Source organism: Streptomyces sp. CS113 (assembly GCF_002188365.1).
GTDB lineage: Bacteria > Actinomycetota > Actinomycetes > Streptomycetales > Streptomycetaceae > Streptomyces > Streptomyces tendae.
In genome coordinates this window covers 4343475-4401145 of sequence record NZ_KZ195574.1, presented here as the reverse complement: position 1 = coordinate 4401145, position 57671 = coordinate 4343475, and the positions used below count along the sequence as shown (strand labels likewise).

Genomic DNA, 57671 nt, shown 5'->3' with positions numbered 1-57671 from the left:
CTCGGCAGCTGGCAGCTCGCGGACGCCCTCATGGAACGGGGCGGCAAGGCCGACGACCCGAACCAGACCCAGACGGTGGACGGCAACGACAAGAACGACGGGCAGACCAAGCCTGCCAAGCCGCTCAGTGTGCAGGCAGCCCAGGAGTACGTGGCCAGTGGCAGTGCCCAGGCGCCCGAGGACGCGGCCAAGACCTATGACGGCGACGCATCCACCTTCTGGCGCACGAAGAAGTACACGGACGGTCCGAAGCTCGCGCCGTACAAGCCCGGCGTCGGCATCGTCTACGACCTCGGCTCGCCGCAGGACGTCTCGACGGCGTCGATAGGCCTCCGGTACACCGGCGATCACACGACCGTGCACTTCTACGCCACCGATTCACTGTCGCCCTCGACGGGAGTCGACGGCATGACCGAGATCGCCAGCGCCACCACGACCGGTTCCTCGCTCACGGCGAAGGCGTCGAAGCCCGTCAAGACGCGGTACGTCCTGCTGTGGATGACCGACGTCCCGAACGCGCCGTCCGACGGCTACAGCGGCGCCGGGTACAAGCAGGCGATCACCGACGTGACCTTCAAGGGCTGAGGGCCCTTCGAGGAAAGGGGGAGGAGGCCGATGGCAGATGGCACCGCGTACGACGGCATCAGCGATCAGAGCCTCCTCGCCCGCCACGTCGAGGGCGACCCCGACGCCTTCGGTGAGCTCGTACGCCGTCACCGCGACCGTCTCTGGGCGGTGGCCCTGCGGACGCTGGGGGACCGCGAGGAGGCCGCCGACGCCGTCCAGGACGCCCTCGTCTCCGCCTACCGGGCCGCCCACACCTTCCGCGGTCAGGCCGCCGTCACCACCTGGCTGCACCGGATCACGGTGAACGCCTGTCTCGACCGCGCCCGCAAGGCGGCCTCGCGGAAGACCGCGCCCGTCGACGACACCGAGCGCCTGGAGCAGCTGCTGGAGCCGCACGAGTCTGCCTCCGCCCCCGCCGAGCGCAACGATCTCCACCGCCAGCTGCTGGAGGCCCTGGGCACCCTGCCGGCCGACCAGCGGGCCGCCCTCGTGCTGGTCGACATGCAGGGCTACCCCGTAGCGGAGGCCGCCCGCATCCTCGACGTACCGGCCGGAACGATCAAAAGTCGTTGTGCCCGGGGCAGAGCCAGGCTTCTTCCGCTGCTCACCCACCTGCGTCCGGACGGCAGCGGAGAGAGCAGGAAGCCCGGCCCGGAACGGAACCGGACGCAGGGGGCATCCGTCCCACCCGCAGCGGGACCGTCGGAAGCGGGACCGGGCGATTCAACCGCAGTGAAGGGCGGAGGTGGACGAGCGTGACGTCGTCGACGACAGACAGGACCGGGCACCCGGACGTCGCGGAGATCGCCGACCTCACCGAAGGCCTCCTCCCGGCCTCGCGGACCACCGAAGTACGGCAGCACCTGGAAGGCTGCGAGCTCTGCGCGGACGTCTACGCCTCACTGACGGAGATCCAGGGACTGCTCGGTACCCTGCCCGCTCCGGCGCCCATGCCGGACGACGTGGCCGCCCGTATCGACGCTGCCCTGGCAGCCGAATCGCCGCCGGCCGTCGCCGACGGCACACGTGTTTCACGTGAAACATCGACACCCGTCGACCGGCCCGCCGGGCACGCCCGCCCCGCCTCCACGGGTCCCGGCCGCAAGGAACGCCGTCGAGGCGGGCGGCGAAGGATCGCCGTCCTCGGCGCCGTGGCCGCCGCTGCTGCCATTGGACTCGGATCGGTCGTCGTCTCCTCCCTCACCGAGGAGGGCTCCTCCGGCAACACCGCCAGCGAACAGCAGACCGCGCTCGCGGACACCTTCTCCGAGGGTCGGCTCAAGGACAAGGTCACCAACCTGGTCGCGGACGGCAGCGCCGAGAACGGGTCCCGCACCCCGCGCAGCTTCGGCATGGAGTCCGAGAACGGTGGCGAGACCGCCGAGAACCACGTCTTCAAGCAGCCGACCGTGCCCGAGTGCATCCGCCAGGGCATCGGTCGTGACGACGCCGTGATCGCCGCTGAGCCCGGCGTCTACAAGGGCAAGGAAGTCCTGCTGGTGGTGCTGCCCGACGCCACCCATGACACCCGGGTCACCGCCTACATCGTCGAGTCGGCGTGCGTGGATCAGCCCGCGGTGGGCAAGGCCAAGATCCTTCTCCAGCACTCCTACGCGCGTTCGTAGCGGTCCCTTCGTAGCCTCATCGGGCGGGCCGGTCCCTGCCGCCGTGCGCCCGGGCACAGCGGGAATGCGCGCCCCGTAGGATCCGTTAGGTGGGGTGAGAGTTCCGAGTGCAGCTCCACCCGGCCCTGAAGACGCAGTCCAGAGACGAGGAATGAAGCCGTGAGCGACGTCCGAAACGTGATCATCATCGGCTCCGGGCCCGCCGGCTACACGGCGGCGCTCTACACCGCGCGAGCGTCCCTGAAGCCGCTGGTGTTCGAGGGTGCCGTCACCGCGGGCGGAGCGCTGATGAACACCACCGAGGTGGAGAACTACCCCGGCTTCCAGGACGGCATCATGGGCCCCGAGCTCATGGACAACATGCGGGCCCAGGCGGAGCGCTTCGGTGCCGAGCTGATCCCGGACGACGTCGTGGCCGTGGACCTCAGCGGCGAGATCAAGACCGTCACCGACACCGCGGGCACGGTCCACCGGGCCAAGGCCGTGATCGTCACCACCGGTTCTCAGCACCGCAAGCTCGGCCTGCCCAACGAGGACGCTCTCTCCGGCCGCGGCGTCTCCTGGTGCGCGACCTGCGACGGCTTCTTCTTCAAGGACCAGGACATCGCCGTGATCGGCGGCGGTGACACCGCGATGGAGGAGGCCACGTTCCTCTCCCGCTTCGCGAAGTCCGTGACGATCGTCCACCGCCGGGACACCCTGCGCGCCTCCAAGGCCATGCAGGAGCGTGCCTTCGCCGACCCCAAGATCTCGTTCGTGTGGGACAGCGAGGTCGCCGAGGTTCAGGGCGAGCAGAAGCTTGCGGGCCTGAAGCTGCGCAACGTCAAGACCGGCGAACTCTCCGATCTGCCGGTGACCGGCCTGTTCATCGCGATCGGCCACGACCCCCGCACCGAGCTCTTCAAGGGCCAGCTCGACCTGGACCCGGAGGGCTATCTGAAGGTCGAAGCGCCTTCGACTCGCACCAACCTGACGGGTGTCTTCGGCGCCGGTGACGTGGTCGACCACACCTACCGCCAGGCGATCACCGCCGCGGGCACCGGTTGTTCCGCCGCTCTCGACGCCGAGCGCTTCCTCGCCGCCCTCAGCGACGAGGACAAGGCGGAGCCCGAGAAGACCGCCGTCTGACCATCCCATCCCCGCACCAACCCCTTAAGGAGCCCGCCGTGGCCGGCACCCTGAAGCATGTAACCGACGACTCCTTCGAGCAGGACGTTCTCAAGAACGACAAGCCCGTCCTGGTGGACTTCTGGGCCGCCTGGTGCGGTCCGTGCCGCCAGATCGCGCCGTCCCTCGAAGCGATCGCCGCGGAGTACGGCGACAAGATCGAGATCGTCAAGCTGAACATCGACGAGAACCCGGGCACGGCCGCCAAGTACGGCGTCATGTCCATCCCGACCCTGAACGTCTACCAGGGTGGCGAGGTCGCCAAGACCATCGTCGGTGCGAAGCCGAAGGCCGCGATCGTCCGCGACCTCGCGGACTTCATCGACGGCTGACGATCGCCGCTCGACGTTTCACGTGAAACACGAATGGGCCGACCCGGACGGGTCGGCCCATTCGGCTTACTGCACTCTCCGGTCTCTCCGGTGCCGTCCTGGTGCCGTCACTACAGCGGACGCAACACGGGCTCCTTCTGAACGGCGCCGAGCAGGCGGTCCAGCGCCATTTCGACGTCTTCCTTCCAGGACAGCGTCGACCTCAGATCCAGCCTCAGTCGCGGGTGCCGGGCATGCGGCCGGACCGTCTTGAACCCCACCGCCAGGAGATGGTCCGCCGGCAGGACACAGGCGGGCTCCTTCCATCGGGCGTCCCCGAACGCCTCGATCGCCTTGAAGCCACGGCGCAGGAGATCTTTGGCGACCGTCTGGACCATCACCCGACCCAGTCCCTGCCCCTGGTACCCCGGCATCACGAACGCGGTCATCAGCTGCACCGCGTCGGAGGAGACCGGACTGGTGGGGAAAGCCGTCGAGCGCGGCACATACGCAGGCGGTGCGTAGAGAACGAAGCCCACCGGCACGTCATCGACATAGACCACCCGGCCGCACGACCCCCAGTCCAGCAGAACGGCGGAAATCCAGGACTCCTTCTCCAGGTCCGGCGTACCCGCCTTTACCGCGGCCTCGCCACTGACGGGGTCCAGTTCCCAGAAGACGCACGAGCGACAGCGCTGGGGAAGGTCCTGAAGGTTGTCCAGCGTGAGCGGTACGAGCCGGCGCCCCATGAAGGCTGTTCCTCGCTTCCTTCCCCTGCCGCGTCGCGGGCGGCTGTCAGCGCGCTCCGTTCCCTGAGCATGCTGCCGATGAACCCGCCGACCGCGCCCAGCCCCAGGCCCGCGCTCACCAGTTCAGTGCGGCTCATCGATCTCATGGCCCCTGCCTTCCTCTCGAAGAGGTACTGCCAGGTACTGCCAGGTACTGCCCAGGTGACAACGCCATCCCGATCGCATCGTATCCACGATGCGGTGGCCCCGACACCGAGGCAAAGCAAAGGGCGGGCCGTGTTCCGGTATGCACCGGACGCGGCCCGCCCTCAGGACAGCCGATCAGGACTCGGCTTCCCCGTCCTCGTCTCCGTCCTCCAGGAGGCCCTTCTGTAGTACGGGGCCCTCACCCGGAGCGAGACTTCCGAGGATCCGCTCGAGATCGTCCATGGAAGCGAACTCGACGGTGATCTTGCCCTTCTTCTGTCCCAGGTCGACCTTCACGCGCGTCTCGAAGCGGTCCGAGAGCCGCGTTGCCAGGTCCGAGAGCGCCGGGGACACCAGCGAGCCGGCCCTCGGGCCCTTCGCGCGCTGCGGCTTCTGCGGCCGGGACCCCATCAGGGTCACGATCTCCTCGACCGACCGCACCGAGAGCCCTTCGGCCACGATGCGATGTGCGAGCCGGTCCTGCTCCTCCGGGTCGTCGACGGACAGCAAGGCTCGGGCGTGCCCCGCGGAGAGGACGCCTGCGGCCACCCGGTTCTGCACCTTCGGTGAAAGCTTCAGCAGACGCAGTGTGTTGGACACCTGCGGGCGGGAGCGACCGATGCGGTCCGCCAGCTGGTCGTGCGTGCAGTTGAAGTCCTTCAGCAGCTGGTCGTAGGCGAAGGCCTCCTCCAGCGGGTTCAGCTGAGCGCGGTGCAGGTTCTCCAGGAGCGCGTCCAGAAGGAGCTTCTCGTCCTCCGTCGCCCGAACGATCGCCGGGATGGCGTCCAGCTCCAGCTCTCGGCAGGCACGGAAGCGCCGCTCACCCATGATGAGCTCATAGCGCCCGGGCTCCGTCGGCCGTACGACGACCGGCTGGAGGAGACCGACCTCCCTGATGGAGGTGACGAGTTCGGCCAGTGCGTCGTCGTCGAAGTCCTTGCGCGGCTGCTTCGGGTTCGGCGTGATGGCGTCGAGGGGGACCTCGGCAAAGTGCGCCCCCAGCGGCGCCCGCAGGCCCTCGGCACCGTACGGTGCGGTCGGCTCCTCCGTTTCACGTGAAACATGCGGCAGCGTGGCCACCTTCGCCGCAGCCACCCCGCGCTCGCTCGGCAGCAGCGGCATGGTCCCGGGAGACGCGGAGGCCGCGGTTCCCAACGCCGCCGAGGCAACCGACTTCTCGGTCGGGGCGTTGGGGATCAGTGCGCCCAGACCACGGCCCAACCCCCTCCGTCGCTCACTCACTGGATCCCCTCCACCATGCTCGGGTCATTCTGAGCGCCGAGATGAGCGTGGGTCGCGTCGTAGTTGACGCCCACGCCCCTCAGCGCGATCTCACGGGCCGCCTCCAGGTAGGAGAGGGCTCCACTTGATCCTGGATCGTAGGTCAGTACCGTCTGCCCGTAGCTCGGGGCCTCGGAAATACGGACCGAGCGGGGAATGCTCGTCCGCAGCACCTCCTCGCCGAAGTGGCTGCGCACCTCGTCCGCGACCTGTGACGCGAGCCGCGTCCGTCCGTCGTACATGGTGAGGAGGATGGTCGACACATGCAGCGTGGGATTGAGATGTCCCCGCACCAGGTCGACGTTGCGCAGCAGTTGGCCCAGTCCCTCCAGCGCGTAGTACTCACACTGGATGGGGATCAGGACCTCCTGGCCCGCGACGAGCGCGTTGACCGTCAGCAGGCCCAGGGAGGGCGGGCAGTCGATGAGGATGTAGTCCAGCGGCTGTTCGTATGCCGTGATCGCCCGCTGGAGACGACTCTCGCGTGCGACCAGCGAGACCAGTTCGATCTCCGCACCGGCGAGATCGATCGTGGCGGGTGCGCAGAAGAGGCCCTCTACATCGGGGACCGGCTGGACCACTTCGGAGAGCGGACGGCTCTCGACCAGCACGTCGTAGATGGAGGGGACATCGGCGTGATGGTCGATGCCCAGCGCGGTGGAGGCGTTGCCCTGCGGGTCGAGGTCGACGACCAGGACTCTCGCACCGTGCAGGGCGAGTGAGGCGGCAAGGTTGACGGTCGTCGTCGTCTTGCCCACTCCGCCCTTCTGGTTGGCTACGACCATGACCCGGGTCTGCTCGGGTCGCGGCAGCCCCTCGCCGGCGCGGCCCAGAGCCTCCACGGCAAGTTGGGCAGCACGACCGATCGGAGTGTCGTCCATCGGAGGCGGTGTTTCACGTGAAACATCCGCTCCCATCGACTCGGTACGGGGACCGGGGACCGGATCGGTCATCGGTCCCGCGATATTGGCGTCGGACCGCAAGGATTCACTCTCCTCGACTTCAGGCTCGCTATGAACAGAGCCTCCCATGCCTTCGGGGTCATGAACCAGTGAGGCCTGGTCTTCTGTGGAGAAATCCACCTCTGTGGACAACTCCGTGTCCTCTCCGAGCGACCCGAGAGGCTTTCGGTCGCGGGGGTCGGCCGCGGCGCGGCCGCGGCTGATGATGCCGTGCAGCAGTGAGCGACGTTTCACGTGAAACACGATGCAGCGCAGCCCACGCCTAACTGCCGCGACACTCCGTCACACGCGAGCAGGGCAGCTTGTGTGGAGTACGGCGGGCCTTCGGGACTAGCCGCGGCGGCGGCGTGTCCGTCCGGTCCGAGCGGCCTTGGCTCGCTTGGCCGCGAAGCGCACACCACCGGGACTCTCACCGACCTCGACCCGCACCACGGTGGACAGGGGATCCACGACACCGTCCCCGACGTGCAGGATGGATGTCTCCTCCGCACCGAGTTTGCTCAGCGCCGCGGTCGCCGCCTTCAGCTCTTCCTCGGCCGTATCGCCCTTGAGGGCGAGCATCTCGCCGTACGGGCGCAGCAGCGGAATACCCCAGGTGGCGAGGCGGTCCAGCGGAGCGACGGCACGGGCGGTGACCACGTGCACCGGCGGCAGCTTGCCCATGACCTCCTCGGCTCGGCCCCGCACGACGGTGACATGGTCCAGGCCCAGCAGCTCCACGACCTCGGTCAGGAAGTTCGTACGGCGCAGCAGCGGCTCGAGAAGGGTGATCTTCAGGTCTTCCCGCACGAGCGCCAGCGGGATCCCGGGCAGGCCGGCGCCGGAGCCGACGTCGCACACCGTCACTCCCTCGGGCACGACCTCGGAGAGCACCGCGCAGTTCAGCAGATGCCGCTCCCAGAGGCGGGGCACTTCACGCGGACCGATCAGGCCGCGCTTCACCCCCGCCTCGGCGAGCAGTTCCGCGTAGCGGACCGCGTCCGCGTAGCGATCACCGAACACCTCACGTGCCTGCTCGGGTACAGGGGGAAGCTCCGCTGCCTCCGACACGGGGACCGTCCTTCCGTACGGCACCGGCGCCAAGGGCACCGGTGCCAGAACCACCAGAACTATCAGGCTGACAAAATTCGGCCCCGCCTGCGCAACAGACGGGGCCGGAGAACGAGAGGACCGATCAGGCGGGAAGCACGACGACGAAGCGCTCCGGCTCCTCGCCTTCGGACTCACTGCGCAGCCCCGCGGCCTTGACCGCGTCGTGCACGACCTTGCGCTCGAAGGGCGTCATCGGCTGCATCCGCACGGATTCGCCACTGCTCTTGACCTCGGCCGCGGCCTTGGCGCCCAGCTCGGACAGCTCGGCGCGCTTGCCCGCCCGGTAACCGGAGATGTCGAGCATCAGCCGGCTGCGGTCGCCGGTCTCCCGGTGCACGGCCAGACGCGTGAGCTCCTGTAGAGCCTCCAGCACCTCACCGTCCCGGCCGACCAGCTTCTCCAGGTCCCTGCTCTTGCTGTCGCTGATGATCGAGACGGAGGCACGGTCGGCCTCGACGTCCATGTCGATGTCACCGTCGAGATCGGCGATGTCGAGCAGACCCTCCAGATAGTCCGCGGCGATCTCGCCCTCCTGCTCGAGGCGGGTGAGGGTGTCTGCACCCTCGGCGGCGGCGGAGGTGGTGCCTTCCGTCACGGGATGGACTCCTTCTTACTTCTTCGACGGGGACTTGGGCCGCTGCGGGCCCTTGCGCTGTCCGGACTGGGCCTTGCTGCGGCCACCACCGCCGGACTTCTGAGCCGGCTTCTTGGCGCCGGCGGCAGGCTTGGCGTCCTGCTCTCCGGCCGGCTTGGCGTCCTGCGGCTCGTCCGACTTGGTCAGCGACGTCTTCGACTCGGCCTCGCCGGCGGGCTTGGCCTGGCGCTGGGACTTGCTCTGCCGCTTGGGCTGCTGACGCTTGGGCTGAGCGGCGGTGGCCACGGTCGAGCCGTCCGCGCTCTGGGCGGCCACGGCGGTGTCGCTCTTCACCACGTTGCCGTCGGCCTGAGCCGCCAGGCCCGCCTTGTTCAGACCGTTGATGAACTTCCGCTCGGCCTCGTTGCGGTCCCGGCCCTTGGCGACGATGGCCTTCACGATGGCCTTCTCGCCCCGGCGACGGGTCTTGCCGTGCTCGGTGACGCTCTTGTGCAGCCGCTCCAGGTAGGAGGCCTGAGCCTTGGAGCCGGGCGTCGGGTTGTTGCGGATCACGTACATCTGCTGGCCCATGGTCCACACGTTCGTGGTCAGCCAGTAGACGAGGACACCGACGGGGAAGTTGACACCGAAGACGGCGAACATGACGGGGAAGACGTACATCAGCATCTTCTGCTGCTGCATGAACGGCGTCTTCACCGTGGTGTCGACGTTCTTCGTCATCAGCTGGCGCTGGGTGAAGAACTGCGAGGCCGACATCAGCACGATCATGATCGCGGTGACCACGCGGACGTCGGTCAGGGAGGCGCTGAGGGCGGTGACGTCGCTCTCGCTGCTGAAGAACTTGGAGGCCAGCGGGGCCCCGAAGATGTGCGCCTTCTGCGCGCTCTCGAGCAGGTCCTGGTTGACCGCGCCGATGGTGTCGCCGGAGGCGATGCCGTTGAGCACGTGGTACAGGGCGAAGAAGAACGGGGACTGCGCCAGGATGGGAAGGCACGAGGAGAGCGGGTTGGTACCCGTCTCCTTGTACAGCTTCATCATCTCTTCGGACTGACGCTGCTTGTCGTTCTTGTAGCGCTCCTGGATCTTCTTCATCTCCGGCTGGAGCGTCTGCATCCCGCGCGTCGCCTTGATCTGCTTCACGAAGAGCGGGATCAGGCAGATGCGGATGAGGATCACCAGGGACACGATGGACAGGCCCCAGGCCCATCCGGTGTCAGGTCCGAAGATCGCCCCGTACACCGTGTGGAACTGGACGATGACCCAGGAGACGGGCCAGGTGATGAAGCTGAAGAGGCTGGCAATCGTGTCCACTAATCATGCTCCTTGGGCATGGGGCGAGGTCTCTGCGGCCGGGCTCGAAGGCTCGGACTGGCTCGGGTGAGCAGGCCGTCCTTCGGTGGCCGGTTCGGCGGCGGAGGTCCCGCCCTTGCGTGCCCGCCAGGCGGCACGCAGCATTTCGTGCCACCGCGGACGCTTGCGCGGCGGAACATGGTCCACGCCGCCCAGCGACCACGGATTGCACCGCAGGATGCGCCAGGCGGTGAGCGCCGTGCCCTTGACGGCTCCGTGCCGGTCGATGGCCGTGTAGCCGTAGTGGGAGCACGACGGGTAGTACTTGCACACCGGCCCCAGCAGCGGACTGATCGTCCACTGGTAGAGCTTGATCAGAGCCAGCAGCGGGTACTTCATCGCGCGCCCCCTCCCAGTAGCCGCGCCAGGGCGGCGTCCAGGTCTCGGGCCAGCTGTGCATGGTCGGCGTCACCCGCACCGGGCAGCGCTCGTACGACTACCAGGCTACCGGGGGGCAACAGGTCGATCCGGTCGCGCATCAGATGGCGAAGCCTGCGCTTCACCTTGTTGCGCACGACCGCACCGCCCACGGCTTTGCTCACGACGAAACCCGCACGTGTCGGGGGAGCGCTCTCCCCAGGCGCGTGCGGGTCCGTGGCACCGCTTCGAAGGTGGACGACGAGGGCCGGGCGGCCGGCCCGGCGGCCTCGTCGAACCGCGGTCGCGAAGTCCTCGCGCCGCCTCAGCCGGTTCGCGGTGGGCAGCACGATGTCATGACCTGACCGGGATCAGGCGGACAGACGGGCGCGGCCCTTGCTACGGCGGGTCGCGAGGATCGCGCGGCCGGCACGGGTACGCATACGCAGCCGGAAGCCGTGGGTCTTCGCGCGGCGACGGTTGTTCGGCTGGAAGGTGCGCTTGCTCACTCGGGGGCTCCAGAAAGATTCGGGTGTTGGCGGGGTGCCGTCCTGGCTGTCACCGTGCGCCCACGAGTAGCTCGCGTTACGCCCGAGTGCACCGCTTTTCGATCACCTTGGACGTGACCTGTGCCCATCGGAGGCAGGCGGCAGCAGCCATCGACAACTCGACCTGGTTACGGTACGTGCGACTGCGCCATTCGGTCAAACCAGCGGTGACCGGGAGACACTTGTCCACAGGCTGGGGACAACAACTTGAACCCTACCCGTCGCGCTGACTACCGTGACTGGACTCCGATTCGTTCCCTTATCCCTGCCCCACCCGAGTTTCATCCCGACCCGTCCCCGAATCACACCTTCGAGGGACTCGTGAGAGAGCGTGCCCTGTGGCTGACGTACCTGCCGATCTTGCCGCAGTGTGGCCACGCGTATTGGAGCAACTTCTCGGAGAGGGCCGCGGGCAGGGCGTCGAGTCGAAGGACGAGCACTGGATCCGCCGCTGCCAGCCGCTCGCGCTGGTCGCCGACACCGCCCTGCTCGCCGTACCGAACGAATTTGCGAAGGGCGTACTGGAGGGCCGCCTCGCGCCGATCGTCAGCGAGACCCTGACCCGTGAGTGCGGGCGCCCGATCCGCATCGCGATCACCGTCGACGACACCGCGGGCGACCCCGCCGGCCCCACCGCCCCCGCTCCGCAGCCGCCGCCCTCACGCCCCCAGCCCCGTTACGAGGAGCCAGAGCTTCCCGCTCCCGGACAGGGCGGCCGCGAGGAGTACCGCGACCGGGACGAGTACGAGGGATACGGCCGCAACCGCGCCGACCAGCTCCCCACCGCGCGGCCCGCCTACCCGCAGGAGTACCAGCGCCCCGAGCCCGGTTCCTGGCCGCGCCCCAGCCAGCAGGACGACTACGGCTGGCAGCAGCAGCGCCTCGGCTTCCCGGAACGCGGCCCCTACGCGTCCCCGTCGCAGGAGCCGTACGGCCAGGAGCCCTACGGCCAGGAGCCGCCGCCCCCGCCGTACCCCCACGAACCTCACCCCTCGTACCAGCAGGACTACCGGCCGCAGCCCCCCGAGCGCGCCCCCTACGACAGCCAGCGCGGCGAGTACGAGCAGTCACGGGGCGACTACGACAAGCCCCGTGGCGACTACGAGCAGCGCGGCCCGCGCCGCGAGCTGCCCGATCCCCCGGCCGGTTCCGGACACGTCCACCGCGGCGGCCCCGTCGGCCCCGGACCCGCCACCGGGGCGCCCGGACCGCTGGCCGCGCAGCCCGCGCCGGCGACCGGCCCCGGCGAGCCGACCGCGCGCCTGAACCCGAAGTACCTCTTCGACACCTTCGTCATCGGCGCTTCCAACCGGTTCGCCCACGCGGCGGCCGTCGCCGTCGCCGAAGCGCCCGCCAAGGCCTACAACCCCCTCTTCATCTACGGGGAGTCGGGACTCGGCAAGACCCACCTCCTGCATGCCATCGGGCACTACGCGCGCAGCCTCTACCCGGGCACGCGCGTGCGCTACGTCAGCTCGGAGGAGTTCACCAACGAGTTCATCAACTCCATCCGCGACGGCAAGGGCGACAGCTTCCGCAAGCGCTACCGCGAGATGGACATCCTGCTCGTCGACGACATCCAGTTCCTCGCGGACAAGGAGTCGACGCAGGAGGAGTTCTTCCACACCTTCAACACCCTCCACAACGCCAACAAGCAGATCGTGCTGTCCTCGGACCGGCCGCCCCGGCAGCTGGTGACGCTGGAGGACCGGCTGCGGAACCGTTTCGAGTGGGGCCTGACCACCGACGTCCAGCCGCCCGAGCTGGAGACGCGCATCGCGATCCTGCGCAAGAAGGCGGTCCAGGAGCAGCTCAACGCCCCGCCGGAGGTCCTGGAGTTCATCGCCTCCCGGATCTCGCGCAACATCCGCGAGCTGGAGGGAGCGCTGATCCGGGTGACGGCGTTCGCGTCGCTCAACCGGCAGCCGGTGGACCTGGGCCTCACCGAGATCGTCCTCAAGGACCTGATCCCGGGCGGCGAGGACTCGGCCCCCGAGATCACGTCCACGGCCATCATGGGCGCGACCGCGGACTACTTCGGCCTCACCGTCGAGGACCTGTGCGGCACCTCGCGCGGGCGGGCGCTCGTGACGGCCCGGCAGATCGCCATGTACTTGTGCCGCGAGCTGACGGACCTCTCGCTGCCGAAGATCGGCGCGCTGTTCGGCGGCCGGGACCACACCACGGTGATGCACGCCGACCGCAAGATCCGCAATCTGATGGCCGAGCGGCGCTCGATCTACAACCAGGTGACCGAGCTGACCAACCGCATCAAGAACGGCTGACGACCGCCGGCCACGGGCCACGAGGGCGCTCCTGGACACCCGGGGGCGCCCTTCGCGTGTCCGCGGACCCGCACTGCTGTCCTGACCACTGTTCGAATACCTGCCGGGTTACGGGCGTCCTCCACAGATTCGGCCACTTTTTTCCGTCCACACCTTGGGGACTGGGAAGTTGTCCCGATCCTGTCCACAGGCCAGGCTGGTGAGAGATCATCAGGGCAGGTCAGCTCCCTGTGGATTCGTGGACGAAGGATCTCCACAGGCTGTGGACAAAGAAATGATCCACAGCCTGTGCATCCAGTTGTCCACGGGCAACCCACAGGAAGGACGGGGTTGTCCCCAGCGATCCCCGGCTTCTCCACATGCCTGTCCACTGTTCGGCAACGTGACGCGCCCTGTCACCGCGTCGAGTGAAAGCCGTCACACCAGGCTGCCTGATGGGGCTGTGGGAAACGTGGGTAAAGCTGGGGACGGCGCTGGGGAGAAGTCGCCTCTCCCTGTGCACGGTGTGTGCAGAACTTTCCGTTCTCCACAGAAGGGCCCGGTTGTCCACCGGCTCCGCCCACAGGCCCCGTGGACAAAATTCCCGGTCTGACCTGGGCAAACGAGGTTATCCACGGTATCCACAGGCCCTACTACTACTGACGACTAGAGAGAGAGCGGAATCCGTTTCGAAGCGGGACCTGTGCACAACTCGCCCTCTCGAGCCCGACCGCCCCTCGTCACGACTTGACCCCGAACGGCACCTACTGTCAGTGGGGTGCGTCAGACTGGTCCCCGGTGTTCTGCCCCTCACAGCGGCGGACGACACCGGTCAGACGACGAAGGCGAAGCAGGGCGAGCAGCGCCGGCAACAGCAGGAGGCGGCAACAGTGAAGATCCGGGTGGAACGCGACGTACTCGCGGAGGCAGTGGCCTGGGCGGCCCGCAGCCTCCCGGCCCGTCCGCCGGCGCCGGTCCTCGCGGGCCTGCTGCTGAAGGCCGAGGAGGGGCAGCTGAGCCTGTCCAGCTTCGACTACGAGGTCTCGGCGCGCGTGTCCGTGGAGGCGGAGATCGAGGAGGAGGGCACCGTCCTCGTCTCGGGCCGGCTGCTCGCGGACATCTCCCGCGCCCTCCCCAACCGGCCGGTGGAGATTTCCACAGACGGTGTACGGGCGACGGTGGTCTGCGGCTCCTCGCGGTTCACCCTCCACACCCTGCCGGTGGAGGAGTACCCGGCGCTGCCGCAGATGCCGGAGGCGACCGGCACGGTTCCCGGCGAGGTCTTCGCGTCGGCCGTGCAGCAGGTGGCCATCGCCGCGGGCCGCGACGACACGCTGCCCGTCCTGACCGGTGTGCGCATCGAGATCGAGGGCGACTCGGTGACGCTGGCCTCCACCGACCGCTACCGCTTCGCGGTCCGCGAGTTCCTGTGGAAGCCGGAGAACCCGGACATCTCCGCGGTCGCCCTGGTGCCCGCCAAGACGCTCCAGGACACCGCCAAGGCGCTGACCAGCGGTGACCAGGTGATCCTGGCGCTGTCCGGCTCGGGTGCGGGCGAGGGTCTGATCGGTTTCGAGGGCGCGGGCCGCCGGACGACGACGCGTCTGCTGGAGGGCGACCTCCCGAAGTACAAGACGCTCTTCCCGACGGAGTTCAACAGCGTCGCGGTGATCGAGACCGCCCCCTTCGTGGAGGCCGTCAAGCGCGTGGCCCTGGTCGCCGAGCGCAACACCCCGGTGCGGCTCAGCTTCGAGCAGGGCGTGCTCATCCTGGAGGCCGGCTCGAGCGACGACGCACAGGCTGTGGAAAGGGTCGACGCCCAGCTGGAGGGTGACGACATCTCGATCGCCTTCAACCCGACCTTCCTGCTGGACGGTCTGAGCGCCATCGACTCCCCGGTCGCCCAGCTGTCCTTCACGACCTCCACGAAGCCGGCCCTGCTCAGCGGCAAGCCCGCGGTGGACGCCGAGGCGGACGAGGCCTACAAGTACCTGATCATGCCGGTGCGGCTGAGCGGCTGAGCGGCTGAACAAGGCCGCCGCACCGTCGGTCGCCGTCCACAGGGTGTGGGCGAACCCGCAGGTGGGGGCATACGTCTGAGCGCGTATGCCCACAGCTGTGCACGGGCATCCGGGTTTAGGGTCGACGCGGGTACGAAAGTGCCGCGGCACCCATCCGGCGGGTTCGGAGGTGCCGCCTTGCCACCTCGCACACCTAAGGAACGCAACTGATGGAGCTCGGTCTCGTCGGCCTCGGCAAGATGGGCGGCAACATGCGCGAGCGGATCCGCCGCGCGGGCCACACCGTCGTCGGATACGACCGCAATCCGGATTTCGCCGACGTCCACAGCCTGGAAGAGCTTGTGGGCAAGCTCAGCGCACCGCGCGTGGTGTGGGTGATGATCCCGGCGGGCGAGGCCACCCAGGCCACCGTCGACCGGCTCGGCGAGCTGCTGGAGCCCGGTGACGTCGTCGTGGACGGCGGCAACAGCCGCTGGACGGACGACGAGAAGCACGCCGGGGAGCTGGCGGCCAAGGGCATAGGCTTCGTCGACTGCGGCGTCTCCGGCGGCGTGTGGGGCCTGGAGAACGGCTACGCGCTGATGTACGGCGGCGACGCGGAGAACGTCGCCAAGGTGCAGCCGGTCTTCGACGCCCTCAAGCCGGAGGGCGACTTCGGTGCCGTGCACGCCGGCAAGGTGGGCGCGGGCCACTTCGCGAAGATGGTCCACAACGGCATCGAGTACGCGATGATGCAGGCCTACGCCGAGGGCTGGGAGCTGCTGGAGAAGGTCGACTCCGTGGAGAACGTCCGCGAGGTCTTCCGCTCCTGGCAGGAGGGCACGGTGATCCGCTCCTGGCTGCTCGACCTGGCCGTCAACGCGCTCGACGACGACGAGCACCTGGACGGGCTCCGGGGTTATGCACAGGACTCCGGTGAGGGACGCTGGACTGTGGAGGCGGCGATCGACAACGCGGTGCCGCTGCCCGCGATCACGGCCTCCCTCTTCGCGCGGTTCGCGTCCCGGCAGGACGACTCGCCGCAGATGAAGATGATCGCCGCGCTGCGCAACCAGTTCGGCGGCCACGCGGTAGAGAAGAAGTAGGCACCACCAGTTGGGGAGGTCGGCGCACGACCATGCACGTCACGCATCTGTCGCTGGCCGACTTCCGTTCGTACGCCCGGGTCGAGGTGCCCCTGGACCCGGGCGTCACCGCGTTCGTCGGCCCGAACGGGCAGGGCAAGACGAACCTGGTCGAGGCGGTCGGCTACCTCGCCACCCTCGGCAGCCACCGGGTCTCCTCCGACGCCCCGCTGGTCCGCATGGGCGCCGAGCGGGCCGTCGTCCGGGCCCAGGTCCGGCAGGGCGAGCGGCAGCAGCTGATCGAGCTGGAGCTGAACCCGGGCAGGGCCAACCGCGCCCGCATCAACCGGTCCTCGCAGGTCAGACCGCGTGACGTGCTCGGCATCGTGCGCACCGTGCTGTTCGCGCCCGAGGACCTCGCCCTGGTCAAGGGCGACCCCGGCGAGCGGCGCCGGTTCCTGGACGAGCTGATCACCGCCCGTTCCCCGCGGATGGCCGGGGTGCGCTCCGACTACGACCGGGTCCTCAAGCAGCGCAACACCCTGCTGAAGTCGGCCGCGCTGGCCCGCCGGCACGGCGGCCGCACGCTGGACCTGTCCACGCTCGACGTCTGGGACCAGCACCTCGCGCGCGTGGGCGCCGAACTGCTCGCCCAGCGCCTGGACCTGATCGCGGCCGTGCAGCCGCTGGCCGACAAGGCCTACGAGCAGCTGGCCCCGGGCGGCGGCCCGCTCGCCCTGGAGTACAAGCCGTCGGCGCCCGGCGAGGCGCACACGCGCGAGGACCTGTACGAGCAGCTGATGGCGGCACTCGCCGAGGCGCGCAAGCAGGAGATCGAGCGGGGCGTCACCCTGGTCGGCCCGCACCGGGACGACCTGCTGCTGAAGCTCGGTTCCCTGCCCGCCAAGGGCTACGCCTCCCACGGCGAGTCGTGGTCGTACGCGCTGGCGCTGCGGCTGGCCTCGTTCGACCTGTTGCGGGCGGAGGGCAACGAGCCGGTGCTGGTGCTGGACGACGTCTTCGCCGAGCTGGACGCGCGGCGCCGGGAGCGGCTGGCCGAGCTGGTGGCGCCCGGGGAGCAGGTGCTGGTGACGGCCGCGGTCGACGACGACGTACCGCATGTGCTGGCGGGGGCGCGGTTCACGGTGGCGGAGGGGACGGTGGAGCGCGTATGAGCGCCGACGAGCCGCCCCCCGGACGTCCTTCGGGCGACCCCGGGAAAGCCCCCGAGACCCCCGGGAAGGGCGGCCGGGAGCCGTCCGGCGTCGACCTCGCGCGGGTGGCCCTCAGGGCGGCGCGGGAGGCGGCACGCGCGCGTGGGGACGCGGCCCAGCAGAAGAAGCAGGCGCGGCGCGGGGGCCTGCGCTCCGGGGCGCGGGCCGACGGCCGTGACCCCATGGCGCTGGGTTCCGCGATCAACCGGCTGATCACCGAGCGCGGCTGGGAGACACCGGCCGCGGTGGGCGGGGTGATGGGCCGCTGGCCGCAGATCGTCGGCGAGGACGTGGCGAAGCACTGCGTGCCGGAGCGCTACGACGAGGACGAGCGGGTGCTGGTGGTGCGCTGCGACTCGACGGCGTGGGCGACGAACCTGCGGCTGCTGGCGCCGACGCTGGTGGCCCGTATCAACGAGGACCTCGGGCACGGGTCGGTGCGGCTGATCAAGGTCCTCGGACCCGGTGGTCCGGCTGGTCCGGGCCGGCGCTACGGGCCGTTGCGGGCGCCGGGAAGCCAGGGTCCGGGCGACACCTACGGGTGATCCGGGGGCGGTCTGGCACCCCGTCAGGGACGCGTGATGTACCTCACAAAAAACGGCGCCGCCGGTCGGACGGAACGACCGGGGCGTGCTCTGCCGTACCCCCGCGCGGGGCCCCGGAGCGGGATCTGACTCCCAAGTAGCAAAGGGTTGACGGCTCGAAGCGCTGAGTGCCGTTGTGAGCCTCTTGAGGCCCCCATCCGCATATCGGGAGTCGGACGAGCCTCGTTCAGGGCGGCACATGCGGACTCAGGTACCGGCAAACCCCCATCAGTGTCAGTGGTACCGGTAGAATGAGAGAGAATCCCGCCCCGATCGTGGGGACCGTCCGGGACTAGCTGAGCAACGCTGATCAAGGCTTACCAACGCAACATGCCGCAGCCGCTCCGGCAACCTGCCGACGAGCCCGGCTCGTGCTGTGCCAGAAAGGGCGCTTCGTGGCCGATTCCGGCAACCCCAACGAGAACAACCCGTCCACCGACACCGGCGTGAACGACGCGGTGAGCACCCCGCACGGCGATGCCTCCGCGTCGTACGACGCCAGTGCCATCACCGTCCTCGAGGGTCTGGACGCGGTCCGCAAGCGACCCGGTATGTACATCGGTTCGACCGGTGAGCGGGGCCTGCACCACCTGGTGCAGGAGGTCGTGGACAACTCCGTCGACGAGGCGCTGGCCGGTCACGCGGACACGATCGACGTGACGATCCTCGCCGACGGCGGAGTCCGGGTCGTCGACAACGGCCGCGGCATCCCGGTGGGCATCGTCCCCTCCGAGGGGAAGCCCGCCGTCGAGGTCGTGCTGACCGTGCTGCACGCGGGCGGCAAGTTCGGCGGCGGCGGCTACGCGGTCTCCGGCGGTCTGCACGGCGTGGGTGTCTCCGTCGTCAACGCCCTTTCCACGCGGGTCGCGGTGGAGGTCAAGACCGACGGCCACCGCTGGACGCAGGAGTACAAGCTGGGCGTCCCCACGGCGGCGCTGGCCCGGCACGAGGCCACCGAGGAGACCGGTACGTCGGTCACCTTCTGGGCCGACGGCGACATCTTCGAGACCACGGACTACTCCTTCGAGACGCTCTCCCGGCGCTTCCAGGAGATGGCCTTCCTCAACAAGGGCCTGAAGATCAACCTCACCGACGAGCGCGAGTCGGCGAAGGCCACCGCCGGTGCGGACGAGGCGGGCGAGGACGAGAAGCACGAGGACAAGAGCGTCTCGTACCACTACGAGGGCGGCATCGTCGACTTCGTGACGTACCTCAACTCCCGCAAGGGAGAGCTGGTGCACCCCACCGTGATCGACCTGGAGGCCGAGGACAAGGACAAGAGCCTGTCCCTCGAGGTCGCCATGCAGTGGAACGGCGGCTACACGGAGGGCGTGTACTCCTTCGCCAACATCATCCACACGCACGAGGGCGGCACCCACGAGGAGGGCTTCCGCGCGGCGCTCACCTCGCTGATCAACAAGTACGCGCGGGACAAGAAGCTGCTGCGCGAGAAGGACGACAACCTCACGGGTGACGACATCCGCGAGGGTCTGACCGCGATCATCTCGGTCAAGCTGGCGGAGCCGCAGTTCGAGGGCCAGACCAAGACGAAGCTGGGCAACACCGAGGTGAAGACCTTCGTCCAGAAGGTCGTCTACGAGCACCTGACGGACTGGCTGGACCGCAACCCCAACGAGGCCGCGGACATCATCCGCAAGGGCATCCAGGCGGCCCACGCGCGCGTGGCGGCCCGCAAGGCCCGCGACCTGACGCGCCGCAAGGGCCTGCTGGAGACGGCGTCACTGCCGGGCAAGCTGTCCGACTGCCAGTCGAACGACCCGACCAAGTGCGAGATCTTCATCGTCGAGGGCGACTCCGCCGGCGGCTCCGCCAAGTCCGGCCGGAACCCGCAGTACCAGGCGATCCTCCCGATCCGCGGCAAGATCCTCAACGTCGAGAAGGCGCGCATCGACCGGATCCTCCAGAACCAGGAGATCCAGGCGATGATCTCCGCGTTCGGCACCGGCGTGCACGAGGACTTCGACATCGAGAAGCTCCGCTATCACAAGATCATCCTGATGGCGGACGCCGACGTCGACGGCCAGCACATCAACACCCTGCTGCTGACCTTCCTGTTCCGCTTCATGCGGCCGCTGGTCGAGTCGGGGCACGTGTACCTGTCCCGCCCGCCGCTGTACAAGATCAAGTGGGGTCGGGACGACTTCGAGTACGCGTACTCCGACCGCGAGCGCGACGCGCTGATCGAGATGGGCCGCCAGGCCGGCAAGCGCATCCGCGAGGACTCGGTCCAGCGCTTCAAGGGCCTCGGCGAGATGAACGCCGAGGAGCTGCGCATCACGACCATGGACCAGGAGCACCGGGTGCTCGGCCAGGTCACGCTCGACGACGCCGCCCAGGCCGACGACCTGTTCTCGGTGCTGATGGGCGAGGACGTCGAGGCCCGGCGCGCGTTCATCCAGCGCAACGCCAAGGACGTCCGCTTCCTCGACATCTGAGTCGGTCTCAGCTGACCGCACCAGGAAGGATCTTCACCAGCAATGACCGACGAGAACACTCCTGTGACCACGCCCGAGGGTGACGCCCTGGCGATGCGTGTCGAGCCCGTCGGGCTCGAGACGGAGATGCAGCGCTCGTACCTCGACTACGCGATGTCCGTCATCGTCTCGCGCGCGCTGCCCGACGTCCGCGACGGCCTCAAGCCCGTGCACCGCCGCGTGCTGTACGCCATGTACGACGGCGGCTACCGCCCCGAGCGCGGCTTCTACAAGTGCGCCCGCGTCGTCGGCGACGTCATGGGCAACTACCACCCGCACGGCGACAGCTCCATCTACGACGCGCTGGTCCGCCTTGCCCAGCCCTGGTCGATGCGGATGCCGCTCGTCGACTCCAACGGCAACTTCGGCTCGCCGGGCAACGACCCGGCGGCGGCCATGCGCTACACCGAGTGCAAGATGGCGCCGCTGTCGATGGAGATGGTCCGCGACATCGACGAGGAGACCGTCGACTTCACGGACAACTACGACGGCCGCTCCCAGGAGCCGACCGTCCTGCCCGCCCGCTTCCCGAACCTGCTGATCAACGGCTCGGCGGGCATCGCGGTCGGCATGGCGACCAACATCCCGCCGCACAACCTGCGCGAGGTCGCGGCCGGCGCCCAGTGGTACCTGGAGAACTACGAGGCCTCGCACGAGGAGCTGCTCGACGCGCTCATCGAGCGCATCAAGGGCCCCGACTTCCCGACCGGCGCGCTGGTGGTGGGCCGCAAGGGCATCGAGGAGGCCTACCGCACCGGGCGCGGCTCGATCACCATGCGCGCGGTCGTCGAGGTCGAGGAGATCCAGAACCGCCAGTGCCTGGTGGTCACGGAGCTGCCCTACCAGGTCAACCCGGACAACCTCGCGCAGAAGATCGCCGACCTGGTGAAGGACGGCAAGGTCGGCGGCATCGCCGACGTCCGCGACGAGACGTCGTCCCGCACCGGCCAGCGCCTGGTGATCGTCCTCAAGCGGGACGCGGTCGCCAAGGTCGTCCTGAACAACCTGTACAAGCACACCGACCTCCAGACCAACTTCGGCGCCAACATGCTGGCCCTGGTCGACGGCGTGCCGCGCACCCTGTCGCTGGACGCGTTCATCCGCCACTGGGTGAACCACCAGATCGAGGTCATCGTCCGCCGTACGCGCTTCAGGCTGCGCAAGGCGGAGGAGCGGGCGCACATCCTGCGCGGCCTGCTCAAGGCGCTGGACGCCATCGACGAGGTCATCGCGCTGATCCGGCGCAGTGAGACCGTCGAGATCGCGCGCGGCGGCCTGATGGACCTCCTGGAGATCGACGAGATCCAGGCCAACGCCATCCTGGAGATGCAGCTGCGCCGCCTGGCGGCCCTGGAGCGGCAGAAGATCGTCCGGGAGCACGACGAGCTCCAGGCGAAGATCACCGAGTACAACGAGATCCTCGCCTCGCCCGTGCGCCAGCGCGGGATCGTCAGCGAGGAGCTGGCCGCGCTCGTCGAGAAGTACGGCGACGACCGCAAGACCAAGCTGATCCCGTACGAGGGCGACATGTCCATCGAGGACCTGATCGCCGAGGAGGACATCGTCGTCACGGTCACGCGTGGCGGCTACATCAAGCGCACCAAGACCGACGACTACCGGGCGCAGAAGCGCGGCGGCAAGGGCGTGCGCGGCACGAAGCTCAAGGAAGACGACATCGTCAACCACTTCTTCGTGTCCACCACGCACCACTGGCTGCTGTTCTTCACCAACAAGGGCCGCGTCTACCGCGCCAAGGCGTACGAGCTGCCGGACGCCGGCCGGGACGCGCGCGGCCAGCACGTGGCGAACCTGCTGGCCTTCCAGCCGGACGAGACGATCGCCCAGATCCGCGCGATCCGCGACTACGAGGCGGTTCCGTACCTGGTCCTGGCCACGAAGGCCGGCCTGGTGAAGAAGACGCCGCTGAAGGACTACGACTCGCCGCGTTCGGGCGGTGTCATCGCCATCAACCTGCGGGAGCAGGCGGACGGAAGCGACGACGAACTGATCGGCGCCGAACTCGTCTCGGCCGAGGACGATCTGCTGCTGATCAGCAAGAAGGCACAGTCGATCAGGTTCACCGCGTCGGACGACACACTGCGTCCGATGGGCCGTGCCACCTCGGGCGTCAAGGGCATGAGTTTCCGCGAAGGAGACGAGCTGCTCTCGATGAATGTTGTTCGAGCCGGTACGTTCGTGTTCACTGCCACCGACGGCGGTTACGCGAAGCGGACCTCCGTCGACGAGTACCGCGTCCAGGGTCGCGGCGGCCTCGGCATCAAGGCCGCCAAGATCGTCGAGGACCGCGGGTCGCTCGTGGGCGCGCTGGTGGTCGAGGAGCACGACGAGATCCTCGCCATCACACTCTCGGGCGGTGTGATTCGTACGCGAGTCAACGGGGTCAGGGAGACCGGCCGTGACACCATGGGCGTTCAACTGATCAATCTGGGCAAGCGCGATGCCGTCGTCGGCATCGCACGCAACGCCGAGGCGGGACGCGAGGCGGAGGAGGTCGACGGCGATGTGGCCGTCGACGAGACCGCCGAGGGTGCCGAGACCACCGGCACGGACGAGGGTGAGGCGCCCTCGGCCGAGTAGCACGAGGAGAGAGTCATCGTGAGCGGAGCCACGGGCGCCGGATCGGCCGGTACCCCCACGGGTACGGAAACGGGCGGCGGCGGCCGTGGCTCCGCCGCGCGTGCGACGGATTCGCACACGACTCAACTGCGCAAGATCGACGACGGAGCGACCGACTCGCACGCGGGGAGCTCGTCCACAACGCATGGATCCCAGGGGGGAACTGTGACGGACACCCGAGGCCAGCAGACTCAGCAGGCGGCCTCGCCGCTGCCGGGAGAACGGCAGCCCCAGCAGCCCGGCGGGCCGTACCACCCGCCGCAGGCCTACCAGACCCACGGCGGCAACACGGCGGCCGTGCGCCGCCCGCGCACCGGCGCACGCACCACGCCCCGCGTGCGCAAGGCGCGGCTGCGCGTGTCGAAGGCCGACCCGTGGTCGGTGATGAAGGTCAGCTTCCTGCTCTCCATCGCGCTCGGCATCTGCACCATCGTCGCGGCCGCCGTGCTGTGGATGGTCATGGACGCCATGGGCGTCTTCTCGACGGTCGGCGGCACGATCGCCGAGGCCACCGGCTCCAACGAGTCCAACGGCTTCGACCTTCAGTCCTTCCTGTCGCTGCCCAACGTGCTGCTGTTCACGACGGTCATCGCGGTGATCGACGTGGTCCTCGCGACGGCCCTGGCGACCCTCGGCGCGTTCATCTACAACCTGTCCGCCGGGTTCGTCGGCGGCGTGGAGCTGACGCTCGCCGAGGACGAGTGATCCACGGGGCCGGCCCCGCTCTCCGGCGGTGCGACAACCGATTTTGGGACTGCCCGCCTCGTGCGCTAATCTTCAGGAGTCAGCGCGCGGGACATGCACCGCAGAGCGCGGCGGGGCTATAGCTCAGTTGGTTAGAGCGCATCCCTGATAAGGATGAGGCCACAGGTTCAAATCCTGTTAGCCCCACCAGCACGAAGACCCCCAGCCGGTATCGGTTGGGGGTCTTTGCGTTCGCCGTTCGCTGCTCGCCGTCGGCTGGGCAGGAAAAGACCCGACCGCTGGCGACGGGGGATGCGCCAGCGGTCGGGCTGTGGCCAAGGCTAACAAGGCCGGGTGGCCGGTGGGTGCCGACTGGTCGGTCGGGTGTCGGCGATGTGACAGGGATCACGTACGGGGTGCGCGGTTCACCGGTCGCACGGCGGCTCGTAGTCCAGGCGCGGCAGGTACTCGTGCCACTTCTCCTCGGTCAGCACGCCCCGGGTGGCCGAGCAGATGCGGTCGATGGCGTCGTCCACGCCCAGGCTCCACAGCCGGACGGTGTCCGTGCCGCTGGAGACGCCGAGCATGTGGTGCACGGGGCTGAAGGACAGGAAGGTGCCCGTCTTGGCGTTCGGGCTCATCGCCTGGCCGATGGGGGCGGCCTCGGCGGGGTCGGTGACGCTCCACAGCCGGACCGTGTTGTCGTTGGCACCGCTGGCCAGGGTGGCGCCGTCCTGACTGAACGTCAGCGAGACCACGGAGTCGGTGTGTCCGGCGAGCGGGGTGCCGTCCCCGGACGCCTCGGCGGGGTCGGTGACGTCCCAGAGCCGGACCGTGCCGTCGTCGCTGCCGCTGGCCAGGGTGCGGCCGTCGGGACTGTAGGCGAGGACGTTGACGGGCCCCAGGTGCCCGGTGCGGGAGGCGCCGAGGCGGGTGGCGTGCGCGGGGTCGGTGACGTCCCAGAGGCGTACGGCGTCGTCGGCGCCGCCGCTGGCGAGGGTGCGGCCGTCCGGGCTGAACGCGAGCGTGTTCACGTATCCGGTGTGGCCGGAGAGCGGTGCGCCCAGTCGGCGCGGGTGGGCGGGGTCCTCGGCGTCCCACAGCTGGACGGTGCGGTCGTCGTGGGCCGTGGCCAGGGTCCGGCCGTCGGGGCTGAACGCGAGCGTGTCGGGGCCCGCGTACCGGGTGCGCAGCGCCACGGGCGGTCCGTGGGCCCTGGGCCGGGCCGGGTCCGTGACGTCCCACAGTTGCAGCGCGCGGCCCCCCACCAGTACCGCGAGCGTCTTGCCGTCCGGGGAGAACACCAGGGACCGGATGTCTCCCTCCCCCGGTGTGAAGGGGGCGCTCAGCGACACGGGCCGGGCCGGGTCCGCCACGTTCCACAGCCGGACCCGGCCGTCGCGGGCCGCCGTGGCCAGGACCCGCCCGTCCGGGCGGAAGGCGCCGATGCGGCCGATCATGTCCGACGTCGGCAGCGACCACAGGCGGACCTTGCTGTCGCCGCTGCCGGTGGCGAGGGTGTGGCCGTCGGGGCTGAAGCCGAGGGCGTACATCTCGCCGCTGCCTCCGGCGAGGGGCACGCCGATCTGCGCGGGGTAGGCCGGGTCGCTGACGTTCCACAGGCTCGCCGTACTGTCCGCGCTGCTCGCGGCGAGCATGTCGCCGTCGGGGCTGAACGCCACCGCCCAGACGGGTCCGCTGTGACCGGTGAGCGGTGCGCCGGCGGACTTCGCCCCGGCGGGGTCGGTGACGTCCCAGAGCCGCACGGTGTCGTCCGCGCTGCCGCTGGCGAGGGTGCGGCCGTCCGGGCTGAACGCCACGGAGTGCACCAGGCCGCTGTGGCCGGCCAGCGGTGCGCCGACCGGCTCGGGGCGGCGCGGGTCCGCGACGTCCCAGAGCCGTACCTTGTCGTCGTCGCCGCCGGCCGCGAGCGTGCGGCCGTCCGGGCTGAAGGCCACCGAGCGCACCGCCGCGGTGGACCCGGTCAGGGTGTCGAGGGCCTCGGGGGCACGCCGGTCGGCCACGTCCCACAGGCGGACGGCGTGGTCGTCGTGGGCGGAGGCCAGGGTGTGTCCGTCGGGGCTGAAGGCGAGCAGGTAGACGGTGCCGCCGCGGCCGGTCAGCGGGGCGCCGAGCGGGCGCGGACGGCGCGGGTCCCGTACGTCCCACAGCCGGATCGTGCCGTCGTCCGAGGCGCTGGCCAGGGTGCGGCCGTCCGGGCTGAACACCGCGGTGCTCACCCAGCTCGTGTGTCCGGTGAGCGGCTTGCCGAGCTGCCGCGGCCTGGCCGGGTCCGAGACGTCCCAGAGCCGGACGGTCCGGTCGTAGCTGGCCGTCGCCAGGGTCCGTCCGTCGGGGCTGAAGGAGGTGAGGTAGACGGCGCCCGTGTGCCCGAGGAGCGGGGTGGCCAGGGGCGCGTTCACGATCGAGATCAGCCGGTTCCTGACGTCCTCGTCGTCCGGGCGCAGCCGGTGTGCGGCCAGGTCGAGCTGGGCCGACAGGGACGGGTCGGTGTCCTCGACCCGGTCCGCTTCGGCGACCACCTGCTCGAACACGGCGTCGTTGCGCTGCTGCCAGGCGAGCACCGCCGAACCGACGGCCACCAGGGCCAGGACGACCAGCGCCGACACCGCGGCACGGCTGATCATGACGGTGCGCCGGCGGAGCCGGACGGCGGCGGCCAGGAACTCGACCGCGCTGCGGGTCAGCAGGGTGTCGTCGGCCGACTTCGCCCAGCCGTCGGCCTGCGCGAGCCGGGAGCCCCGGTAGAGCAGTGCGGAGTCGCGGTCCGACTCCTCCCAGGCCAGGCCGTCCTCCTCCAGCCGCTGGCGCAGCAGGTTTCCGGCGCGGTCGTCGTCGATCCAGTCGCGCAGCCGGGGCCAGGCGTGCAGCAGCGCCTCGTGGGTGATCTCCACCGTGTCCGCGTCGAGCGTCACCAGCCGGGCCCGCACCAGCGCTTCGAGGGACTCCTCGGTCTTGTCCGGGTCCCCCGACTCCTCGGCCAGCCGGCGCCGGGTGCTGCGCCTGCGGGTGGCCTGGGTGTCCTCGCTCAGCCGGACCAGCCTGAGCAGCAGCAGCCGCGCGGCCGTCCGGGCCGCCGGGTCCAGACCGGACCAGGCCCGTTCGGCGGTCGCGGCCACCGCGCCCTGGATGCCGCCGGCCGCGCGGTATCCGGCCAGGGTCAGCCGGCCCGCCTTGCGCCGCTGCCAGGTCGCGAGCAGGGCGTGGGAGAGGAGCGGCAGCACGCCCGCGTCGTGTGCGCCCTGCGGTCCGTCGGTGCTCACCTCGCGGACGATCAGCTCGGCGAGTCCCGGGTCGAGTTCCATGCCGACGGCCCTGGCGGGGGCGGTCACGGCCTCGCGCAGTTCCGTGGTGGTCAGCGGCCCGAGCACCATGTGCCGGTGCTGCAACGCGTCGGCCAGCTCGGGGTACCGCAGGCACCGGTCGTAGAAGTCGGCGCGTACGCCCAGGGCGACCAGCACGGGCGGCGGGTCCCCGTCGGCGCCGGGTGTGCAGGCGGCCTGGAGCAGCCGGATGAACAAGCGCCGGTCCGCCTCGTCGGCGCAGAGGGTGAAGAGCTCCTCGAACTGGTCCACGATGACGACCGGAGGGGCGCCCGGACCCTCCGGGCTTTCGGTGGATGCCGCCGCCCATGCCGCCCACGCCGCGCAAGCGGCCCTGGTGGTGCCCTCCGCTGATGGGTCGGCCGTGGGGCGGGCCTCGGGGGAGTCCGGCTCCGGGGGCGACGTCTCCTGGGCCGCCGCCTCCCCTGTGGCGCCGACGACGGGTGCGAGCCCCGGCACCTGGCGGGTCAGCTCGCCGAGCGGGTCGGCCCCCGGCACGAACTGGAGCACGCGTCCGGGCGGACCGTCCCAGGCGTCCGGCGCACCGGCGCGCAGGGCGGGCACCAGACCGGCGTTCAGCAGGGAGGACTTGCCGGCTCCGGAGGCGCCCACGAGCATGACCAGCCCGCCGGTCTCGCGCGTCGCGTAGAGCTGGGCGACCAGGGCCCGGGTGCTCCGGTCCCGTCCGAAGAACCAGTCGGCGTCCTCCCGGCGGTAGGCGGCCAGGCCCCGGTAGGGACAGATCCCGCCGGGGGCCTGCTGGGCCTCGGTGGGGGGCTGTTCCGCGGCCGCGGGCGGCGCGGGGCGCTCACCGGTCGGGTCGGCCACCGCCCGCTCCCACAGGCGCTGCCACTGGACCAGGTCGTACAGACCGGCGGAGACCGGTACGGGCCGTGCGCGCCGTGCCGGGGGTATGAGGACGTGCAGGACGGCCGCCAGGGCGGGAAACTGGGCGGGTACGTTCTTGGCCCGCCGCCAGTCGCTGATCCGCTGGGCGGAGACCCGTACGGGCCGCCCTCGTTCGTCGACCCGCTGGAGCCGGACGACGGCCTCGGACACACGTTTGAGGGGAGGGTTGCCGGCCTCCCTGTACAGCAGTGCGAGGCGTTCCGCGAAGGCCGTGCGTGCCCCTGAGTCGAAACTCAAGGTCTCCACTCCTTACTTCCCCCGCACCTGGACGTCCGGACCGGAAAACTCACTCTATACGGCTGACCTGCGGCTACAGGGGGCGTATGAAACCGGAACCTCCTCTGCGGCGACCACGGGTGGCAGGATCGCGTCGCAGTGGCGAGGCGGCCCCGCGGCACCCGGACAGGTCAGCGGCTCAGTACTCGGAGAGCCACCCCATGAGGCCGCATGTTCTCGGTCAGCTTTCGATGGCCCGTCCCTCCCCGACCCGGCCCGCCTCCGCCCATCAAGAACGGCGCCGGCATGGTTTGGCACCGGTCCCCACGAGGGGAGGGACCGGAGCCAAACCATGCCGACGCGCACGTGCCGAGCCGGACCGAGGGACCAAGAGGCAGGCGGGCGGGCGGAGCGGATTCAACGCGCCGATCCATGGGCAGGCAGGTCGTGAAGGCTCCGAACCGACCGCCGCTGGAGTGCGCATGAGGATCTCCGTCGACCCCGAGCAGTGTTACGGCTCCGGAGACTGCGTCCACCGGGCCCCCGCCGTCTTCACCCAGGTGGACGGCCTCGGTGCGGTCATACCCGGCCGGGAGCACGACGTCGACGCCCCCCGGGTGCGGGAGGCGGCCGAGGGGTGCCCGTCCGCCGCGATCACCATCGCGCGCGCGGAAACGGAAGCGCTCTGACGCCGACCCCCCGGGTCGGGCCGGGCGCGACCGTCACCGAGGCCTTGGTCGGCCTCGCCGCCCGGTACGTGCGGGGCGGCCCCGGGACCCTCGGGAAGGCGGCCCTCGCCACGCGCTGGCTGAACCCGCGGCTGCGCGAGCACCCCCGCCGGGCCGTCGTCGAGACGCGGACCGGCGAGCTGTTCGCCGTGGACACGCAGGACCTCATCCAGCGGTACCTGTACCTGTTCGGTGCCTGGGAGCCGCATCTGACGGGCTGGCTGCGGCGCCGGCTGCGGCCGGGGGACGGCTTCGTCGACGTGGGGGCCAACATCGGCGCCTTCAGCGTCCTGGCCGCCCGGCTCGTCGGTGCCGAGGGCCGGGTCGTCGCCATCGAGGCGTCGCCCGACCTGCACCGCAGCCTGGTACGCAACGTCCGGCTCAACGCCCTCGGCAACGTCCGCGCGCTCAACGCCGCCGTCTCCGACCGCGCCAGGACGCTGACGTTCGCGCTCGCCAGCTCACGGAACACGGGGGCGAACAGCATCGTCCCGTACGACGGGCCGGTGGAGTCCAGCTTCCGGGCCCGGGCCCGGCCGCTCCCGGAGCTCCTCGACGCGGCGGAGATCGCGAGCGCCCGGGTGATCAAGATCGACGTCGAGGGCGCCGAGGGGAGTGTGGTGCGTGGTCTCGCGCCGGTGCTGGGCGCTCTGCGGCCCGACGCGGAGCTCACGGTGGAGGTGTCGCCCGAGCGCATGGCCCGGCTCGGGGACCGTGCCGACGACCTGCTGGCGGTGATGCGGAACGCCGGGTTCCATGTCTATCGGGTGGCCAACGACTACGCGCCCGGAAGCTACCCCCCGGCGCTGAGCGGCGTGCCCCGGGCACCGGTCCGCGTGCGGGGGCCGGTCACCGAGGAGAGCGACTTGATCTTCTCCCGGGTCGACGCGGAACGGCTGCCCTGACCACTCGGCGCTTCCGGCCCCGCCGCGTCAGGGGCGCTCGCGCGGGCTGTCGGATCCCGCGTAGCCGCCGTAGCCGCCGTAGCCGCCGTAGCCGCCGTAGCCGTGGTAGCCGTCGAAGCACGCGGATCCCTCGGATCCCTCGCGGGCCTGGGCGCCCTCGGAGCCCTCGGAGCGCTCGGAGGCCTCCGGTGGACGCCACCCGAAGGAGGCCAGCGCACGCGCCCTGGCCTCCACCACCGCCATCCGGGCCGTGCGTTCCGCGGGGTCCGCGTGGGGCGGCCGACCGGTCTCCTGGCCCTCCCACTTGCGGTAGAGCAGACCGACCTCCGCCGAGAACCAGCCCCGGCTCACGCCGCCCAGCGCCAGCAGCAGGCCGGTGTCCTCGGACGCGGGCAGGGCCATCCAGCCGCCGAGGGCGAGGAGCAGGTCGCGCCGGACGAGGAGGGTCGCCGGGTGGACCTGGGCGCGGAAGCCGTTCGCCTTCCAGAAGTCGAGCACCACACCCCGCTCGATCGGCCCGTGCGCCGGATCGCCGGGGAAGCCGGCCGTCGAACCGTCGGGCAGGAGGTCCAGGGCCCGTGAGGTCGCCCACCCGATCGACGGGTCGGCCTCCAGGGCGGCCAGATCGCGGGCCAGGGCGCCCGGAGTGAGCCGGTCGTCGGCGTCCAGCACCTTCACGTACGGGCCGTCCGCGTGGGCCAGGGCCATCGTGCGTGTCACCCCGGGCCCGCCCTGCCGTCCGTAACGGCCCTGGTGGAACACGACCCGCGGGTCGTCGGGCACGTACGGCCGGACGTCACGCGTACGGCCGTCCTCCTGGATCACCCAGCGCCACTCCCAGCCGTCGGGCAGTTCCTGGGCGCACAGCGAGGCGTAGGCCTCGGGGAGGAAGGGGGCGGCGGGGCCGTGGACGGCCGTGACGATGATGACGCGCCGGTTCACGGCGGTACTCACCGCCTTTCCCTGGTGGCTCTCCTTGGGCATGGCCGCAGGCTACGACTCCTCAGGAGCCCCCGCGGAGTCGAGGGGCGGGGATGGCCCGGCCCGACCGAATATCTCCCTGTTCGTTCCTGTTCCGGCGCACACACGGCGGCGGCCCGGCTGCTCTGTCGAGCGGCCGGGCCGTTTCTCGCGTGTGGTGCGGTACGCAGATCGCCGTTACGTCAGGGTCGGGGGTGGCGCGGGCCGCTCAGCGCTGGAGCGGGATGGTGTGCTGGGCCCGGGGCTCGGCGGCGGTGTCGTCGCACGGGAGGCCGGTGGTCGTGGCGGTGGCCGCAGCGGCGTCGGCGTGCGGACGGTGGCGGCAACTGGGTGCCGTGCCGTGGGCCTCGGCGCGGATGCGCTGCTTCATCGTGGGGGGCAGGGAACCGGTTCGGGACCGGGGCAGGGGAACCGCGGCCGCGGGTGCCGCCTCGGGCGAGGCGCTCTCGGTGTTGCTCTGCGTCCTGGCCTGCGGTACGGCCGCGGCGGCCGTCGTCGTGATGAGTCCGAGCGCCGTGCACAGCGCGAGGAAGGCGGTGACGATGGTGGTCCAGAGCGTCAGGACCTTGTTCCGGGCCATGGCCCCTCACTTTCGGGTTGGGCGATTTGCGTACTTTCCTCATGATGTGTATGAGGGCCGCGAAGTGGTGGACCGACGCCCGTGGCGCGTCGATGTTCAGATGAACACCACCCGAATAGCCGCAAGGGGTGCGAAAAGGTGCCCAGACGGGAGGGAGGCGGGCAAAAGTCACCGCACGTGAGGGTGTGATCACCCTCCGATCAGAATGGGTTCGTCCGCTTCTAAAGGGCTCCGGCGACGGGCAGTTGACCGCCGACGCAGGTCACCGATCGGTATCGGCCGGTGTGTATAGTCGGGCGCCAGAAGTCCCCAACGTCAAGGAAAGACGAGGTCGCGCGGTGAAGAAGCTTCTCCTGGTCGCACTGGCCGCCATCGGCGGGCTCCTCGTGTACCGCCAGATCCAGGCGGATCGCGCCGAGCAGGATCTGTGGACGGAGGCGACTGACTCCGTGCCCACGGGTTCGTGAGAACGACCGACATCCGGTCCTGAGCAGACCCCGGCCGTCAAACGGTCGGGGTTTTGTGTTGCCCCGACCGGGCACGGTCCGCTGGGGGCGGGCGGCCGGGCGACTGGGGCATGCGGCTTGGGACATGCGGCTCGGGGCGGGCGGCGGCAGGACCGATGAGCGCGAGGGGTGGCGGGTCATGGGACGGTGGTGTACGGCTCGACGGCGCGCCGGAACGGGGCGGGCGCGGCCGACGGCGACCGTGCGGCCGACGGTGACCGCACGGGTGCCCGCACGGATGGCCGCACGCATGGCCGCACGCATGGCCGCACTGGCGGCCGTACTGGTGACGGCCGCGGCGCTGCCCGGGGCCACGGCCCTGGCCGCCGGGGACCTCGGCGGCACGGCCGGTGCCACCGCCGGGTACGACTTCGCCGGCGACGCCGTGCGGATCGCGGGCGCGAGCGCCACCGAGGACGCCGAACCGCTGGAGGCCGGCTCCACGTACCGCAGCACCCTGCCGAGGAACGGCGTCCTCTATTACCGCCTCGACCTCGACGACGCCTCCGACGCTTACGTCTCCGTCACCGCCGTACCCGGTGCCGACGGCGAGGTCACCGCCGTCGACGGCATCCGGGTCTCCGTGCAGGACGCCGACGGCGGCTCGTGCTCCGTGCAGAGCGCGACCTTCGGCGCCGCCCGCAGCCCGCGCCCGGTCACCGCCTGGGGCATGCGCGAGATCGACCCCGGTGCCGGCCGGTGCCAGGACCCCGGCACCTACTACGTCGGCGTCGAGCGGACCCGGCCCCAGGACTCCCCGCCGGACGACTGGGACCTGGAGATCACCGCCGCCGCGGAACCCCGCCCGCGGCAGGGCGGCGCCACCAAGGCGCCCGAGACGTGGGACTCCGCCTCGCCCGAACCGCTCGCCGGTGAGCCGGAACGCCGGCCGGGCGGCAACGGTTTCGCCCACGCCACCCTCGTCGGGCAGGGCGTCTGGCGCGACGACATCCGGCCCGGGGAGACCCTTTACTACAAGGTGCCGGTCGACTGGGGCCGCCAGGTGTCGGCCACCGCCGAACTCGCCGGGTCCGCGGACGCCTCCGGCTACGCCACCGGGGCCCTGCGGCTGGCCCTGCACAACCCCGCCCGCGGCGAGGTCGACGACGTCGCCAAGGGCTACACCGGACGCCGGACCAGTGTCGGCCTCGCCCCCCTGCCGCCCGTCGCGTACCCCAACCGGTACGCCACCGCCGGACAGGTCGGCGCGCTGCGGTTCGCCGGTGACTACTACCTCGTGGTCCACCTCGCGGCACAGATGGCCGACGACTTCGGCCAGGGCCCGTTCGCACTGACGCTGCGCGTCCGACTCGGCGGCACGGCGGGCGGCGGACCCGACTACGCGGGGGAGTCCCGGCCGAAGGGCCTCTTCGAGGTCTCGGCGCAGGACCGTGCGGCCGCGCCGCCCGGGGGCGGGCCCGCTGGGGGCGCGGACGAGGACCTCGCCATGAAGGCGGTCGCCGTCGGCGGGATCGGCACCGGCAGCCTGCTGCTCCTCGGCCTGGCCGTGTGGACGGCGACGGCCCGGCGCCGGGCCTAGGCCCCCTTCCGGCGCGCCCGACTCAGATACGGGTCAGCGCCCAGAACCCCACGGCGTAGCAGGCCAGCGCGAGCAGCAGCAGCGGCAGGGCCACCCGGGCCGGGGGGCCGGGACGGCGGCGCCGCCGTGTCCCACGGTGCTGGGCGGGAGGGGCGGACCGCGGGTTCCGTGCGGTGTACGCGGCGGTGGGGACGTCGGCGCGCTGCGGCGGGGACGGCGCGAGGGCCTGGGCGGGGAGCGGCGGCCCGTACGACGCCCGGTACGGCGTGCCGTCCGGCGCCGAGGTCTGCGGCGCCGGATGCGGTACGTGCTGTGGCAGGTGCCGCGGTGCGCCCGTGAACGCCCGCTGCTGCGTGGGCGGTTGTGGGGGCGGCAGGTGGAAACTGCCGGTCTCCGACATGGCACCGTCCCGCTCGGCCGGGGGAACCTCCGTCGGCGGCGTCGTTCCGCCCGGGTCATCCGGGTACACCGGACCGGACGCCGACGGCGGCGACCCGGCGGGTACGGAGGACGCCCAGCCCTGCCCGTCGGAGGGCGTGTGCCCGGTGGGGCCGGACGGGGCGCCGTCGAGGGCGGGCGGCCCACCGGTGGGCGCCAGGCCCGGGCCCGTCGGCGGTGTGGGCGGGGGTGTCGGACCCGGGGCGATGGGCGACGGGTCGTTCTGGTCGGGCAGCGGGCCGGTAGCCGGTGTTGGCGGGGTGGGGGGTGTCCGGTCCCCGGTCCGGGACCGGTCGGGCGGGGGCGTGGTCGGCCAGGAGGGTGCCGGCGGGGTGGCGTGCGGGGACGGGGTGGCCTGCGGGGACGGGGTCGGCGCGTGCGGGGACGGGGTCGCGTCGCCCGGGGGGTGGCGTGGGTCCGTGGGCGCGGTGCCCGGAGGGCGTCGTGGGTCCGTGGGGGTGTCGTCCACGCCGGAGGCCCTCTTGAGCGGGCCCTCGGGGCCGAACCCCGGTGGCAGTGGGCCCACTTGGTCGAAGATCTCGATCAGCTCGTCGTCGGGTCCGGGCTCCGGCAGCAGCTCCACCGCCGCGGCCAGCGCCTTGCGCGCCCCCGTCGCGGTACGGAACCGCGCCGCCGGATCCGGCTGTAGCAGCGTCGCCACGACCTGCCACAACGGCTCGGGCATCCCCCGCGGCGCGGGCGGCGTACCGTGCTCGGCGAAGTGCTGCACGAGCGTCCTGGCGTCCGGCTTGGCCCCCTCCAGCAGGTACAGGGCGACCAGACCCACCGCGAACAGGTCCGCCGGGAAGTCCGGCTCCGCACCCATCATCTGCTCCGGCGCCAGATAACCCGGCGTCCCCACCACGAGGTTGGTCTCCGTCAGCCGCGGCTCACCCAGCCGCATCGCGATGCCGAAGTCGGACAGCCTGAGGCGCGGACGGCCCGTTCCCGTCGCCTCGAGGAGCAGGTTGGCGGGCTTGATGTCACGGTGCACGACGCCTTCCCCGTGCACCGCGGCCAGCCCCGACAGGAGCTGGTCGAGCAGCGTGCACACGAAGTCGGGCGGCAGGGGACCGTAGTCCCCGACCAGGTGGACCAGCGAGCCGCCCGTGACCAGGTCCATCGTGAACAGGACCTGGTCGTCGTCCGCGGCCCAGCTCGCCGGCGCCAGCACATGAGGATGATCGATCCGCAGCGCCTGCTCGCGGACGAACCGCAGCAACGAATGCGCGTCCCGCTGCTGGAGCACCTTCGCGGCCACATAACGCCTGCGCCGGTGGTCCCAGGCGCGCCAGACGGCACCCACGCCGCCCCGGCCGATCGGGTCGACCAGCTCGTACCGGCCCGCGAAGACCTCACCCATGGCTGTGCGCCGCTCCTCCCCTGGGACCTGTCGCGCCACTCCCGCCGGCCCGGCCGCCGACCCCCTCGGCGACCGGACCCACGGGGTCAGTTCTGGTGGGACTGGTAGTGCGCGACCGCGTCCGAGGTGCGGCCCGCGCCGTACACCCGCAGGAACTCCGCCAGCTCCGGATGCGAGGAGGAGAGGGCGTCCGCCGCGTCGATGATGTCTCCCGCGGCCGCCACCGAGCGCAGCAGCGACTGGATCTCACGGACCACCCGCTTGACCGTGGGAGCACCCGAACTGCTCGTGGTCGTCGTGGTGTTGCTGAGCACCGAGCCCCCCTGCGACTTCTTGATCTCGTCCATGCGCTCCGTCGCCTCGGCCGCGCTCACACTGCCGTCGGCGACCTGCCCCGCCAGGTCCTGTAGCAGCTGGACCCGCTGGACCACCGCGGGATTGCCGATCTTCGCCCGCTGGCCGCTCATCAGCTGCGACAGCATCGGTGCGGACAGCCCCAGCACCCCCGCGAGACGTGCCTGGTTGAGACCGAGATCATCGATAAGCCTGCGGAAGAGCGCCCCCAGCGGCTCCCCGTACCAGTTCCGCTGCAGTTCCCGCGCTCTTGCGGTGGCTTCCTGCTGTGCGGCGTCCATTGCGTCTCCCCATCGCTTCCCCAAAAACCGCAGTTCGCTCCAGCGAACCACGCCGAGCATCTTACGGAGCGTGGTCGTTCCCCGGGACCCCCAATCATTTGTGAGATACGGGGGGCGACCCGGTACTCTGGTCCCCGGCACCCGACGGTCCGTGGCACCAGGACCGGCGGCGCCTCCCGAGGGGCCTTAGCTCAGTTGGTAGAGCGCTGTCTTTGCATGGCAGATGTCAGGGGTTCGACTCCCCTAGGCTCCACCGTCAAGTACACCTCCGACCTGCGGAAAAGCGGGTCGGAGGTGTTCTGTTCCCGCCAGGCGGTCCGCAGCGGCCCCGCCGCACGCGGGCCCCGGCGGACGGAGACGTTCCTCACCGTCGTCACCCTCGCACCGTGCCCGACCCCGCCCGCATCGGCCGGGTGATCAACAACAACCGGAGGGAAAGGGCCAGTTGACCACGTGGAACAACGCTCCGGCGGCCGCGCCACCGCCTGAACCGGACCGCGGACGGGCCCCTCTCGGCGCCCCGGCGGCGCTGTCTGCTCTTGATATCGTCACCCCACAGGGCATCAGCGCCACACCCCCGCGGGGCGGTGCCACGTGGCTCATCGCCGTCGGAGCCGTCCATTCGCTACCGACGAGGTGGAAGGGGTAGACCATGCGGGCGAAGGTACGAGCCGCTCTCGACGCGCTCTACATGAAGCGGCTGGTCAGGGAGTTGGAGGGACGCCCACGCCCCCAGCACATCGGCATCATGCTCGACGGCAACCGCCGGTGGGCCAAGATGTCCGGCATCGACGACCCCCGCGAGGGCTATCGGGCCGGCGGTGCGAAGGTGCTGGACTTCCTGCGCTGGTGCGACTCCGCGCAGATCGAGCACGTCACCCTGTTCATGCTCTCCGACGACAACCTCCACCGGCCCGAAGAGCAGCTGAACCCCCTCATCGACATCATCGCCGAGGTCGTCGAGCAGCTGGCCGCGCCGGGCAACCCCTGGCCCGTCGAGGCCGTCGGCGCTCTGGACCTGCTGCCCGCCGAGTCGGCGAGCCGCCTCAAGACCGCCACCGCCGCCACCCAGGGCCGCAAGGGCGGCACCAAGGTCGACGTCGCCGTGGGCTATGGCGGCAGACGAGAGATCGTCGACGCCGTGCGCTCCGCCCTGACCGAGCACAGCTCGCAGGGCGGCGACATCGACGAGTTCATCGAGACCTTCACCATGGAGCACATCTCCAAGCACCTGTACTCCAAGACCCGGTCCGAGTCCGACCTCATCATCCGCACCTCCGGCGAGCAGCGGCTCTCCGGATTCCTGCTCTGGCAGTCCGCCTACGCGGAGGTCCACTTCTGTGAGACCTACTGGCCGGACTTCCGTGAGATCGACTTCCTGCGCGCCCTGCGCTCCTACTCCCTCAGGGAACGCCGCTACGGCCGCTGAGCGCGGTTGTGCGGTTTCACGTGAAACATCGCCGCGGGGCGGGAGACTCAAGGTCTCCCGCCCCGCGGCGGTAAGTACAGCAGCCGGTACTTGTACGGCGAGTGAGGATCAGCGGGGCTCGTCGCCCTCCGCCGCCTCCTCCTGGGCCTGCTTGGCCTGCACCTCGGGATCGAGGATCGCCTCGCCGGTACCGTCCACCGACGTCAGCCGGCCCGACTCGGGAACCTCGGTCGCCTCCGGCGGCTCCACCAGCCAGTCCGGGTTGGCCTGCTTGTCCCACCACTTCCACGCGGCGAAGGCGCCGCCCGCGACGATGCCGACCACCGCGAAGACCTTGGCGACCCGGCCTGCCCGGGCCCGTCGCTGGTGCTTGCGCGTCAGCCGCTGGATCTCCTTGGCCGTGACCTGACCACGCAGCGCGGCCAGCGCGGCGGCACCACGCGCCGTGGCCTCCTCGCGCACGGGTCCGGCCGCGGCCACCGCCTGCTCGATCCTCGGTCGGGAATAGTCGGCCGCCTGCCGAGCGGCCAGACGCGTACGGATCGCGGCCTCCTGCGCGGCCGCGTCCATCTTCGGCGGCACATGCGTACGGGCCTGTTCCAGCCGCGGCGCGACATGCGTGCCGTACTGGTGACGCGCCTGGCACGTGGCCTGGGACACCTTGGGCGCCAGCCGTACGCGCGCCTCCTGTGCATAGTGAGCGGCCCTGTCCTTGGCCGTGTCGGCGTAGGGCGCCACCACTTCCGCGGCGTGCAGCACGCTGTCCTTCGCCGAACCGGTCGCGGCGCGCACGCTGTCGATGCGGGTCACGGGTTCCTCCTCCTCGGTGGCGTACGGTAATTCGACTTTCCACCCTTTTACGGATCATGCCTGGGGACGCACTGCCAGGCATGCGAGGGCGGGCATCCGGGTCACGGACGATGCCGCCGTGGCCTCTGGGACAAGTGGTGATGAAGTTGCGAACAAGAGCTGATCGACATCAATAACGGATGAATACCGGGCAACACATGCCTGTCCCCGACCATGCCACGGATCGGCGCCCCATGCTCGTGACCCAGCGGGATGAGCGACGAACCCGCCTCCGACCGTGCGAGGATCGGTGCGCACAACAGGACGAGGGAAGGCACATCGTGGCCGAGCAGCTCTACGCCACCCTGAAGACCAACCAAGGTGACATCGAGGTCCGGCTGCTGCCGAACCACGCACCCAGGACCGTCAAGAACTTCGTCGAGCTCGCCCGCGGCGAACGCCAGTGGACCCACCCGGCCACCGGCGAGACGTCCACGGCCAGGCTCTACGACGGCACCGTCTTCCACCGGGTCCTCAGCGGCTTCATGATCCAGGGCGGCGATCCGCTGGGCAACGGCACCGGCGACCCCGGCTACCAGTTCCCCGACGAGTTCCACCCCGACCTCGCCTTCGACAGGCCCTACCTGATGGCCATGGCCAACGCCGGGCCCGGCACCAACGGCTCGCAGTTCTTCATCACCGTCTCCCCGACGACCTGGCTGAACCGCAAGCACACGATCTTCGGCGAGGTGACCGACGCGGCCAGCCAGCAGGTCGTCGACACCATCGCCGCAGTGCGGACCAATCCCCGCACCGAGCGCCCCCTGACCGACATCGTCATCGAAACGGTCGTCGTCGCAACGCGGAACGCCTGAGACCCCCGCACACCGGGCAGGAACCAAACGCCCCGCCCATCCGTAGAGAAGGGCGGGGCGGTGCATCTGCACACACCGCCCGCAGGGACGACCGAGGGGATGCCATGGACCACGCGGCCGCCGGCCCACCGGACGCCGGCTCGCCGGGAGCCCAGAGCCTGCCCGGCTGCTATCGCCACCCCGACCGCGAGACCGGCATCCGCTGCACCCGCTGCGAACGCCCCATCTGCACGGACTGCATGGTGAACGCCTCCGTCGGCTTCCACTGCCCCGACTGCGCGGCGGGCCGCACACCGGGAGCCACCGGCCCGGCTCCGAGTGCCTCCCGGCCCCGCACCCTCGCGGGCGGCACCGTCGCGGCCGACCCCCACCTCGTCACCAAGATCCTGGTCGGGATCAACGTGGCGGTGTTCATCGCCGTCCAGGCGCTGCCCGACTCCTTCCTCGCCGACCTGGTGCTCATCGGGCGCTGGCCCCCCGCCCCCTTCGTCCCGACCGAGGGCGTCGCGGAGGGCGAGTGGTACCGCCTGGTGACCACGATGTTCACCCATCAGGAGATCTGGCACATCGGCTTCAACATGATCACCCTGTGGTTCCTCGGCGGCCCCCTGGAAGAAGCCCTCGGCAGAGCCCGCTACGTAGCGCTCTACCTCGTCTCCGGCCTCGCCGGCAGCGTCTGCGCCTACCTGCTCGAGTCACCCACCACGGCCACCCTCGGCGCCTCCGGCGCGATCTTCGGCCTCTTCGGTGCCACCGCCGCACTGATGCGCCGGCGCAACGCCGACATGCGGCCGGTCGTCATCCTGCTGGCGATCAGCCTGGTCTTCACCTTCACCCGGGACAACATCTCCTGGCAGGCCCACGTCGGCGGCCTGGTCGCGGGCGCCGTGATCGGCTACGCCATGCTGCACGCCCCGCGTGAGCGGCGTGCGCTGGTCCAGTACGGCACCTGTGCGCTGGTCCTCGTGGTCGTCGTAGGGCTGACCCTGTTGAGGACGGTGCAGCTCACCTGAGCGCCAGTTGTCCACAGAAGGTGGCGGATCTTGTGCACAGCGTGCGGGAACACATGTGCCCCCTGTCACTGACCAGCGTTCTCGCAGGTCAGGCAGGGGGCGAACACGTTTTCGGAACTGTGGTCCAGCCGGTACTTCCGTCACACCGGCGTCAACGCCCGACGGGTTATCCACAGATCGTCTTTCTTTTCCCCAGCGTGTGGACAGCGCCTGTGGATAACTCCGTGAATACCCCTGGGCAGAGCTGATCCGGAGCTACTGGGCGGCCACCGCCGGGGTTACTTCCACTGCGTCGAGACGCCGAACCCCGCGGCGATGAAACCGAAGCCCACCACAATGTTCCAGTTGCCCAGCGAGTCGATGGGCAGGGAACCGTCGGTGACATAGAAGACGACGATCCAGGCCAGACCGATGACGAACATGGCCAGCATGACCGGCGCCACCCAGCCGCGGCTGGTCAGCTTGATGCTGGTCGCCTGCTTCGACGGCGGCGGCGTGTAATCGGCCTTCTTGCGGATACGTGACTTCGGCACGAGGGTCTCTCCTGTCGATGCGCTGCGTGGCCGCGCAGGGAACGGGGCTCGGTCTCGGTGGGCGGCGTACATGGGACAAGGGGACTCTGAGCGCTCCCCCGGGCGTCCGTTAGCGTAGTCCTTCCGTGGCGCCGAAGGAGATAAGGGTACGTTGAGCAATTCTGCCGACTCCCCCGGGACGGGATCCAGCCCTGTCCGCCGACGCCGTTTCCGGCCCGTGCGGATACTCACGGCGGCCGTGTTCGCACTCGCCGGACTTATCTTCTTCACCAGCTTCAATACCGCGAAGGGCACCAATATCCGTACGGACGCCTCTTTGCTCAAGTTGTCCGATCTCATCCACGAGCGCAGCCGGGAGAACGGCGATCTGGAGGAGTCCAACGGCTCCCTGCGCGAGGACGTCGAATCGCTCGCCGAACGCGACGACGGCCGGACGAAGTCGGAGGACGACGAACTGGCGGCGCTGGAGGAGAAGGCGGGCACGCAGAAGCTGAAGGGCAAGGCGATCACCGTCACCCTCGACGACGCCCCGCCGGACGCCACCGCGAAGCTCCCCGGCTATCCGGAACCGCAGCCCGACTACCTGGTGATCCACCAGCAGGACCTCCAGGCCGTGGTGAACGCCCTGTGGCAGGGCGGCGCCGAGGGCATCAAGGTCATGGACCAGCGGCTGATCTCCACCAGCGCGGTGCGCTGCGTGGGCAACACCCTGATCCTCCAGGGCCGCGTCTACTCACCGCCGTACAAGATCCAGGCGGTCGGGGACCCGGAGGACCTCAAGGACGCGCTGGCGAAGTCGCCCGCGATCCAGAACTACATGGTGTACGTCAACGTGTACGGGCTCGGCTGGAAGGTCGAGGACGACGGGCGGGTGACGCTGCCGGGCTACTCGGGCACGGCGGACCTGCACTATGCCCAGCCTGTGGATTAGGGCCGTTCCGCGGGGCCCGGCGCCGCTAGTCTGGTGCGGTACGGCGTGAGTCTGGCGCCGTGGTGCGACGGAAGGGACGGCATGTACGGGTGGATCTGGCGGCATCTGCCGGGGAACACGTGGGTGAAGGCGCTGCTCTCGCTCATGCTGGCGATGATCGTGGTCTACGTCCTCTTCCAGTACGTCTTCCCGTGGGCCGAACCGCTGCTGCCCTTCAACGATGTGACGGTGGACAACCAGTGAGCGCGCGCATCCTCGTCGTCGACAACTACGACAGCTTCGTCTTCAACCTGGTCCAGTACCTGTACCAACTCGGCGCCGAGTGCGAGGTGCTGCGCAACGACGAGGTGTCGACGGCGCACGCCCAGGACGGCTTCGACGGCGTCCTGCTCTCGCCCGGCCCGGGTACGCCGGAGCAGGCGGGCGTCTGCGTCGACATGGTCCGGCACTGCGCGGCGAGCGGGGTGCCGGTCTTCGGCGTCTGCCTGGGCATGCAGTCGATGCAGGTGGCGTACGGCGGTGTGGTGGACCGGGCGCCCGAGTTGCTGCACGGCAAGACCTCGCCGGTGGAGCACACCGGCCGGGGCGTCTTCGCGGGGCTGCCCTCGCCGTTCACGGCGACGCGGTACCACTCGCTGGCGGCGGAGCCGGCCACGGTGCCGCCGGAGCTGGAGGTGACGGCCCGTACGCCGGACGGGATCGTGATGGGCCTGCGCCACCGGGACCTGCTGGTGGAGGGCGTGCAGTTCCATCCGGAGTCGGTGCTGACCGAGCACGGGCACCGGATGCTGGCCAACTGGCTGGTGGAGTGCGGCGACCAGGACGCGGTGGCGAGGTCGGCGGGGCTCGCCCCGGTGGTGGGCAGGGCCACGGCGTGACCGCGCTGCGCCCCGAGCGCGACTCCGGCACGGCCGGTGACCAGGGATCCTCGTACGGGCAGCCGTACGGGGATTCCGGTGCGTTCGGGGACGGTTGGTACGAGGAGTTCGCGTCCGGGGAATCCGCGGACGGGTACCGGCCGCCGCTCACCGACGACGAGACGGTGGCGCTGCGGGTCCCGGAGCCCCCGGCGCGGCGGACGCCCGCCGAGACCGGGGCCGCCTCCGCGGCGGACGGTCCCGCGGGCGGCGGGCGGGCGGCCCGCAGGAAGGCCGCGAAACGGCGTCACGGGCGCCGTGGGGCGCCCCGGAGTCAGTCACCGGGGGCTGAGGCCGAGGAGGGCGCGAAGGCGCCCCTGTCGCGCGTGGAGGCCCGTCGGCAGGCGCGGGCACGCAAGCCCGGCGCCGCGGTGATCGCCAGCCGGGCGATCGGTGAGATCTTCATCACGACCGGCGTGCTGATGCTGCTGTTCGTCACCTACCAGCTGTGGTGGACGAACGTGCGGGCGCACGCCCAGGCGAACCAGGCCGCGAGCGACCTCCAGGACGACTGGGCGAACGGCAAGCGCAACCCGGGGGCCTTCGAGCCCGGACAGGGGTTCGCGCTGCTGCACATCCCCAAGCTGGACGTGGTGGTGCCGATCGCGGAGGGCATCAGCAGCAAGAAGGTGCTGGACCGGGGCATGGTCGGGCACTACGCGGAGGACGGGCTGAAGACCGCGATGCCGGACGCCGCGACCGGCAACTTCGGGCTCGCGGGCCACCGCAACACGCACGGAGAGCCGTTCCGGTACATCAACAAGCTGGAGCCGGGCGACCCGATCGTGGTGGAGACGCAGGACAAGTACTTCGTGTACAAGATGGCGTCGATCCTGCCGGTGACGTCGCCGAGCAACGTGAGCGTGCTGGACCCGGTCCCGAAGCAGTCGGGCTTCAAGGGACCCGGCCGCTACATCACCCTCACCACCTGCACGCCGGAGTTCACCAGCAAGTACCGCATGATCGTGTGGGGCAAGATGGTCGAGGAACGGCCGCGCAGCAAGGGCAAGCCGGATGCGCTCGTCAGTTAAGGGCGGATGACCAGTGGCAGCGACCACCGACACGGACCAGCAGGAGCACGCCGGCGAGGACGGCCGACCGGATACCGGGACCGGCCGCAGCGGGCGCGGTCCGCGCCGGATCGTCGCGCGGGCGGTGAGCGTCTTCGGCGAGCTGCTCATCACCGCGGGCCTGGTGATGGGCCTGTTCGTCGTCTACTCGCTGTGGTGGACGAACGTGGTCGCCGACCGCGCGGCGGACCAGCAGGCCGACAAGGTCCGCGACAACTGGGCCCAGGACCGGGTGGGCGGGGGCGGCCCGGGCGCGCTGGACACCAAGGCGGGCATCGGCTTCCTGCACGTCCCGGCGATGGGCGAGGGCGACGTCCTGGTGGAGAAGGGCACGTCGATGAAGGTCCTCAACGACGGCGTGGCCGGCTACTACACGGACCCGGTCAAGGCGACGCTGCCCACCTCGGACAAGAAGGGCAACTTCTCGCTGGCCGCCCACCGGGACGGGCACGGCGCGAAGTTCCACAACATCGACAAGATCGAGAAGGGTGACCCGATCGTCTTCGAGACGAAGGACACCTGGTACGTCTACAAGACCTACGCCGTCCTGCCCGAGACCTCGAAGTACAACGTCGAGGTGCTCGGCGGCATCCCCGAGGAGTCCGGCAAGAAGAAGGCCGGCCACTACATCACCCTGACGACCTGCACCCCGGTCTACACGAGCCGCTACCGGTACGTGGTCTGGGGCGAGCTGGTCCGCACGGAGAAGGTGGACGAGGACCGGACGCCGCCGGAGGAACTGCGCTGACCGACCCGCCGACACGGTGGTGCGGGCGAGGGCACGAAGAAGGGTCCGGTACCTGGCCAGGTACCGGACCCTTCTTCGTGAGGAGCGTTACGCGAGGAGCGTCAGTCGTCGTTGCCGCGGAGCCCGCCGATGATGCCGCCCCCGTTGCCGCCGCCGTTGTCGCCGCCTTGCTGCCCGGCAGCGAACAACGTGACCTTGTCGCCCTTCTTGACCTCCTGGCCCTCGGGCGGGTTACTCCCGAACACGATCGCGTTGTCGTCGTTCGGGGCGCCCTGGACCTTCTCGAGTTGCAGACCGCTCTGGGCGAGGACCTGCTTGGCCCGGGCGACCGTCATCTGCGTGACCTTCGGCATCGCGAACTTCTCGTTGGCCGGCGCCTTGGCGACCTTCACGTTGACCACGCTGCCGCGGTCGGCGTCCTGCCCGGCACCCAGGCTCTGCTCGAAGATGGTCCCCTCGGCCTGCGCGGTGGACTCCGCCACCTCCTGAGTGCCGAGGGCGAGACCCTGCTCCTCCAGACGCTTCTTGGCGTCCTCGGGGGTCATGCCGCTCAGATCGGGCACCGTCACCTGGGACGTCTCCTTGGCGACGGTGAGGGTGACGGTGGAGCCCTTCTCCCGTGACGCACCGCTCTTGGGGTCCTGCGTGAGCACGGTGTCCGGGGTCTGGGTGGACTCCTCCGACTGCTTCTCGACCTCGAAGCCCTTGTCCTTCAGGGCGGCTTCCGCCTCGCTGAAGGCGAGGCCCTCGACGTCGGGGATCTCGACCTTCGGCGCGCCCGTCGAGACCACCAGGTTGACGGTGGACTCCTTGTCGACCGAGGCGCCCTGCTTGGGGTCCTGGTCGCAGACGCTGCCCTTCTTCTGGTCCTCGCAGGGCTTCTGCTCGACCGTGCCCAGCTTGAGGTCGGAGTTGGTGAGCAGTTGCTCGGCGTCGTCCTGCGTCTGACCGATCAGGGCGGGCACCTCGACCTTGCCGTCGCCCGGCCCTCCGCCCCCGCTGAACGCGTATTTGCCGATCAGGATCGCGCCGACCAGGACGAGGACGCCGGCCAGCACCAGGAAGATCGTGGAGGTGTTCTTCTTGCGGGGCTGCTGGCGGCGCCGGTCGGGGCGCTCGTCGTAACCGTAGCCGCCGTCGTCCGGGTTCATGGGCGGCAGCATGGTCGTGGCGCCGCCGCCCGCGTCGGAGCGCAGCGCGGTGGTCGGCTGTTCGTCCGGGTAGGCGCCGTAGCCGCCGGCGGCCATGGCGCCCATCGCGGCGGTGGCTCCGACGGGCTGGCCGTCCAGGCAGGCCTCGATGTCGGCGCGCATCTCGTCGGCCGACTGGTAGCGGTAGTCCGGGTCCTTGACCAGGGCCTTCAGCACGATCGCGTCCATCTCGGGCGTGATCTCGGGGTCGAAGACGCTCGGCGCCTGCGGTTCCTCGCGCACGTGCTGGTAGGCGACCGCGACCGGGGAGTCGCCCACGAAGGGCGGACGCACGGTCAGCAGCTCGTAGAGCAGGCAGCCCGTGGAGTACAGGTCGGACCGGGCGTCGACCTGCTCGCCCTTGGCCTGCTCCGGGGAGAGGTACTGGGCGGTGCCGATCACCGCGGCGGTCTGGGTCATCGTCATGCCGGAGTCGCCCATGGCGCGGGCGATGCCGAAGTCCATGACCTTGACCTGGCCGTTGCGGGTGAGCATGACGTTGGCCGGCTTGATGTCGCGGTGGACGATGCCGGCCCGGTGCGAGTACTCCAGGGCCTGGAGGATGCCGATCGTCATCTCCAGCGTCCGCTCCGGCAGCAGTTTGCGGCCGGAGTGGAGCAGCTCACGGAGTGTGGAGCCGTCGACGTACTCCATGACGATGTACGGGATCGACACGTTGTCGATGTAGTCCTCGCCCGTGTCGTAGACCGCCACGATCGCGGGATGGTTGAGCGAGGCGGCCGACTGGGCCTCCCGGCGGAAGCGGGCCTGGAAGGACGGGTCACGCGCGAGGTCCGCGCGGAGTGTCTTCACCGCCACCTGGCGTCCGAGCCGGGTGTCATGAGCGTGGTAAACCTCCGCCATGCCACCACGGCCGAGCACAGGGCCCAGCTCGTACCGGCCGCCGAGGCGACGCGGCTCTTCCATGGTTACCTACCAGCCCTCTCCGTCGGTCCCGACCGGCATGCTTGTACGGTCGGAGGCTGCCGTCCGGCCTACCGTACCCGGCTCACTCCGGCCCCCTTGGCCGAGCCGGGCAGCCGATACAGGACCGGTATCGCAACGTGCGCCGATGTGAAGGGGACGTGACCGGAGTCACGCCCCGTTCATGGCGCGGTCACTTCTTGCTGTCGATGACGGCCTCCATGACGTTCTTCGCGATCGGTGCCGCGAGGCCGCCGCCGGAGATGTCGTCGCGGCTGGCGTTCTCGTCCTCGATCACCACGGCCACGGCGACGGGCGAGCTGCCGTCGTCGGCCTTGGCGTACGAGATGAACCAGGCGTACGGGTTCTCGCTGTTGTCGACGCCGTGCTGTGCGGTACCGGTCTTGCCGCCCACCTTGACGCCGTCGATCTGTGCATTGGTTCCCGTGCCGTCCTCGACGACGGTCTCCATCATGGACTGGAGGATCTGGGCGTTGTCCGCGGACAGCGGCCTGCTCATCTCCTCGGGGTCCGTCTTCTCGATGGTGTCCAGGTTGGGGGCCTGGAGCTCGTCGACCATGTACGGCTTCATCAGGGAGCCGTTGTTGGCGATGGCGGAGGTGACCATGGCCATCTGCAGCGGAGTGGCGGCGGTGTTGTACTGGCCGATGGAGGAGAGCGCGGTCTGCGACTCGTTCATGTCGTCCGAGAAGACGGAGGCGCTGGAGCGGACCGGGACGAACTGCTCCTCGGTGAAGCCGAACTTCTTGGCCGTCTCGAGCATCTTGTCGTTGCCGAGGTCGGAGCCGACCTTGCCGAAGACGGTGTTGCAGGACACCCGCAGTGCCTCGCGGAGGGTGGCGTCCTCGCAGGGGAGGTCGCCCTCGTTCGGCAGGGGCGTGGTGGTGCCGGGCATGGTCCACGGCAGCGGGGAGTCGGTCTTCTCGTCGGCCGAGTCGTACTTCCCGTGCTCCAGGGCCGCCGCCGCGGTGACCACCTTGAAGGTGGATCCGGGCGGATAGACCTCGCGCAGCGCGCGGTTGAGCATCGGGTCGTCGGGGTTGTTCTTCTTCTGGAGCTTGTTCCAGGCCTCGCCCGCGGCCTCGTTGCTGCCCGCGATGACGCTGGGGTCGTACGACGGGTAGGAAGCCATCGAGAGGATCTTGCCGGTGGACGGCTCGATCGCGACGACGGCGCCCTTGGCGCCCTGCTTCTTCAGACCGTCGTAGGCGGCCTTCTGGGCGGCGCTGTTGAGGGTGGTGACGACGTTGCCGCCCTCGCGCTTCTTGCCCGTGATCATGTCGAGGGTGTTGCGGAAGAAGAGCCGGTCGTCGTTGCCGGTGAGGATGCCGTCGTCGATGGACTCGAGCTGGGTGGCGCCGAAGGCCTGGGAGACGTACCCGGTGACGGGCGCCCACATGGCGCCGTCCTTGTAGGTGCGCTTGTACTTGAAGTCGCCCTCGGTGGTGGCGTGTCCGGTGATGGCCTTGCCGTCGACGATGATGTCGCCGCGGGGGCTGGCGTACCGCTCGATGGCGACCCGGCGGTTGTGCTCGTCCTCCTTCAACTCGTCGGCCTGGACGTACTGGAGCCAGTTGTCCCGGATGAGCAGGGTGAGGACGAGGAGACCGCAGAAGAGCGCGATGCGGCGCAGTGGCTTGTTCACGGCCGGACCACCTGCGTCATCTCGGCGTCGGGGCTGGCGGGCGCGGCGGGTGCCGGTCTGCGCGCGGTGTCGCTGATGCGCAGCAGAATGCCGATCAACGCCCAGTTGGCGATGACGGAGGAACCGCCGTAGGCCAGGAAGGGCATGGTCATACCGGTGAGCGGGATGAGGCCCATGACACCGCCGGCGACGACGAAGACCTGGAGCGCGAAGGCCCCGGAGAGGCCGATCGCGAGGAGCTTGCCGAAGGGGTCGCGGGCGGCGAGGGCGGTGCGCACGCCGCGTTCCACGATCAAGGCGTAGAGCAGGAGCAGGGCCATCAGGCCGGCCAGGCCCAGTTCCTCGCCGAAGGTGGCGAGGATGAAGTCGGAGTTGGCGGCGAAGCGGATCAGCTCGGAGTGGCCCTGGCCCCAGCCGGTGCCGAGGGTGCCGCCGGAGCCGAAGGCCCACAGGGCCTGCTGGGCCTGCTCGGAGTGGCCGCCGACGCCCGCGCGGGAGAGCGCGTACTCCTTCATCGGGTCGAGCCAGGCGTCGACGCGCTGCTGGATGTGCGGTTCGAAGCTGGCGACGCCGACGGCGCCGACGGCGGACATCATCAGGCCGAAGACGATCCAGCTGGTCCTCTCGGTGGCGACGTACAGCATGATCACGAACATGCCGAAGAACAGCAGCGAGGTGCCGAGGTCGGTCTCGAAGACCAGGATCAGGATCGAGACGATCCAGACCACCAGGATGGGGCCGAGGTCGCGGCCGCGCGGCAGGTAGAGGCCCATGAAGCGGCGGCTGGCCAGCGCGAGCGCGTCGCGCTTCACCATCAGGTAGCCGGCGAAGAAGATCGCGAGGACGATCTTGGCGAACTCACCGGGCTGGATGGAGAAGGAGCCCACCTGGATCCAGATCTTGGCGCCGTAGATGTTCTTGCCGAGGCCCGGTACGAGCGGGAGCAGCAGCAGGAACAGGGCGCCGAGCATGGAGATGTAGGTGTAGCGCTGAAGGACGCGGTGGTCCTTGAGGAAGATCATCACGGCGACGAACAGGGCGATGCCCATCGCGGTGTACATCAGCTGGCGGGGTGCGGCGGTGCCGGCCTGCTCGATGTCCTGGAGCAGTTCGGACTGGTCCAGGCGCCAGATGGCGACGAGTCCGAGGCCGTTGAGCAGCGTGGCCAGCGGCAGCAGCAGCGGGTCCGCGTACGGCGCGAACTTGCGCACGACGAGGTGGCCGACGCCGGCCAGCAGGCCGAGGCCGAATCCGTAGCTCAGCAGCCCCGCGGGCACCTCGTCGTTGATGGCGAGGCCCACGTTGGCGTAGGCGAAGACCGGGATGAGGACGGCGAACACGAGCAGAGCCAGTTCGGTGTTGCGCCGGCTCGGGGCGCCGATGGCGCCGATCGTGGACGTGTGGTGCGTCGACGGGTTGGTAGTACTGCTCATCGTGTGACAGGGCCTCTCACGGCTTGCCTACTGCTTACCGCACAGCGAGACGACCTTCTGCTCTTCCTCCGAGAGGGTCGGTCCTGAGCCTGGAGTGGGTGCGGTCGTGGACGGGGACTCGGACGATTCGGGTGCCTCGGGCGAGCCCGACGGGTTCGGGCTGGGTGAGGCCTTGGACGTGAAGGAGGCGGGGCTGGTTCCCGTGGTGCCCCCGGCCTCGCCCTCGCCCGTCTTCGCGTTCTTCTCGGTCTCCGCGGTGCGCCGGTCGGCCTGCTTCTTGCAGGCGGAGGCCTGTACCGCCAGTTCCTCGATCTTGGCCCGGGCGTCGTTGAGGTCGCCCTCGGGGATGGTGGCCTCGACCAGTTTCTGCTGGTAGGGCGGCAGGTACTTGAGTTCGATCTCGGGGTGGTCCTTCTGGACCTTCGAGAGCGAGACCCAGGCGAGGTCCTGGCTGATGCCCCGGTACAGCGCGAGGTGGTCGTCGTTGGTGCCGACGTAGTACTGGGTCTGGGTCCAGCGCCAGCCGCCGTAGGTGCCGCCGCCGATGACGGCGAGGGCGAGGGCGGTGTACAGGGACCGCTTGAGCCACTTGCGGTTCTTGCGGGGCTTGACGAAGTCGTCGGGGCCGTAGTCGTCGAAGCCGCCGGCCGGGATGAAGCCGGTGACGTCGCCGCTGCCGGGCGGGCCGAACTCGCCGCCCCCGCCGCGCTGTCCGCCCGGCCGGCCGAGGCCCGCGGCGCGCCCGGCCGGGGTCTGCATGATGCCGTTGTCGCCCATCTGGGCCTGGTTCTCGGCGACGGCGCCGACGACCACGGGGGTGTCGGAGAGCTGCCCGGCGAGGGTGTCGCCGGTGTCGAGGTCGAGGACGTCGGCGACGATAACGGTGATGTTGTCGGGGCCGCCGCCGCGCAGCGCGAGCTGGATCAGCTCCTGGACGGTCTCCTGGGGGCCCTGGTAGCTGGCGAGGGTGTCCTCCATCGTCTGGTGGGAGACGACGCCGGAGAGTCCGTCGGAGCAGATCAGATAGCGGTCGCCGGCCCGCACCTCGCGGATGGACAGGTCGGGTTCGACGTGGTCGCCGCTGCCGAGGGCGCGCATCAGCAGGGAGCGCTGCGGGTGGGTGCCCGCCTCCTCCTCGGTGATCCGTCCCTCGTCGACGAGGCGCTGCACCCAGGTGTGGTCCTGGGTGATCTGGGTGAGGACGCCGTCGCGCAGCAGGTAGGCGCGGGAGTCGCCGACGTGGACCATGCCCAGGCGCTGGCCGGTCCACAGCAGGGCGGTGAGCGTGGTGCCCATGCCCTCCAGGGCGGGGTCCTCCTCGACCATCTGCCGCAGCTGGTCGTTGGCGCGCTGGACGGCGTGGCCGAGGGAGGTGAGGACGTCGGAGCCGGGCACGTCGTCGTCGAGGGCGACGATGGTGGAGATCACCTCGGAGGAGGCGACCTCGCCGGCGGCCTGGCCGCCCATGCCGTCGGCGATGGCGAGCAGGCGCGGACCGGCGTAGCCGGAGTCCTCGTTGCCCTCCCGGATCATGCCCTTGTGGGAACCGGCGGCGAAGCGCAGTGACAGACTCATGCGCACCTCGCCCGTCGGCTCCGAATGCAGCCGGTCGTGTCGAGCCACACTGCCCACCCTCCGGTCGGGAGCGCGCCGGGGCCCGGGGTGCCGGCCGCCGCTGCGTGCTCGCTCCGCTCGCGCTCATTCATTGGTGTAGCACTACTTCCGCAGCTCGATGACGGTCTTGCCGATGCGGATCGGCGCCCCGGGGCCAATCGGTGTGGGGGTCGTCAGCCGGGCCCGGTCCAGGTAGGTGCCGTTGGTGGAGCCCAAATCCTCGACGATCCACTGGCCGTTCTGGTCCGGGTAGATCCTGGCATGGCGGCTGGAGGCGTAGTCGTCGTCCAGCACGATCGTCGAGTCGTGTGCCCGGCCGAGCGTGATGGTCTGCCCCTGGAGGGCAACGGTGGTGCCGGTGAGGGTGCCCTCCGTCACGACCAGCTTGGTGGGCGCGCCCCGGCGGCCGCGGCCTCCGCCGGACTGCTGGCGCTGCGGTGGAGGCGCCTGGCCCTGGCGCGTGGCGGTCTGCTGCGGTCGGGCGGCGTCGCGTCGCGCGCCGCGCTGGGTGACCCGCGTACCGAAGAGGTCGCTGCGGATGACCTGCACGGCCACGATCACGAACAGCCACAGTACGGCGAGAAAACCCAGCCGCATGACCGTGAGGGTCAGCTCTGACATTGCCCCCGGATCACCCTTCGGCTTGCCTGTAGATAACGGTGGTGCTGCCCACGACGATGCGTGAGCCGTCGCGGAGCGTAGCGCGGGTGGTGTGCTGCCCGTCCACCACGATGCCGTTGGTGGACCCGAGATCCTGGATCGTCGAGGGCGTTCCGGTCCGGATCTCGCAGTGCCGGCGGGAGACGCCGGGGTCGTCGATCCGCACGTCGGCCTCGGTGCTGCGGCCCAGCACGAGCGTCGCGCGGGAGATCTGATGGCGGGTGCCGTTGATCTCGATCCAGTGGCGGGTGCGTCCGCCGGGTGCGGGTGCGGCCGGGGGCTGCTGGCCGCCGGCGGGCTGCGGGTAGCCGTAGCCGCCGGGACGGCCGGGTGGCGGCGCGGACGGCATGGGCGGGGCGCCCGCGGGGGCGGCGGCCGGCGGGTAGCCGTACCCGCCGCCCGGGGCGCTGGGCCGCGCGGGCGGCGCCGGCGGTGCCGCGGGGCCCGGGCCGCCCTGGTGGCTGGTAGAGGAGGCGAGCGTGCGGCTGCGCACCCGGTACAGGCCGGTGTCGAGGTCGTCCGCCTTCTCCAGGTGGACCTTGATCGGCCCCATGAAGGTGTAGCGCTGCTGCTTGGCGTAGTCGCGGACCATGCCGGCCAGCTCGTCGCCGAGCTGCCCGGAGTAGGGGCTGAGGCGCTCGAAGTCCGGAGTGCTCAGTTCCACGATGAAGTCGTTGGGCACGACGGTGCGGTCGCGGTTCCAGATGGTCGCGTTGTTGTCGCATTCGCGCTGGAGCGCTCCCGCGATCTCCACGGGCTGCACCTCGGACTTGAACACCTTCGCGAAGGTGCCGTTGACCAGACCTTCGAGACGCTGCTCGAACTTCTTCAGGACTCCCATGGGGCACCTCCTCCGTCGCTGCCGTGCGGTCCTGCACTGCCCACCTGGTACTGCTTACTGATCGTATCCACGCGCCGGTCGATCGGCTGGTTCCCCCTGTCGGCCCGGTCGACGGGTGTCGACGCCTCTCGGAGTTCCCGCCGGAGCTCCCCTTCGAACTCCCGCGGACCTTCGGGATGTGCTCCCGCAGGTAACTCATGCCCAGGATCGTAGAGGCGGCCGCAGACCAGTGTCCCGCACCTGACCGCGGTCCCCCACCGGCTCCTGGGGAGACGGGCCGGACCGGTACGAGGTTGATACGTGAACGGCCCAGGACCGGGACGAGTGCCCGAAGGAGGGCGTGCGCCCCGGTCCGCCGGGGGAAAGGGATGTGAATCGACCCGTTCCAGCGTGCTAATGTTCTCGTGTCGGAAGGCGCCGGACCGCAAGGAAAAGCCCGGAAGACACACCCAATGCGCGGGTGGCGGAATAGGCAGACGCGCTGGATTCAGGTTCCAGTGCCCGCAAGGGCGTGGGGGTTCAACTCCCCCCTCGCGCACCAGTCGAAAGCCCCCCAGGTCTCGGACCTGGGGGGCTTTCGCATGTCCGGGTGCGGTGGCCCGCGGTGCGTGTGCTGTGAGGAAGGTCTCAGGACTCCGGCTGCCACAGGGCCGGCACGTTCGGCGGCTCCCAGCCCGTCATCGCGGTGTGCGCCTGGAGGCACCGGTAGGAGCGGCCGCCGTACGTCACCCGGTCGCCGGAGGTGTAGGCGTGGCCGCTCGCCCAGGTGCCGCCCGGCGGGTCGGTGGGCGGGTCGGTGGGCGGGTCCGTGGGGCCGGTGTCGCCGTCCACGTTCAGGACGAAGTCGAAGGTGCCCTCCTTGCCGCCGCCGGCGCCGCGGACGTTCATCAGCAGGGCCGGGTCGAAGATCATGTCCGTGCTGTTGCGGGGCTCGCCGGGGAAGTAGAGCTGGGTGGTGAGCACGGGCTCGCCGGGGGCCTGCACCTTGACGTGGATGTGCCGGGTGCGGCCGGGATAGAGGCCGGGCACGATCGTCTTCAGGGCGAAGGCGCCGGTGGCGCCGGTGAACTGGTGGCCGCGGAAGGTGTACCCGGCCATGTCGTAGGCGCCGTAGTTGTCGGCCTGCCAGAAGTCGAGGAGTACGCCGGACAGCGGGACGCAGTTGCGGCCGAAGACGTAGCCGCTGACGGTCAGCGGGGTCCCCGGGGTGCCGGGAGTGACCAGGTTGGTGCGCAGCGGGGAGTTCGGCTTGAAGTACGGGCCCTCCATCTGGTCGGGCGTCAGGTCGTCGCCGTCGTCGCAGTAGGGGGTCGGCGTCAGCCTCCGGCCGTCGGAGGAGCGGGCGGCGTCCCGGGCCAGCGCGATACCGCCGGTGGCGAGCAGCGGAACGGTGGCGCCGGCGGCGACGGCCGCCCTGAGCAGTGTCTTCCGGCTGATCCCGCGGTCGGCGCCGGAACCCTGGCCGGAGCCGGAGCCGGAGCCGGGTCCGGGTCCGGGCTTGGGCACGTCGGGAGTGGTGGGGGTGTCGGAGGTCATGGCGGTTCCTCGGTCTCCTCGGTGGGTGGTCCCTGGGGAAGGTGCGGGACGTGCGGCATCCGGGACGTCGGGACAGGGAGCGCGCCCGCCGGCGCGGGGCAGGCTGCTGTAGGTGCTTCGGCGGGCGCGCTCCGTGGTGATCGCTGGCCACCGTAGGCGCGCCGGAGGGGGCCCGGGCACCTCCTGTTTCGCCCCCTGCCCGGCGTTATGAGGGCGCGGACGGGGCCCGTGTACGGGCGGTGCGGCCGGGGGTACGGTCGTGGCGCGCCGGCGCGGCGCGGATCACCGGTGCACCGCGCGGGTACGGCCGGGCACGGCACGAGGCCGTACTGCGCGCGGATACGGACGGGTACGACGAGCACGGGGAGGCGGCCGGGATGACCGGGGCGACGGCGGGGGCGGGCACGCAGGCGGCGGCCTCAGAGGCGGCCGGGGCGGTGCCGACGGCGCGTGCGGGCGGGGACGCGGAGGGAACGCGGGGGACGGCCGGCGGGGCCGGAGGGGTGGCCGGAGGGTCGGGAGGCGGGGCCGGAGGGGCGGTGCCGGGCGGGCGGCCGCCGGTCGTTCCCGGGTTCGCGCGGTGGCCCGTGGGCGGCTCACCGAAGGCCGAGGGCAAGGCGCTGCGCACCCGCGTCCCGCGGTCCGCGCACGCCGCGCTCGACCTGGACGCCGCCCGGCCGGACGCGGTGCGCGCGGTCGAGGAGTCCCACCGCGGCCGGATACCGGGGCTCACCCCGATCCGCGCCGGGCGGATGGCGGCCACGCCGTTCGCCTTCCTGCGCGGGTCGGCGGGCCTGATGGCGTACGACCTGGCGCGTACGCCGGTGACCGGGATCGGCGCCCAGATCTGCGGGGACGCGCACGCCGCCAACTTCGGTCTCTACGGCGACGCCCGCGGCGGCCTGGTCATCGACCTGAACGACTTCGACGAGACGGTCCACGGCCCCTGGGAGTGGGACCTCAAGCGGCTCGCCGCCTCGCTCGTGCTCGCGGGCCGGGAGGCCGGCGCCGACGAGGACACCTGCCGCGAGGCCGCCCACGACGCGGCCGGCGCCTACCGGCGCACCATGCGGCTGCTGGCGAGGCTTCCCGCACTGGACGCCTGGAACGCCATCGCCGACGAGGAACTGGTCTCCCACACCGACGCCCACGACCTGCTCGGCACGCTGGAGCGGGTGTCCGAGAAGGCGCGGGCCAACACCAGCGGGCGCTTCGCCGCGAAGTCGACCGAGCCGACCGAGGACGGCGGGCGGCGCTTCGTGGACGCCGCGCCGGTGCTGCGCCGGGTGACGGACACCGAGGCGGCGTCGGTCGCGGGTGCCCTGGAGGCGTACCTGGCCACCCTCTCCGAGGACCGGCTGCCGCTGCTGGCCCGGTACGCGGTGCACGACGTGGCCTTCCGGGTCGTCGGTACCGGCAGCGTGGGCACGCGGTCGTACGTCGTGCTGCTCCTGGACCACCGGGGCGAACCGCTCGTGCTCCAGGTCAAGGAGGCCCGGCCCTCCGCGCTGCTGCCGCACCTGGCCGCCGCCGGATTCGAGGCGCCCGAGGCCGCGCACGAGGGCCGCCGGGTCGTCATGGGGCAGAAGCGGATGCAGGTGGTCAGCGACATCCTGCTGGGCTGGACCTCGGTCGACGGACGGCCCTTCCAGGTACGGCAGTTCCGCAACCGCAAGGGCAGCGTCGACCCCGCGGCGCTGGCCGCCGACCAGCTGGACGACTACGGCCGCATGACGGGCGCCCTGCTGGCCCGGGCCCACGCGCACAGCGCCGACCCGCGGACCGTCGCGGGCTACTGCGGCAAGAACGACGAACTGGACGAGGCGGTGGCCGCCTTCGCCGTCGCCTACGCCGACCGCACCGAGGCGGACCACGCGGAGCTGGTGGGCGCGGTGCGCACGGGGCGGGTGGCGGCGGAACTGGGGGTGTGAGGCGCGGGACCGGGGGTGTGCGGGGCGGGCGGACCGTGCCCCGGCCCGCGTGGGGGGCGCCGTCCGCCGGACAGGCCCTAGGCTGGTCGGGTGACGACGCCGGAAGCTGAGCCCGAGCAGGGGGGTGCGCCGCGTCCCGAGGAACGGCTGGAACAGGCCGTACGGGCCGCCGAGCAGGCACTCATCGAGTACGAGATCGCCCTGGAGACCTTCCGCGTGGAGGTCGAGAACTTCTCGCGGCTGCACGAGCAGCGGCTCGGCCCGGTGTACGCCCGGCTCGAGGAGCTGGAGGCGCAGATCCTGGAGGCCCGGGCGGCCCGCACGGGCGACGCCGACGACCTGCGCCGGGCCGACGAGGCGCGGGCCCGCCTGATGCCGATCCCCGGCGTCGAGGAGCTGCTGAACGGCTGGATGGACGGGGACGGGCTGTTCCCGGAGGCCACGGCGATGCTCACGGACCAGGCGGTACGGCCCCCGCAGCGGGTCAGGCCCGGCGAGGAGGCCCGCAAGCTCTACCGCGAGCTGGCCCGCAAGGCCCACCCCGACCTCGCGCAGGAGGAGGCCGAGCGGGTCCGGCGCGAGGAGTTCATCACCCGCGTCAACGCCGCCTACGCCCGCGGCGACGCGGCGGAGCTGCGCGAGCTGGCCGCGGAGTGGGCCGCCGGGCCGGTGCCCGAGCGGCGCCCGAGCCGCGGCGAGGAGCTGTACGCCCGCCTCGAATGGCTCGACCGGCGCAAGGAGCTGCTCACCCTGCTCGCCAAGGAGCTGGAGGAGAGCGCCATCGGCGCCATGCTCCGGCTGGCCCCGGACGACCCCGACCGACTGCTCGAGGAGATCGCCGAGCAGCTGGCGACGCAGGTGCGCGAGCGGGAGGCGGAGCTGGCGGGAGTGCTGGCCCAGGACTGAGCCGCCGGGTGGCGGCTCGGGTAGCGTCTGGGACATGAGTTTCGGAGCTGGTGTGCCCACGGTCGGTGTCGAGGACCTCGCGGACGGCGACTTCCTGCTGGACGTCCGCGAGGACGACGAGTGGCAGGCGGGTCATGCCGCCGGGGCGCTGCACATTCCCCTCAGCGAGTTCGTGGCCCGGTACGGTGAGCTGGCCGAGGCCGCGCCGCAGGACGGCCGGGTGCACGTGCTGTGCCGCGTCGGGGGCCGCTCGGCGCAGGTCACCATGTACCTGGTCCAACAGGGTGTCGACGCGGTGAACGTCGACGGGGGCATGCAGGAGTGGGCCGCCGCCGGGCGTCCCGTGGTGGACGACAAGGGCGAGCCGGGGCACGTTCTCTAGGCTGTCCCCGCCGGATGTGGCGACGGCCACGGTGCGGCCGGTCCGCCGGGGGCTGTGCGGGCGGCCGGTCCTGAGTACCGTTCCCGTTCGAACGTCGCCGAGCAGTCGCCCGGGGGCCGCATGGGCGCCCCCGCGGCGGAGCGGGCGGATGGACGGATCGGGACCGAACGGGGCGGAATGGACGCGTACGACAAGGGCTCGGACGCCCGGCAGGGGCAGGACGGGCCCGGCGGGCCGGACCGGCCCGACCGGCCGGACGGCGAAGCCGATCCGGCGGAGACCGCCGCCCCGGAGGCGTCCGCCGCTGCGGGGGCAGCTGGTGTCCCGGAGACAACTGCCGTTCCAGAGGCAGCTGGTGTCCCGGAGGCGGCCGATGTCCCGGAGG

The 57671-nt window shown here is 70.7% G+C and carries 50 protein-coding genes, 3 tRNA genes and 1 pseudogene (1 of these 54 only partly in view); 31 read left to right on the top strand and 23 right to left on the bottom strand.

From position 1 onward, the window contains the following. The 5 genes from B9W62_RS19490 to trxA form a co-directional block, all read left to right on the top strand. On the top strand, positions 1-585 hold the 3' end of the coding sequence (locus B9W62_RS19490) for a protein kinase family protein (protein ID WP_087808390.1). Its footprint begins 1131 nt before the window's first position; only the last 585 of its 1716 coding nucleotides appear in the window; its start codon lies off the left edge, out of view; its stop codon occupies positions 583-585. 30 nt (positions 586-615) lie between these two features. Next, positions 616-1326, top strand: a complete 711-nt coding sequence (gene sigM / locus B9W62_RS19485) for an RNA polymerase sigma factor SigM (protein ID WP_087808389.1) — start codon at positions 616-618, stop codon at positions 1324-1326. Then, complete coding sequence (locus B9W62_RS19480) at positions 1323-2192, top strand: anti-sigma factor family protein (RefSeq protein ID WP_087808388.1); 870 nt, start codon at positions 1323-1325, stop codon at positions 2190-2192. Before sigM ends, B9W62_RS19480 begins: the two co-directional genes overlap by 4 nt. Before the next feature lie 159 nt (positions 2193-2351). Continuing rightward, positions 2352-3320, top strand: a complete 969-nt coding sequence (trxB, locus tag B9W62_RS19475; protein ID WP_087808387.1) for a thioredoxin-disulfide reductase — start codon at positions 2352-2354, stop codon at positions 3318-3320. A gap of 38 nt (positions 3321-3358) precedes the next feature. Next, positions 3359-3691: a thioredoxin gene (gene trxA, locus B9W62_RS19470; protein WP_087808386.1), complete on the top strand. Its 333-nt coding sequence runs from the start codon at positions 3359-3361 to the stop codon at positions 3689-3691. Positions 3692-3801: 110 nt separating this feature from the next. On the opposite strand, the gene B9W62_RS19465 is transcribed toward trxA, so the two are convergent. The 9 genes from B9W62_RS19465 to rpmH all read right to left on the bottom strand — a co-directional run bounded on the left by B9W62_RS19465 (position 3802) and on the right by rpmH (position 10751). Next, positions 3802-4419, bottom strand: coding sequence for a GNAT family N-acetyltransferase (locus tag B9W62_RS19465; RefSeq protein ID WP_087808385.1), 618 nt, complete (start codon positions 4417-4419; stop codon positions 3802-3804). 321 nt (positions 4420-4740) lie between these two features. Further along, positions 4741-5847, bottom strand: a complete 1107-nt coding sequence (locus B9W62_RS19460; protein ID WP_107424204.1) for a ParB/RepB/Spo0J family partition protein — start codon at positions 5845-5847, stop codon at positions 4741-4743. Next, complete coding sequence (locus B9W62_RS19455; protein WP_179236049.1) at positions 5844-6917, bottom strand: ParA family protein; 1074 nt, start codon at positions 6915-6917, stop codon at positions 5844-5846. The genes B9W62_RS19460 and B9W62_RS19455 overlap by 4 nt, the downstream gene beginning before the upstream one ends. Positions 6918-7178: 261 nt before the next feature. Continuing rightward, entirely contained in the window at positions 7179-7898 is a 720-nt protein-coding gene (rsmG, locus tag B9W62_RS19450; RefSeq protein ID WP_087808384.1) for a 16S rRNA (guanine(527)-N(7))-methyltransferase RsmG, read from the bottom strand. Between the two features lie 124 nt (positions 7899-8022). Continuing rightward, the gene (locus tag B9W62_RS19445; protein WP_087808383.1) at positions 8023-8535 is read right to left on the bottom strand and encodes a Jag family protein; all 513 of its coding nucleotides are present in this window, start codon (positions 8533-8535) and stop codon (positions 8023-8025) included. Positions 8536-8550: 15 nt separating this feature from the next. Beyond that, a complete protein-coding gene (yidC, locus tag B9W62_RS19440) occupies positions 8551-9846 on the bottom strand; it encodes a membrane protein insertase YidC (protein ID WP_087808382.1) in 1296 nt (431 codons plus the stop codon). A 3-nt stretch (positions 9847-9849) separates the two neighbouring features. After that, positions 9850-10224 (bottom strand): membrane protein insertion efficiency factor YidD, encoded by a 375-nt coding sequence (yidD, locus tag B9W62_RS19435; protein WP_087808381.1) that lies wholly within the window; start codon positions 10222-10224, stop codon positions 9850-9852. Next, positions 10221-10592 carry a ribonuclease P protein component gene (gene rnpA / locus B9W62_RS19430; protein WP_087808380.1) on the bottom strand — a complete coding sequence of 124 codons (372 nt, stop codon included), beginning with the start codon at positions 10590-10592 and terminating at the stop codon, positions 10221-10223. The genes yidD and rnpA overlap by 4 nt, the downstream gene beginning before the upstream one ends. A 21-nt stretch (positions 10593-10613) precedes the next feature. Then, a complete protein-coding gene (rpmH, locus tag B9W62_RS19425; RefSeq protein ID WP_003975051.1) occupies positions 10614-10751 on the bottom strand; it encodes a 50S ribosomal protein L34 in 138 nt (45 codons plus the stop codon). A gap of 377 nt (positions 10752-11128) precedes the next feature. Between rpmH and dnaA the strand changes: the two genes are divergently transcribed. The 9 genes from dnaA (at position 11129) to B9W62_RS19375 (ending at position 23963) form a co-directional block, all read left to right on the top strand. Continuing rightward, positions 11129-13075 (top strand): chromosomal replication initiator protein DnaA, encoded by a 1947-nt coding sequence (gene dnaA / locus B9W62_RS19420; RefSeq protein ID WP_087808379.1) that lies wholly within the window; start codon positions 11129-11131, stop codon positions 13073-13075. An 869-nt stretch (positions 13076-13944) separates the two neighbouring features. Further along, a complete protein-coding gene (dnaN, locus tag B9W62_RS19410) occupies positions 13945-15075 on the top strand; it encodes a DNA polymerase III subunit beta (RefSeq protein ID WP_052836777.1) in 1131 nt (376 codons plus the stop codon). A gap of 209 nt (positions 15076-15284) precedes the next feature. After that, the gene (gnd, locus tag B9W62_RS19405) at positions 15285-16160 is read left to right on the top strand and encodes a phosphogluconate dehydrogenase (NAD(+)-dependent, decarboxylating) (RefSeq protein WP_087808377.1); all 876 of its coding nucleotides are present in this window, start codon (positions 15285-15287) and stop codon (positions 16158-16160) included. 32 nt (positions 16161-16192) lie between these two features. Beyond that, positions 16193-17314 (top strand): DNA replication/repair protein RecF, encoded by a 1122-nt coding sequence (gene recF, locus B9W62_RS19400; RefSeq protein ID WP_087808376.1) that lies wholly within the window; start codon positions 16193-16195, stop codon positions 17312-17314. Next, positions 17311-17898: a DciA family protein gene (locus B9W62_RS19395; protein WP_087808375.1), complete on the top strand. Its 588-nt coding sequence runs from the start codon at positions 17311-17313 to the stop codon at positions 17896-17898. The genes recF and B9W62_RS19395 overlap by 4 nt, the downstream gene beginning before the upstream one ends. Positions 17899-18332: 434 nt before the next feature. Next, entirely contained in the window at positions 18333-20393 is a 2061-nt protein-coding gene (gyrB, locus tag B9W62_RS19390; protein ID WP_179235562.1) for a DNA topoisomerase (ATP-hydrolyzing) subunit B, read from the top strand. Positions 20394-20435: 42 nt separating this feature from the next. After that, positions 20436-23030, top strand: coding sequence for a DNA gyrase subunit A (gene gyrA, locus B9W62_RS19385; protein WP_087808373.1), 2595 nt, complete (start codon positions 20436-20438; stop codon positions 23028-23030). A gap of 18 nt (positions 23031-23048) precedes the next feature. Continuing rightward, the gene (locus tag B9W62_RS19380; protein ID WP_179235561.1) at positions 23049-23774 is read left to right on the top strand and encodes a DUF3566 domain-containing protein; all 726 of its coding nucleotides are present in this window, start codon (positions 23049-23051) and stop codon (positions 23772-23774) included. Between the two features lie 112 nt (positions 23775-23886). Next, positions 23887-23963: transfer RNA gene (locus B9W62_RS19375), tRNA-Ile, on the top strand. A gap of 215 nt (positions 23964-24178) precedes the next feature. Here B9W62_RS19375 and B9W62_RS19370 read toward each other — a convergent pair. Beyond that, the gene (locus B9W62_RS19370) at positions 24179-28252 is read right to left on the bottom strand and encodes a WD40 repeat domain-containing protein (protein WP_087808371.1); all 4074 of its coding nucleotides are present in this window, start codon (positions 28250-28252) and stop codon (positions 24179-24181) included. Between the two features lie 452 nt (positions 28253-28704). Between B9W62_RS19370 and B9W62_RS19365 the strand changes: the two genes are divergently transcribed. Together B9W62_RS19365 and B9W62_RS19360 are read left to right on the top strand one after the other, a co-directional pair. Further along, positions 28705-28911, top strand: coding sequence for a ferredoxin (locus tag B9W62_RS19365; protein ID WP_087808370.1), 207 nt, complete (start codon positions 28705-28707; stop codon positions 28909-28911). Between the two features lie 44 nt (positions 28912-28955). Next, positions 28956-29855, top strand: a complete 900-nt coding sequence (locus tag B9W62_RS19360) for an FkbM family methyltransferase (RefSeq protein ID WP_256976506.1) — start codon at positions 28956-28958, stop codon at positions 29853-29855. A 177-nt stretch (positions 29856-30032) separates the two neighbouring features. On the opposite strand, the pseudogene B9W62_RS19355 reads toward B9W62_RS19360, so the two are convergent. Together B9W62_RS19355 and B9W62_RS19350 are read right to left on the bottom strand one after the other, a co-directional pair. Then, positions 30033-30797: pseudogene (locus tag B9W62_RS19355) on the bottom strand (glycosyltransferase family 2 protein); the annotation flags it as partial. Between the two features lie 247 nt (positions 30798-31044). Continuing rightward, entirely contained in the window at positions 31045-31416 is a 372-nt protein-coding gene (locus B9W62_RS19350) for a DUF6344 domain-containing protein (RefSeq protein ID WP_087808369.1), read from the bottom strand. A gap of 338 nt (positions 31417-31754) precedes the next feature. On the opposite strand from B9W62_RS19350, the gene B9W62_RS40500 reads away from it, so the two are divergent. Both B9W62_RS40500 and B9W62_RS19340 read left to right on the top strand, forming a co-directional pair. After that, the gene (locus B9W62_RS40500; protein WP_003999697.1) at positions 31755-31883 is read left to right on the top strand and encodes a DLW-39 family protein; all 129 of its coding nucleotides are present in this window, start codon (positions 31755-31757) and stop codon (positions 31881-31883) included. A 289-nt stretch (positions 31884-32172) separates the two neighbouring features. Then, positions 32173-33462 (top strand): hypothetical protein, encoded by a 1290-nt coding sequence (locus B9W62_RS19340; RefSeq protein ID WP_373433693.1) that lies wholly within the window; start codon positions 32173-32175, stop codon positions 33460-33462. Between the two features lie 22 nt (positions 33463-33484). Here B9W62_RS19340 and B9W62_RS19335 read toward each other — a convergent pair whose 3' ends face one another. Continuing rightward, entirely contained in the window at positions 33485-35263 is a 1779-nt protein-coding gene (locus B9W62_RS19335; protein WP_087808366.1) for a serine/threonine-protein kinase, read from the bottom strand. Positions 35264-35349: 86 nt separating this feature from the next. Next, a complete protein-coding gene (locus B9W62_RS19330; RefSeq protein WP_087808365.1) occupies positions 35350-35898 on the bottom strand; it encodes a helix-turn-helix domain-containing protein in 549 nt (182 codons plus the stop codon). Positions 35899-36078: 180 nt separating this feature from the next. Between B9W62_RS19330 and B9W62_RS19325 the strand changes: the two genes are divergently transcribed. After that, positions 36079-36151: transfer RNA gene (locus tag B9W62_RS19325), tRNA-Ala, on the top strand. Between the two features lie 399 nt (positions 36152-36550). Next, positions 36551-37327, top strand: a complete 777-nt coding sequence (locus B9W62_RS19320) for an isoprenyl transferase (protein ID WP_087808364.1) — start codon at positions 36551-36553, stop codon at positions 37325-37327. A 108-nt stretch (positions 37328-37435) separates the two neighbouring features. On the opposite strand, the gene B9W62_RS19315 is transcribed toward B9W62_RS19320, so the two are convergent. Continuing rightward, a complete protein-coding gene (locus B9W62_RS19315) occupies positions 37436-38137 on the bottom strand; it encodes a DUF5324 family protein (protein WP_087808363.1) in 702 nt (233 codons plus the stop codon). A gap of 320 nt (positions 38138-38457) precedes the next feature. Here B9W62_RS19315 and B9W62_RS19310 point away from each other — a divergent pair, with 320 nt between their 5' ends. Together B9W62_RS19310 and B9W62_RS19305 are read left to right on the top strand one after the other, a co-directional pair. Further along, a complete protein-coding gene (locus B9W62_RS19310) occupies positions 38458-38991 on the top strand; it encodes a peptidylprolyl isomerase (protein WP_087808362.1) in 534 nt (177 codons plus the stop codon). 104 nt (positions 38992-39095) lie between these two features. Next, complete coding sequence (locus tag B9W62_RS19305; RefSeq protein WP_087808361.1) at positions 39096-40004, top strand: rhomboid family intramembrane serine protease; 909 nt, start codon at positions 39096-39098, stop codon at positions 40002-40004. 278 nt (positions 40005-40282) lie between these two features. Here B9W62_RS19305 and crgA read toward each other — a convergent pair whose 3' ends face one another. Further along, positions 40283-40537, bottom strand: coding sequence for a cell division protein CrgA (crgA, locus tag B9W62_RS19300; RefSeq protein ID WP_003975080.1), 255 nt, complete (start codon positions 40535-40537; stop codon positions 40283-40285). 151 nt (positions 40538-40688) lie between these two features. Here crgA and B9W62_RS19295 point away from each other — a divergent pair, with 151 nt between their 5' ends. From B9W62_RS19295 to B9W62_RS19275, 5 genes are all read left to right on the top strand, one after another. Continuing rightward, positions 40689-41468: a DUF881 domain-containing protein gene (locus B9W62_RS19295; protein WP_179235560.1), complete on the top strand. Its 780-nt coding sequence runs from the start codon at positions 40689-40691 to the stop codon at positions 41466-41468. Between the two features lie 81 nt (positions 41469-41549). Continuing rightward, on the top strand, positions 41550-41711 hold the full coding sequence (locus tag B9W62_RS19290) for a hypothetical protein (protein WP_179235559.1): 162 nt from the start codon (positions 41550-41552) through the stop codon (positions 41709-41711). Continuing rightward, positions 41708-42346, top strand: coding sequence for an aminodeoxychorismate/anthranilate synthase component II (locus B9W62_RS19285; RefSeq protein WP_087808358.1), 639 nt, complete (start codon positions 41708-41710; stop codon positions 42344-42346). Before B9W62_RS19290 ends, B9W62_RS19285 begins: the two co-directional genes overlap by 4 nt. After that, positions 42343-43416, top strand: a complete 1074-nt coding sequence (locus tag B9W62_RS19280) for a class E sortase (RefSeq protein ID WP_087808357.1) — start codon at positions 42343-42345, stop codon at positions 43414-43416. Before B9W62_RS19285 ends, B9W62_RS19280 begins: the two co-directional genes overlap by 4 nt. 13 nt (positions 43417-43429) lie before the next feature. Continuing rightward, a complete protein-coding gene (locus tag B9W62_RS19275; protein ID WP_087808356.1) occupies positions 43430-44203 on the top strand; it encodes a class E sortase in 774 nt (257 codons plus the stop codon). A 101-nt stretch (positions 44204-44304) separates the two neighbouring features. Here the strand turns inward: B9W62_RS19275 and pknB are convergent, their stop codons facing one another. The 6 genes from pknB to fhaA all read right to left on the bottom strand — a co-directional run bounded on the left by pknB (position 44305) and on the right by fhaA (position 52531). Then, complete coding sequence (pknB, locus tag B9W62_RS19270; protein ID WP_087808355.1) at positions 44305-46320, bottom strand: Stk1 family PASTA domain-containing Ser/Thr kinase; 2016 nt, start codon at positions 46318-46320, stop codon at positions 44305-44307. A gap of 190 nt (positions 46321-46510) precedes the next feature. Continuing rightward, positions 46511-47983 (bottom strand): peptidoglycan D,D-transpeptidase FtsI family protein, encoded by a 1473-nt coding sequence (locus B9W62_RS19260; protein ID WP_087808354.1) that lies wholly within the window; start codon positions 47981-47983, stop codon positions 46511-46513. Continuing rightward, positions 47980-49416: an FtsW/RodA/SpoVE family cell cycle protein gene (locus B9W62_RS19255; protein ID WP_087808353.1), complete on the bottom strand. Its 1437-nt coding sequence runs from the start codon at positions 49414-49416 to the stop codon at positions 47980-47982. Before B9W62_RS19255 ends, B9W62_RS19260 begins: the two co-directional genes overlap by 4 nt. A gap of 27 nt (positions 49417-49443) precedes the next feature. Beyond that, positions 49444-50991 carry a Stp1/IreP family PP2C-type Ser/Thr phosphatase gene (locus B9W62_RS19250; protein ID WP_087808352.1) on the bottom strand — a complete coding sequence of 516 codons (1548 nt, stop codon included), beginning with the start codon at positions 50989-50991 and terminating at the stop codon, positions 49444-49446. A 141-nt stretch (positions 50992-51132) separates the two neighbouring features. Then, entirely contained in the window at positions 51133-51651 is a 519-nt protein-coding gene (gene fhaB / locus B9W62_RS19245) for an antibiotic biosynthesis regulator FhaB (protein WP_003975090.1), read from the bottom strand. A 10-nt stretch (positions 51652-51661) separates the two neighbouring features. Next, positions 51662-52531, bottom strand: coding sequence for an antibiotic biosynthesis regulator FhaA (gene fhaA / locus B9W62_RS19240; protein WP_087808351.1), 870 nt, complete (start codon positions 52529-52531; stop codon positions 51662-51664). A gap of 454 nt (positions 52532-52985) precedes the next feature. On the opposite strand from fhaA, the gene B9W62_RS19235 reads away from it, so the two are divergent. Further along, positions 52986-53072, top strand: a tRNA-Leu gene (locus B9W62_RS19235). A gap of 86 nt (positions 53073-53158) precedes the next feature. Here the strand turns inward: B9W62_RS19235 and B9W62_RS19230 are convergent. Then, complete coding sequence (locus B9W62_RS19230; protein WP_087808350.1) at positions 53159-54067, bottom strand: carbohydrate-binding protein; 909 nt, start codon at positions 54065-54067, stop codon at positions 53159-53161. Positions 54068-54444: 377 nt separating this feature from the next. Between B9W62_RS19230 and B9W62_RS19225 the strand changes: the two genes are divergently transcribed. From B9W62_RS19225 to B9W62_RS19215, 3 genes are all read left to right on the top strand, one after another. Next, positions 54445-55998 (top strand): DUF2252 domain-containing protein, encoded by a 1554-nt coding sequence (locus B9W62_RS19225; protein WP_087811981.1) that lies wholly within the window; start codon positions 54445-54447, stop codon positions 55996-55998. Positions 55999-56088: 90 nt separating this feature from the next. Next, complete coding sequence (locus tag B9W62_RS19220; RefSeq protein ID WP_087808349.1) at positions 56089-56904, top strand: hypothetical protein; 816 nt, start codon at positions 56089-56091, stop codon at positions 56902-56904. Between the two features lie 52 nt (positions 56905-56956). Beyond that, a complete protein-coding gene (locus B9W62_RS19215; RefSeq protein WP_087808348.1) occupies positions 56957-57286 on the top strand; it encodes a rhodanese-like domain-containing protein in 330 nt (109 codons plus the stop codon). Positions 57287-57671 lie beyond the last annotated feature (385 nt).

Bases quoted from the DNA above. Each gene is read 5' to 3' on its own strand.
- sigM (WP_087808389.1), top strand. From the start codon at position 616: ATGGCAGATGGCACCGCGTACGACGGCATCAGCGATCAGAGCCTCCTC.
- B9W62_RS19465 (WP_087808385.1), bottom strand. From the start codon at position 4,419: ATGGGGCGCCGGCTCGTACCGCTCACGCTGGACAACCTTCAGGACCTT.
- B9W62_RS19455 (WP_179236049.1), bottom strand. From the start codon at position 6,917: ATGGGAGGCTCTGTTCATAGCGAGCCTGAAGTCGAGGAGAGTGAATCC.
- yidD (WP_087808381.1), bottom strand. From the start codon at position 10,224: ATGAAGTACCCGCTGCTGGCTCTGATCAAGCTCTACCAGTGGACGATC.
- gnd (WP_087808377.1), top strand. From the start codon at position 15,285: ATGGAGCTCGGTCTCGTCGGCCTCGGCAAGATGGGCGGCAACATGCGC.
- recF (WP_087808376.1), top strand. From the start codon at position 16,193: ATGCACGTCACGCATCTGTCGCTGGCCGACTTCCGTTCGTACGCCCGG.
- B9W62_RS19395 (WP_087808375.1), top strand. From the start codon at position 17,311: ATGAGCGCCGACGAGCCGCCCCCCGGACGTCCTTCGGGCGACCCCGGG.
- gyrA (WP_087808373.1), top strand. From the start codon at position 20,436: ATGACCGACGAGAACACTCCTGTGACCACGCCCGAGGGTGACGCCCTG.
- B9W62_RS19365 (WP_087808370.1), top strand. From the start codon at position 28,705: ATGAGGATCTCCGTCGACCCCGAGCAGTGTTACGGCTCCGGAGACTGC.
- B9W62_RS19350 (WP_087808369.1), bottom strand. From the start codon at position 31,416: ATGGCCCGGAACAAGGTCCTGACGCTCTGGACCACCATCGTCACCGCC.
- B9W62_RS19340 (WP_373433693.1), top strand. From the start codon at position 32,173: ATGGCCGCACGCATGGCCGCACTGGCGGCCGTACTGGTGACGGCCGCG.
- B9W62_RS19335 (WP_087808366.1), bottom strand. From the start codon at position 35,263: ATGGGTGAGGTCTTCGCGGGCCGGTACGAGCTGGTCGACCCGATCGGC.
- B9W62_RS19330 (WP_087808365.1), bottom strand. From the start codon at position 35,898: ATGGACGCCGCACAGCAGGAAGCCACCGCAAGAGCGCGGGAACTGCAG.
- B9W62_RS19320 (WP_087808364.1), top strand. From the start codon at position 36,551: ATGCGGGCGAAGGTACGAGCCGCTCTCGACGCGCTCTACATGAAGCGG.
- B9W62_RS19305 (WP_087808361.1), top strand. From the start codon at position 39,096: ATGGACCACGCGGCCGCCGGCCCACCGGACGCCGGCTCGCCGGGAGCC.
- B9W62_RS19290 (WP_179235559.1), top strand. From the start codon at position 41,550: ATGTACGGGTGGATCTGGCGGCATCTGCCGGGGAACACGTGGGTGAAG.
- pknB (WP_087808355.1), bottom strand. From the start codon at position 46,320: ATGGAAGAGCCGCGTCGCCTCGGCGGCCGGTACGAGCTGGGCCCTGTG.
- B9W62_RS19255 (WP_087808353.1), bottom strand. From the start codon at position 49,416: ATGAGCAGTACTACCAACCCGTCGACGCACCACACGTCCACGATCGGC.
- B9W62_RS19250 (WP_087808352.1), bottom strand. From the start codon at position 50,991: ATGAGTCTGTCACTGCGCTTCGCCGCCGGTTCCCACAAGGGCATGATC.
- fhaB (WP_003975090.1), bottom strand. From the start codon at position 51,651: ATGTCAGAGCTGACCCTCACGGTCATGCGGCTGGGTTTTCTCGCCGTA.
- fhaA (WP_087808351.1), bottom strand. From the start codon at position 52,531: ATGGGAGTCCTGAAGAAGTTCGAGCAGCGTCTCGAAGGTCTGGTCAAC.
- B9W62_RS19230 (WP_087808350.1), bottom strand. From the start codon at position 54,067: ATGACCTCCGACACCCCCACCACTCCCGACGTGCCCAAGCCCGGACCC.
- B9W62_RS19225 (WP_087811981.1), top strand. From the start codon at position 54,445: ATGACCGGGGCGACGGCGGGGGCGGGCACGCAGGCGGCGGCCTCAGAG.